The organism is Streptococcus sp. E17BB (assembly GCF_041807725.1).
In the GTDB taxonomy this organism is placed as follows: Bacteria; Bacillota; Bacilli; order Lactobacillales; family Streptococcaceae; genus Streptococcus; species Streptococcus entericus.
In genome coordinates this window covers 1-57,671 of sequence record NZ_JBGTZC010000005.1, presented here as the reverse complement: position 1 = coordinate 57,671, position 57,671 = coordinate 1, and the positions used below count along the sequence as shown (strand labels likewise).

Sequence of the window (57,671 nt, the reverse complement as noted above, 5' to 3'; positions counted from 1 at the left end):
AAAATCAGTAACTGGTCTGGTTTCAACAAACCCATTTCCTGCTTCACGTTCCGCCACTAAAAGGCGGTTAAAATCGAGAAAAGCAACTTCATCAGTTACTGCTAATCGTCTAATGTCCATCGGTTATCCCTCCTTAACGAAAAAGGGCAGTCAGCCGCCCTTTTATCATCTATTTGTGTGCACCTTTTGCAACCAACTCTTCCAACTCGATCAAGCGTTTCTCAAAAACAGCGAAGGCTGCTTCAAGATAGTCCACTTCTTCCATATCAACACCAGCTTTTTTGATGACGTTGAGTGGGTAATCTGAGTTACCAGCCTTGAGGTAGTCCAGATACTTATCCTTATCCTCTTGTGTGCCATAGACAATCTTATCTGCCAAGAAATTAGCAGCTGCAAAGCCTGTTGCATACTGATAAACATAGTAGTTATAGTAGAAGTGCGGAATACGCGCCCACTCATACTGAATTTGCGGATTGTCCTCAGCAGAGAGACCATAGTACTTCTCATTGATATCCGCATAGAGCTTGTTGAGGTAGTCACTGGTCAGCACTTCTCCAGCTTGATCAGCCTTGTGGATAGCATCTTCAAACTCAGCAAACTGGGTTTGACGGAAGATGGTACCACGGAAACCATCAAGGTAGTTATTGAGAATAGCAAAGCGAACCTTCTCATCCGTCACCTCTTGCAGGAGGGCTTCAGTCAGGATATTCTCATTAGTCGTTGAGGCAATCTCTGCTAAGAAAATAGAGTAATCACCGTACACATACGGCTGGTTCTCACGAGTGTACATGGAGTGCATGCTGTGACCCGTCTCGTGAAGCAAGGTGTAGAAGTTGTTGAGGTTGTCTTGCCAGTTGAGCAGCATAAAAGCATTGGTATCGTAAGACCCACCAGAATAAGCACCAGAGCGCTTGCCCTTGTTCTCGTGAACATCAATCCAACGGTTCTCAAACGCCTCCTTAACCCGACGGGCATAATCCTCTCCAAAAATAGACAAGACTTCTTGTCCCTTGGTCAACGCTTCCTCATAGGTCATTGAGAGGTCAGTTTCTGACAGCGGGGTTAGGAGATCATACATCTTGAGGTCAGGCAAGTCAAGGATATCCTGACGGAGTTTGATGTAGCGATGCAGCAAGGGCAGGTGTTTGTTAACTGTTTCAACCAAGGTCTCATAAACAGACTCTGGGATAAAATTGGCTGCTAGAGCCGCTTGACGGGCAGAGGCGTATTTTCTGACCTTGGCCTTGTAGTTGTGAACCTTGACATTGGTTTGTAACGTCTTGGCATAGGTGTGTTGGAACTGCTCGTAAACACTATACAAACCTTCATAGGCCTCACGGCGGACATCACGGTCCTTATTTTCCAACAATTTGATGTAAGTCCCATGAGTCAACTCGACTACACCACCCTCACCATCTGGTACTATTGGGAAAAGGATATCCGCATTATCTAAAATGGAGAAGGTCTCGGATGCGGAACCGAAAATCTCGCTGGCGCCAGCCAAAAGCTCTTCTTCTGCCTGTGATAGAACATGTTCTTTTTGTTGGAATAAGCGCTCAAAATAGTGCTTATAAAGCGCAAGTCCTGCTTCTTCTGACAGAAACTCCTGGTACTGCTCCTCTGTGATGGTCATAAACTCTGGTTCATAGAAGGCAAACGTTCCACTGAATGCCGCATAAACTGACAGTGCTTTAGCTTGGAACTCCTGATACTTAGCAACTGTCGTGTCCTCATCATTTTTCATGGAAGCATAGACATAGAGTTTTTCGATGCGACGCGCTAAGCCTAACTGAGCTTCTGTGATTTCCAAAAGACTAGCCGCCGAGTCCAGCAAATGCCCTTGATACGCTACTGCTGATTCAACATCAGTCTGTAAAGCTTCAAACTCCGCCTCCCACGCCTCATCTGTTGGGAAAATAGTGGTCAAGTCCCAAGTGTGCTTGACATCAAGATGTGTCCGATTTTCTGACATAAATCATTATTCCTTTCCTATTGTTCTGTTCTCCATTATAGCATAAAATCGCGGAGGATAAAGGGTTTGTCTGCTCGTTGCCTCATTTTTCTCATAAAAAGCTGTAAATTGTGCCAAATATCGCCCCAAATCAAGCCCCTCCACAGCCATAGGCTGCACCTGAGGGTAAAAAGCTGCCGCTGACCAGGTTAAAAGATTATCCCCTCGCGTGTAGGCTTGCGCCTGACGCTCCAGCCATTTGGTATTTTTCTGAACAAGCTGGCGCTGAACATAGGCGGCGGGGTCCGGTAACATAGCTACCGTCAACTGAGCAAGTCGCTGACTGGCAAAAGGCTGCCGCAGAAAATCCATCACATCACCGCTTAAGGGGCGGCTCATCACCAGCCCTTGCAGGCGACCAGTTAAGTCTTCGTGCAACAAATACCGCAACCGTAATTCCTGCTTAACGGCATCCAACTCCCAGAGATAAATCCCCATATTTTGTGAAAAATTAGCCATCTGACGATGAAGTTGGCTGGCTGTTTGCCCTAGCCAGAGCTTTTTTCCCAGTAGCCAGATAACTTGGTAGCCTGCCTGCTGATAGGCTACTGTTCGCCCTCTTAAACGCACAAGGCTCAATCGACTGCACTGAACTTCCAAAACCAAGCTGCCATTAATCAATAAATCTGCCACCTGTCCCAACTCAGGCAAAACCGCCTCAATCTCCACTGAAATCCCGTGGGCCGATAAACTGCGATAGAGAGCGGCTTTTAATTCCAAGTGCTCTGCGGATTCATTTTCATGGAAAAATTGACAATCTGCCAAGCGAATGTGAGCAAAGTGTGGTCGCATGACCTTCCCCTGCTTGAAACAGACAGGTGCCTGACAAGCAGGGCACCGATAAGTCTCTCTTTTGGAACAAGCCTCCTCCAAAACATTGACCAGACGACCATCTGAACGCATAGCGACTAACACCTCTTCACCTCCTATTGTCTTATTCGTCAAAAAATAAGAAAAAGAAGTGCCATAACACTTGTAAATAAGCCGACCACCTGTTAACTGGTTATTTCTCTTATTCAATCTGGAACAGCTCATAAGCCTTGTTAAAAAGACCAGGACTTTGGTCCCAGCCTCATTACTACTCTTAATCTAACTTGCTAGCCGCTGCATCATCGACAATGACATAGACTTCTGGATGGTTTTGCAAGCTGCTGGCAGGCAAATCCGTTGTCGGCTGACCATTGACCATTCCAGCAATCGCGTCAGCTTTTGCCGCCCCGTAAGCCATCAAAATGATACTCTTTGCTGCTAAAATGCTACTGATGCCCATGGAAATGGCTTGGCGTGGAACCTCGCTTTCATCATCAAAGAAGCGAGCATTAGCCTTGATGGTGTCCTCAGCCAAGTCAACCACCTGTGTTTTAGCTTCAAAAGGCGTTCCTGGTTCGTTGAAGCCGATATGACCGTTGTTGCCAATCCCTAAAATCTGCAAACCCACAGGGTACTGCTCAAGAAGCGCATCGTAGCGCTTGGTTTCAGCGTCCAAATCTTCTGCTAAGCCGTTAGGCAAAAAGCTTTCTTTGAATGGTTTAGCATGAAAGAGATTTTGGTGCATAAAGTGATGATAAGATTGGTCGTTGTCAGCAGACAGTCCGACATACTCATCCAAGTTAATGCTACGTAGCCCCGATAAATCAAGGTCACTGGCAACGATTTGCTTGTAAAACTCGATTGGCGTGCTACCTGTTGCAAGTCCTAATGTTTGAGCTCCAGCTGCTAATTTTTCCTTGAGCAGTTCAAAAGCAACCCTGCCGCCTTCAACGCTGTCCTTCACACGAATGATTTTCATGATGTCTCCTTTTGGTCTATACCGATTTGATGCCTCTATTATATGGTATAGACCAATTTTTGTCAAGGCTTTCATCTTATTTTTAGGCTAAAATGTGCTATAATGAAAACCATGAATACGAAAGATTTTGATTTTTACTTACCCGAGCACTTGATTGCTCAGACACCGTTGGAGCAACGCGATGCCTCACGCCTCCTCGTCATCAACCGTGATACTAAGGAGATGACCGATACCAGCTTTGACCACATCATCGACCAACTCAACCCTGGTGACGCTCTGGTCATGAACAACACTCGCGTTTTACCTGCCCGCCTCTACGGGCAAAAGCCTGACACAGGAGGCCATGTCGAGCTTTTGCTCCTCAAAAACACCGAAGGGGACTGCTGGGAGGTGCTGGCCAAACCAGCTAAACGCCTAAAGACTGGGGCAAGGGTTAGCTTTGGGGACGGTCGCTTGGTTGCGACCATCATAGCAGAGCTGGAGCACGGTGGACGGATTGTCGAGTTTAGCTACGATGGGATTTTTCTTGAAGTACTGGAAAGCCTTGGCGAAATGCCGTTACCTCCCTATATCCATGAGAAGCTAGCAGATAAAGATCGTTACCAAACCGTTTACGCCAAGGAAAACGGCTCTGCGGCAGCCCCAACAGCAGGACTGCACTTTACACCAGAGCTGCTGACAGCCATTAAAGCCAAGGGGGTTCATCTGGTCGAGCTGACCCTACACGTCGGACTGGGAACCTTTCGCCCTGTCTCTGTGGAAAATCTGGATGACCATGACATGCACTCGGAGTTCTACCAGCTGACAGCAGAGGCAGCCAATACCCTCAATCAGGTCAAAGTTGCTGGTGGTCGTATCGTTGCCGTCGGCACAACCTCCATTCGTACCCTAGAGACCATCGGACAAAAATATGGTGGCAAGCTCCAAGCTGACAGTGGTTGGACCAATATCTTTATCAAACCTGGCTACACGTTTACCGTTGTTGATGCTTTTTCCACTAATTTTCACCTGCCCATGTCAACCTTAGTCATGCTGGTGTCTGCTTTTGCAGGACGGGAATTTGTCCTTGATGCTTACAAGCACGCGGTTGACGAAGGCTATCGTTTCTTTAGCTTCGGTGATGCCATGTTTGTCCAGTAGGGACGTTCCTTCTGCCTAATCAAAAGCATCTGCGAAACTATTGGAAAGGAGTCTTATGCAACTAACAGGAAACGAAGATTTACGGGTAAAACGGACCATTTCAGCTATTTATCAAGCCTTTGAAGAACTAATTTGTCAAAAGGACTATGACAAAATCACAGTAACTAAACTAGCTAAATTAGCCCTAATCAACAAGAAAACCTTTTACCGCTATTACCCAACCCGAGATGATTTATTAGCGGAAATGCAGGAAACCTATGCCCAATCCTATATCCGACTCATTCGAGATTTCAAGCTACCAGATGATTTAGAGAACATCCAACGAGCATTCTTTGAATTCTCAGCCCAACAAGGTCCGGCCTACGACAAGATTACCATCAGTCACTCCACCTATTCAGACATTCGGCAGGACATGATTGATATGGTGATGGCAAAGACTTGGTCGCAATCCCCCCAAGTTCAAGCCTTATCTCCTTTTCAAAAAATCAGCCTACTCAACTTTATCCAGCAAACCACCCTGTCCATCTACCGCCAATGGGTGGAAGAGGACAAAATGACGCCTTTAGAGGAGGTTATCCAAACGTCTGTTTTACTGACTGAAACAGGAATTTCTGCTCTCTTGCATCAAGATTAGACCACTAATTTTCAAAAAGTGTGGCATAAGCCTCAACATCAAAACAATCGCCCATTGTCCTAACAGCAATGGGCTTTTATAATAAAAGCATCAAAACTAAGGAGGTTCTGATGACACAAACAGACCAAGAGGCCATCATCGCCTTGCAACACCAAATTTGGGAGGCTTACATCACTAAAAATATCCCTCTCCTAGAGATGATTTATCCTGACAATCATTACTTTCGCCATGCAGGTGGTCGTTACCAAGCAAGAGATGAGTTTTTGGCAGACATTAAATCGGGAGTTTTCCGCTATTATAGTTACCTTCCTGAGTCTGAAACGGTGACCTTTTTGTCCGACAGCACTGCCATGTTGCACACCAAAGCTAAAACAGATGCCCGTATCTATGGCTTTCGCAAGGTCTGGCGGATGGATTTTGACCTAGCCTTCGAAAAAATAGATGGAAGATAGCGACCAGCCGATGACCGGAAAATCAGGGGCTAGATGGCTCGGAAGTCGTAGGCTATCTGAATACGGCTGGAGTTCCTCACAGCCTACTCAAGATTCTAACAATAACCAACCGAAACAGGATAATTTAGGGGTTATTATCACCCTCTATAACCAGATGAAGTCGCTCATGATAGCTAATCTGAGCCAACTTAAACAGACCGAGGAGGACTGGCTGACAGATATGGCGAGCAGTCGACCAACTTGCCTTGTCTTTTGTCTCAGGAGTTCTCATTGTCGTGAGGAAAAAGAGAGTATTGCCCTTGTCATGCGACTAATTAGAGAGTCTGTAGCTAGCAAAAGCCTATTCCAAAGATAAAGTGGTCAGTGGTAGCTGGTTGGTTAGAGAACTTCAACATAAGCTGACATATTTTTACCAAGATAATACTAAACGTCAATACAGGCGAACATTATAAAGGAGTAAATTGATGACAAACACAGAAATTGCCAACCGATTGGCTTTAAAAGAATTAGTAGATACCTTTTCAAATCTAGCAGACACCAAAGACGTGTGTGCTCAGATGAAGCTGTTCAAAGAAGATGCTAAGGTTGTCTCCATCAATGGCGACCAAAAATTTGTCTCAGAAGGTAAGGAGGCAATCGGCAAGGCCTTTAGCGACTACCTTGACCTTTTCCATACCGTTTACCACCTCAATGGTCAGCAAACGGTTAGTTTTCAATATAACAATCATGCCCAAGGTATCTCCTATTGTCAGGTCGTTTTGATCACAAACCAAGATGGCAAAGAGGTCACAAGGACATCAGGTGTCCGCTACCAAGATTATTATGAAAAAATTGATGGTAACTGGTTGATCGCTAGTCGTGAGTCCCACTTTATATGGACCAAAGTTGACTAAGCAGATAGACTAGGAAAGGAGACTGACAAATGACTACACCGCTATATAAAACATTAAATACTGGGTATCACATGCCACAAATGGGTCTGGGCGTCTACCTCATGGCTCCAGGTCAGGAAACTTATGAGGCTGTTCGGGCAGCTCTACATTTAGGTTATCGCCACATTGACACAGCTCACGCCTATCAAAATGAGGCAAGCGTCGGACAAGCTATCGATGACAGCGGACTGAACCGCGAGGAGATTTTTATCACCACCAAATTATGGCCGACAGAATACGGTGAGCAAGAAAGTCAGACTGCAATTGACAAAATGCTCAATCGTTTGCAAACTGACTACATCGACCTCCTGTTACTGCATCAGTCTATCGGCGATTACATAGGCGCCTATAAAGGCATGGAAGCCACAGTCAAGGCTGGAAAAGTACGCTCTATCGGTCTCTCTAATTTTGAAGATGAGCGTCTAGATGAGGTGTTGACTAAAAGCCTGCTGCCTTACAAGTGGAAGCTCATCCCTATTTCCCTCAGGATGATTTAGCCGCTCACATTGCCCCTTATGGGACAGTCCTTGAGAGCTGGTACCCTCTTGGACACGGAGATCCTGCCTTACTCAATGAAGCAGTTATTTTAAAAATTGCTGAACGCTTAAACAAAACACCTGCTCAGATCATTCTCAGGTGGCATCTTCAAAAAGGTTATATTGTCTTTCCTAAAACGACTAATCCTGTTCACATGGCGGAGAATTTTAACATTTTTGATATAACATTGACCACAGAGGACATGGCTGCCATCGCCACATTGAATTCCGGTAAACGCTACTTCACCATGTCCATGGCAGAGCGAGAAAAGAATTTTATGGCTTATGTCCCGGCAGATTAAAGGCAGGCGAGTTCTTTACACCCCTTAGTTTACCCCCAAACTTTGTAGCACACAACACTCATCTTGGTAATTGACGAGAATACAAAAACGAGATTAGGATGCTTATCCCAGTCTCGTTTTTGTGTTCTTATTCCCACATTCAACTAAAATCACTGCTCATGGGTGCAGAAATTAGTGTTTAATGTTTGGCAACAACTAATGATTTTATTTGATTAACTCATAGATAGCTTCTGCGTAGATGGCTGCTGAGCGGAAAATATCATCCAGTGCCATAAATTCGTTTGCTTGGTGCATGGTGTTGATGGAATCTGGGAACATGGCCCCATAAGCAACCCCACGCTTGAGCAGACGACCAAAAGTTCCGCCTCCGATAACCATTTCATGCCCCTTGAGACCGGTTTGCTTCTCGTAAACAGCTAACAGAGTCTGCACCAGCGGGTCTTCTAAAGGGGTGTAGTGTGGCACGTGACCGTGGGCTGACAAGGTTACTTTCTCAACAGTTGCCAGCTGTTCCAGTTGCCCTTTGATGATTTCTGGATCGGTGCCTTTCGGATAGCGGAAATTAAGGGCGATGGTGTTGTCATCTCGGTCAGCTTCAAAGCTAAAGACCCCAGCGTTCATGGTCAAGTCACCCATGCGCTCATCGCTATGAGCGACTCCTAAATTGACCGCCAAGAAATCTTGATGAAGTTTGTCAGCGATGAGGGTGATGTAGTCTTTGGCGGCACCTGCCAAGTCAAACTGGGTCAGGAATTTAGCCAGATAAGTCGCACCATTAACACCCTCTTCAGGGGTTGAGCCGTGGGCTGATTTGCCATGGATGGTGATGGTCAGTTGATCGTCACCTGTAACCTCCCCACGTACCTCTGGATGGGCAGACAGGAAGTCCGCAAGGGCCGCCTGAGCCCTTGCCAAGTCAAGACCTGTCAGCTCTGCTGTGGCTGACTCAGGCACCATGTTCTCCCTTAGACCGCCCTGGAAATTGATCAGGGTCACTGCTCCGCCATGGCTCCCAGCGTAGTGGAGATAAGCCGTGATGTTGCCCTTCTCACCGTTGATAATCGGGAACTCGGCGTCGGGCGAGAAGCCGAAATCAGGCAGAGGCAGACCGACGTGCTCGAAATAGTAATCCATATCTGCCCAGCCAGACTCTTCATCCGTCCCAACGATAAAGCGGACTTTTTTAGAGGTCGGCAAGCCCAGTTCCTTGATGATTTTGAGGCCGTAGTAGCAGGCCATGGTCGGACCTTTGTCATCGGACGAGCCGCGGGCGTAGAGGCGACCGTCCTTAATCACTGGCGTGTAGGGGTCGGTGTCCCAACCCGAACCTGCAGGCACCACATCCAGGTGCCCAAAGATGCCCAGCACCTCGTCCCCCTCGCCAAACTCGAAATGCCCAGCATAGTTGTCAATATTGGTGGTCGGGTAACCGTCACGCTCCGCCATGGCCAGGAAATGCTCCAGCGCACGGACTGGCCCAGGTCCAAAAGGGTGCTCCGGCGAGATTTTATCGTCTTCACGCTCAGATTTGATGCTGAGGATAGCGGTCAAATCCGCCAAAAGATCGTCTTTTCGTTTTTCTACTTCTGCTTGAAAGTTAATCGTCATGTCTTCTCCTTATCATGTTTACAAATGCTCTTTCCCACTCGATAGGGCTAGCTTGGTCTTGTTTTTGGAACATAGCAGAGCTGTTCACTGGCTGTGCCCCAGAGACACAGGCGTTGCCTCACCTATCCTCTTAGCGTTGCTCAATCACCTCATCAACAGGCAGGCGGTAGCTCGGCTCTGGTTTGTCGTCGCTGTAACCAACCGTGATCAAGAGCTCTGGACGGAAACGGCTGTCGATATCTAGCACCTCATTGATGGCTGATTTATCAAAACCAAGCAACATATTTGAGGCGAAACCTTGGTCTGTCAGGGCTAAAACCAAGTTCATAGCTACCAGACCACTGTTGAAAGCCAGGTAATCGCTGGACGTTTTCTCGTCATACTGTTCAAAAAGTTTTGGATAGGACTGGGCAAACTTGGCCAATTGCTCATCGCCCAAGCTATGAACGCCAATCCGTGCGATTTTGCGAGCCCGCTTAGGCAAATCAGTGTCACTAAAGAGGGCGATGACCACCTTAGCCTGACGGATTTGCTCACCGTTGGCTCTGAACCCCAGAGTTGCCAGTTGGTCTTTCTTATCCGTCACAATGACAAATTTCCACGGCTGCATGTTATGGGCCGACGGAGCCAAGGTCGCAATTTCGATAGCTGTGCGAATATCCTTAAGGTCGACAGGCTTGTCGTTAAAGGTCTTGTAAGCATGACGCTTTTTATTTAGTTCTAAAAATTTCATGGAATGTCCTCCAGAATACTTGTTACTCTATTATAGCATAATTTGAGAGGGGTTACAGAAAATTTTTATGGGAGCAATAAGGTTTTCATTTTTTCTTTGTCATTCCATTTAACAAATGCTATCCTTTTCTCTGCACTTAGCCTAATAAACTCACGTTTACCTAGAATAATGGCGAGATTCTTTGCAATCGCACGCTTATCGTGCTCATTATAGTAAACAAAGATAAAGTGATAATCATAATATTTGACTTCAGCCAACTCAAAACATCTTTGGAAGATTTCCTTATCTAATGGATCAACTGAATGACCATAAATAATGATATTTTTAGGGATGCTTTCTAAATTAAATCCATTATCAATAACAGTATCTTCAAAAAAACTTTTCAAAATCATTACCTGTTTCTTTGACCACACGCTGATAGAATTTTTGGTAAGGAATCAGTTCAGATGCAATGTCATCAAGGTCAGCCTGTTTGTCCTCGATTCCAAAGACCATAGTGTTAATTTCGTCTTTAGCACGATGAAAATTCAAGCAACCGTGAATAAAATGAATGTTTTTGTCATCAACACCAAATCGTTTAATGGTATCAGTGTAATTAAAGTTGATAACTTCACTACGTCCAATATTAATTACTTCATCAAGAACAGTTCCTGTTACTTTTTCCTTCTCTTTATCCAACTCATCCAGATAAGTCAAATAAAATTCTAACCAGTCAGTCAGCTCTTCCAGGGTCAGTACAAATTTCTCATTGACACCATCCACAACAGATTGTAGAGGCTTATCCTTGCGATTTTCCTCTTGAATCTGCTCTATAATGTAGACATATGTCATTGGATTAGTGTGATTACTGAAGTTGTTTACATCTATACGACTCTGATTAAATTTATCAATCTCATCAATAATATTTTTTATAGACCCGTCTTTAGAGTTTTCATAACGATTAATTGAGTATTTTAAATTTTGAACCACTTGATTTAATTCTCCAAAACTAAGCTCAAAATATTGACTATACTTTTCTATATCATTCTTGATATCGCTAATCGTCTCTGCTAAATCAGAAATAATCAATTCTAAGCTAGACCAATTTTGACCTAACTGCAACTGATTATCAAATATAAATTTCAAAATCAAGTTGTTTTCAATATTATTTAAAAAATTCCAACCTAAATTGCGGTGAGCTTGATTTTCATGAGATTCCGAACCATATAATAAATCAATCATAATTTCATAGTTAAAATATAATTCTTGAACACTTTCTTCTATTATGTTAAAATGTTCAATTGTTTTTTATCATTAGATCGCTTATAAAGGTATTCCAGTTTATCATTTGCAATTTTATTAAAAATTTCTTTTCTTTTTACTTTATCACCACTACCACAAATTTTAGTAAATGATTTTAATTCAGCTAGCAAAAAACGAAATATAAAAGACAGGGTAAGTGTTTCTCCATCTAATATTCTATCTAATGAAAATTTCTTTGATTTCTCACCCTTTTTCCCCTCAAAAAATGACCCAATCTCTGTTAAAACTAGTTTTTCTCTTTTACGAGCATACTTTTTTAATTTTTCTATATCATTTGATGCTGCTGTCAATTTAGTGTTAGCATAGTTTTTAAAAATATAAGTAGCATCCAAAAACTCCAAAAAATCGGTATAACTTGTCTTTCTTTTCTGAGCTAAATCAAATCCATTTCCTAAAATTAAAATAGTATCAGCCATAACATTTCCTTTCTTACTTAACTTGATTTAATGTTTCCTTAACCCTCTCCGCCACTTGCTCTGGAATGCCCAGCTGGCGGATGTCTTCGACAGTGGCTTCTTTGATGGCGGTCATACTTTTGAAGTGCTTGAGGAGAAGCTGCTTGCGTTTGGGGCCCAGTCCTTCGATGCCATCGAGTTGTGAAGAGAAGCTGTTTTTGCTGCGGACTTGGCGGTGGAAGGTGATGGCAAAGCGGTGCACTTCGTCTTGGATACGGTGGAGGAGGAAAAATTCCTGTGAATTGCGGAGCAAATCCACCACCTCTAAGGGCTGACCAAAAAGCAATTCATGGGTCTGGTGGCGGTCATTTTTTTGCAGGCCTGCGATGGGAATGGACAAACCTAGCTTATCCAAGCTAGCCTTAGCTACATTGACCTGTCCTTGTCCACCGTCGATGATGATGAGGTCTGGCAATACCGTTCCCTCTCGCACCGCACGGCTGTACCGCCGCTCGATGACCTCTCGCATGGAAGCATAGTCATCAGGTCCAGCAACGGTCTTAATCTTGTATTTGCGGTAATCGGACTTTTTAGCTCTGCCATTTTCAAAAACGACCATGGCAGACACAGGTGAGGTCCCCATGATATTGGAGTTGTCAAAAGCCTCGATGCGATAGGGCGTGGCAATCCCAAGGAGCTTGCCCAAGTTTTCAATCGCCCCTTGGGTCTTGAGCAAGTCTTTTTCCGCTAGGTCAAATTGTTGCTGCAGGCTGACAGCCGCATTTTTAACAGCGAGGTTCACCAGCTGCTTTTTTTCCCCTTTTTGAGGGGTGATGATTTTGGTCGGGACGATGGCACGCACCAGCTCCTCGTCAATCCCCTGCGGGATAAAGATTTCCTTGGGCAGAAAGTGCCGCTTGTCCTGATAAAACTGCCCCATATAGGTCAGAAAATCCTCGTCTGGGTCATTGTAGTAGGGAAAAAGCTGGCTATCTCGCTCAATGAGCTTGCCCTGACGGACAAAAAAGACCTGCACGCTCATCCAGCCCTTGTCCACCGCATAGCCAAAAATGTCACGGTCTTGCATGTCGGAACTCATGACCCGTTGCTTGGTGCGCAATAGCGCAATGCTGGATAGCAAGTCCCTGTACTCTGCCGCCCGCTCAAACTCAAGCGAACTGGCAGCGTCTGCCATCTTTCGCCGCAAGTCCTCCAAAATCTTATCGTCTCGACCATTGAGAAAGCCCTTGACATCCTCTGCCATCTGGGTAAAATAGCTGCGCGTCACCCCACAAATCGTATGGGCATGGCATTGCCCGATATGGTAGTAAAAACAGACCTTTTCAGGTGCGTTGGTGCACTTCCTAAACGGAAAAATCCGATCTAAGAGTTTTTTTATCTCATGCGCCGCATAAGAATCTGGATAGGGACCAAAATAAATCCCCCCATCTCGCTTGACCTGACGGGTGATGAGCAAACGCGGATAGGTTTCGTTGGTGATTTTGATGAAAGGATAGGACTTATCGTCCTTGAGCTTGATGTTGAACTTGGGCTTATTTTCTTGGATCAGGTTGATTTCTAGGAGCAAGGCCTCTGTATTTGACCCTGTCACGATAAACTCAAAATCCGCAATCTCTGACACCAAGAGCTCGGTCTTGGTGTCATGGCTACCACGGAAATAAGAGCGGACACGGTTTTTCAAATTTTTAGCCTTGCCGACATAGATAATCTGCCCCTGCTTGTCCTTGTGGAGGTAACAGCCTGGACTATCTGGCAGGAGCTCGAGCTTGTGTTTAATCAGTTGGTTCATGACACTATTATAACACGATTTTAAAGCTTTTCACCAAGAAAACCCTGCCTGCATGACCTCCCTGTCTCCTAAACGTTAGCATACAAGTTAAAATGTGGTTCAATTTAATAGGAAGACAGTTTGAAAATACTTTTCCTAAAGGTCAGTAATGGTTAAAAAAACCTGAAAAAGCTTGTGTTTTTCATTGACAAACCTTGAAAATAGGACTAGACTAGATAAGTAAAAAATGTTTAAGGAGAATTCTATCATGAATCTTGGTATTTTGGCACTCGGTTTGGGCTGTTTGGGCGTAAGCCTTGGTGAGGGCTTCCTCGTTGGTTCCTTGATGAAGGCGGCGTCTCGTCAGCCAGAGATTATTGACCAATTGCGTGGGATTATGATGTTGGGTGTCGCCTTCATTGAAGGAACATTCTTTGTCACTTTGGCTATGGCCTTCTTCCTCAAGTAAGCCAGTTAACAATTAAAAAATGAGGTGAATGAGATGGGAACACATGACTCCCCGACCCTGACCCTGGGGCCAGTCAGTTTTGATCTGGTCTTGTTAACCATGTCTTTGGTGATTGTTGTCGCCATTTTTGGCTGGGTCTTATGGTCAAGTCGTCAGATGCAACTGCGTCCGACAGGAAAACAAAATCTGCTGGAATACTGCTACGAGTTTGTTTTTAATATCGCTGAGAAAAACCTAGGACCTGTTTACAGTCGGCAGTATAGCCTCCTGCTGTTTACGGTCTTTACCTTTTTAGCTCTGGCCAACAATATCGGTCTCTTGACCAAGGTGCAGACCTCTCACGGGACTAACTTTGTCACCTCGCCAACGGCCAACATCTATTATGACCTTGGTTTGGCAGTGTTGATGACCATTATTATCCACGTGGAGGCTATTCGGCAACGCGGTCTTAAGGCTTATCTGAAAGAATTTGTGACGCCACCAGCTATGACACCGATGAATATCCTTGAAGAGGTAACCAATGTCGCTTCATTGGCTTTGCGTCTCTACGGTAACATCTTTGCTGGTGAGGTGGTCATGGATTTGATTTTGATGTTGGGTGATGCCCACTTGGCTCTCTGGCCAGTCGCTATTCTGCTCAACATGCTGTGGACAGCTTTCTCAGTCTTTATTTCCTTTATCCAAGCCTATGTCTTTACCCTCTTGGTATCCATTTACTTGGGTAAAAAGCTCAATAGTTAGGAGTATCTATGTTTTTGTTATCAACTAACCCGATGAGCTTGCTCTGGGGTAACTTTATCATCGTGACTGGCTCGGTCGCTCTGCTATTTTTCCTGATTAGAACCTTCGCTTGGAAGCAATTGACCAGTACCTTGGATAATCGTGCTGCTAAGATTTCTGGCGATTTGGATAAGGCAAAAAGCTTGCGCGACCAATCTGAAAACTTGGTTAAAGAGCGCGAGGAAGCGCTACGTGACGCTCGAATCGAAGCCAGTCGTATCGTTTCGGAAGCCAAAACCCTAAGCCAGTCTCAGGCAGACCGTATCTTGCGTGATGCCAAGATTGATGCCCAGCAAGTTAAGGAAAAAGCGCGTTTAGATATTGCGGCTGAGCGCCAAAAAGCCGTCAGCGAGTCCCGTCAGGAAATTAGTCAATTGTCGCTTGACGTGGCTAAAAAAATTCTCGGACAGGAGTTGGACGACAGCGCCCAGCATGACCTGATCAACCGCTATTTAGATGAATTAGGAGAAGGCTAATGGCAAATCAAGTGGAAGCCTTGGTGGATCGGCACGCCAAAAATCTCCTCCGTTTGGCTAGATCTCGTCAAGAGGTCGGTCAGCTCAACCAGCAAGTCAGTCTCTTATTACAAATTTTTGAAGAGCACCAGTTGCAGGCTTACTTTTCTGATCTGTCACTCAGTCATGAGGACAAGTTGCAGTTAGCACGAACGCTTGGGGAGTCTAGTCTGGATATTCTAAACAGCCTCTTTGAACAAATCTTATCAGCTTCTCAGGAGGCCTATCTCTATCCGATTTTAACTCGAGTTTATGAACTCTTGGGTTATGAGCAAGAAGAGGTTGAGGTTTATGTCACTGCTGCAGTGAGCTTGACGGACCAAGAAAAAGAGCGTTTTATATCCCTGGCAAAACGCCGTCTGGGTGTGATTCGGGGGCGTTTGGTGGAAAAGGTTGATCCTGCTATTATTGGTGGCTTTATCCTAGAAGCCAATCACCAGGTAATTGACACCAGTATCCGCCACCAATTACAAGAATTGAGAGAAGAAACTAGACGCTAATGTGCGACGGGTTCAACAAGCGAAAGAACTAATCTAAGAAGAAAAGGTGGTATGACCTTGTCTATTAACACACAAGAAATCAGCCAATTAATTCGTCAACAGATACAGCAATTCCAGCCACGGTTTAACATTACCGAGACTGGGGTTGTGACCTATGTGGGGGACGGGGTTGCCCGTGCCCACGGGCTGAACGAAGCCATGAGTGGGGAACTGTTGGAATTTGAGAACGGTGTCTATGGCATGGCACAAAATTTAGAGAGCAACGATGTCGGCATCATTATTTTGGGGCCTTTTTCAGGTATTCGTGAGGGCGACATGGTTAAACGAACAGGTAAAATTATGGAAGTACCTGTCGGTGAGGCTTTAATTGGTCGGGTAGTAAATCCCTTGGGGCAACCGGTTGATGGTCTAGGCGAGATTGCAACAACAGGTACTCGTCCTGTCGAAGTGCCTGCGCCTGGTGTTATGGAGCGCAAATCTGTTTCTGAGCCCCTTCAGACAGGGATTAAGGCGATTGACGCCTTGGTGCCAATCGGTCGTGGGCAACGGGAGCTGATTATCGGTGACCGTCAAACAGGTAAAACATCCGTGGCGATTGACGCTATCCTCAACCAAAAAGGGCAGGATATGGTCTGCATCTACGTTGCCATCGGACAAAAAGAGTCAACCGTTCGGACTCAAGTCGAAACTCTTCGGAAATACGGCGCACTGGACTACACAATTGTCGTGACCGCTTCAGCGTCACAGCCATCACCACTCCTTTACATTGCGCCTTACGCTGGAGTTGCCATGGCTGAAGAGCTCATGTATCAAGGCAAGCATGTCCTCATCGTCTACGATGATTTGTCAAAACAGGCCGTAGCCTATCGTGAGCTGTCGCTCTTACTTCGTCGTCCGCCAGGACGTGAAGCTTATCCAGGGGATGTCTTCTATTTGCATAGTCGTCTTTTGGAGCGCTCAGCCAAACTATCTGATGAACTAGGCGGTGGCTCTATCACTGCTCTGCCATTTATCGAAACTCAGGCAGGCGACATCTCGGCCTATATCGCCACTAACGTCATTTCAATCACAGACGGTCAGATTTTCTTACAAGAAAACCTCTTCAACTCTGGTATCCGACCAGCCATTGATGCGGGGTCGTCCGTATCTCGGGTCGGTGGCTCTGCTCAAACCAAGGCCATGAAAAAAGTAGCCGGTACCCTGCGTTTGGATTTGGCTTCCTATCGTGAACTTGAGGCTTTTACTCAGTTTGGTAGTGACCTTGATGCAGCGACTCAGGCTAAGCTCAACCGCGGTCGTCGAACAGTTGAAGTGCTCAAACAGCCTCTGCATAAGCCACTCCCTATGGAGAAGCAAGTCCTTATCCTCTATGCACTCACTCATGGTTTCTTGGATGATGTGCCAGTAAATCATATTTCAGCCTTTGAAGAGGACTTGTACGCTTATTTTGATACCCATTTTGACCATATTTTGAATAATATTAAAACCAGTAAGGACTTGCCAGATGAGGCAGTGCTGGATGATGCCATCTCAGCCTTTAAAGCACAGTCCATTTATCAAGCCTAGTAGGAGGATAGCATGACCGCATCGCTTAGTGACATTAAGGCGAAAATCCAGTCAACGGAAAAGACCAGTAAGATTACCTCAGCGATGAAAATGGTCTCTTCTGCTAAGCTGGTCAAAGCAGAGGCTGCTGCCCGTGATTTCCAACTCTACGCCAGCAAAATTCGCCAAATTACAACAGACTTGTTGCAAACCGAGTTGGTGACTGGGTCCGACAACCCCATGCTGGCTTCTCGTGAGATTAAAAAGTCTGGCTACATTGTGATTACCTCAGACCGTGGTCTAGTCGGTGGCTACAATGCCAAAATCCTCAAGGCCATGATGGACTTGATTCGGGATTACCATCCAGATGGTCAGGACTACAGCCTTATTGCTATCGGCAGTGTCGGTGCTGATTTTTTCAAGTCTAGGAACATGCCGGTTGCTTTTGAATTGCGTGGTTTGGCTGACCAACCTAGTTTTGAAGAGGTTGGACGGATCATCTCGCGTTCGGTCGATATGTATGTCAATGGGCTCTTTGATGAGCTCTACGTCTGCTACAACCACCATGTCAACAGCTTGACCAGTCAAGTTCGGGTACAGCAGATGTTGCCCATCACGGACTTGGATGCCAACGAGGCCGACAGTGAACGGCTCAACAGTTTTGACCTTGAGCCAAATCGTGAGGCGATTTTGGATCAACTCTTGCCCCAGTACACAGAGAGCATGATTTATGGCGCCATTGTTGATGCCAAAACTGCTGAGCATGCGGCAGGCATGACGGCCATGCAGACTGCAACTGACAATGCCAAGCAGATTATCACGGACTTGACTATCCAGTACAACCGTGCCAGACAGGCCAATATCACTCAGGAAATCACTGAAATCGTCGCAGGAGCTAACGCTCTGGAATAAGTAGCTGTTGAGAAATGGCAGAGCAGATAATCAGTTGGTGGTCAGCTCTGCTATTTTCCAAAGAAAATCAGTAACAGCTTTGTGACAGACGAGAAGACTTAGTAAAATTGAGGAAAAAATATGAGTTCAGGTAAAATTGCTCAGGTAGTTGGTCCAGTAGTGGACGTGGTGTTCGCCGCAGGCGATAAGCTACCTGAAATAAACCACGCTCTTGTGGTTTATAAAGATGGCGATAAAAAGCAGAAAATCGTTCTGGAGGTTGCTCTGGAGCTTGGAGATGGTGTGGTGCGCACCATCGCTATGGAATCGACAGACGGTCTAAAGCGAGGGCTCGAGGTGCTAGACACTGGTCGCCCTATCAGCGTACCCGTTGGTCCGGAGACACTCGGTCGCGTCTTTAACGTTTTGGGAGATACCATTGATTTGGAAGCCCCCTTTGGAGAAAACGCCAAGCGCGAGCCCATTCATAAAAAAGCCCCAGCCTTTGATGAGCTGGCGACCTCTTCAGAGATTTTGGAGACAGGCATCAAGGTCATCGACCTTTTAGCCCCCTACCTGAAAGGTGGTAAGGTAGGTCTCTTTGGTGGTGCTGGTGTTGGTAAGACCGTCCTAATTCAGGAACTAATTAACAACATTGCCCAAGAACACGGAGGTATCTCTGTCTTTACAGGTGTTGGTGAACGTACCCGTGAGGGAAATGACCTTTATTGGGAGATGAAAGAGTCTGGTGTTATTGAGAAAACTGCCATGGTCTTTGGTCAGATGAACGAGCCACCAGGTGCTCGGATGCGGGTTGCCCTGACAGGTCTGACCATTGCTGAATACTTCCGTGATGTGGAAGGTCAAGATGTGTTGCTTTTCATTGATAACATCTTCCGCTTTACACAGGCAGGGTCAGAAGTTTCTGCCCTCCTAGGACGGATGCCGTCTGCGGTGGGTTACCAACCAACCCTTGCGACCGAGATGGGGCAACTGCAAGAACGGATTACTTCTACCAAGAAAGGCTCTGTAACATCCATTCAGGCCATCTACGTCCCTGCGGATGACTACACTGACCCAGCGCCAGCAACTGCTTTTGCGCACTTGGACTCAACCACCAACTTGGAACGTCGTCTGACACAGATGGGGATTTACCCAGCGGTTGACCCGTTAGCTTCCAGCTCACGTGCCCTCTCTCCTGAAATTGTTGGAGAAGAGCATTATGCGGTTGCCACTGAGGTGCAACGTGTGCTCCAACGCTACCGTGAGTTACAGGATATTATTGCTATCCTTGGTATGGACGAGTTATCAGAAGATGAGAAAATTTTGGTTGGGCGTGCGCGTCGGATTCAATTCTTCTTGTCACAAAACTTCCACGTCGCCGAGCAATTCACTGGTCAGCCTGGTTCTTACGTTCCAGTAGCAGAGACCGTCAGAGGCTTCAAGGCTATTCTTGATGGAGAATACGACCATCTACCAGAAGATGCCTTTAGAAACGTTGGCCCAATCGAAGATGTGGTCAAAAAAGCGGCTAAAATGGGCTACTAGGGAGACCGTTTATGGAAAAAGAACCAATGACCGTTCAGATTGTCACACCAGACGGGCTCAAATATGATCATCATGCCAATTTTATCACTGTCCGTACGCGGTCAGGTGAGATGGGGATTTTACCAAATCACGCGAATACAATTGCGCCACTAGAGGTACATGAGGTTAAGATTCGGCGAATTGATGATGATAGCCATGTGGATTGGGTCGCCGTTAACGGTGGGATTATCGAGATCAAGAATAATCTGATTACCATTGTTGCTGATTCAGCTGAGCGTGACCGTGATATTGATGTCAGTCGTGCCGAACGAGCCAAACTTCGTGCAGAACGTGCCCTCGCTGAAGCCGAGTTACGCCATCAGACTGATGAGGTCGAACGCGCTAAAGTCGCCTTGCAACGAGCTCTTAATCGCATTAGCGTTGGGGAAAAAGAATAAAATCAACCGTGGGTAAACTTACCCACGGTTTTTATGCTTATGAATTTGGATCGTCAAGACTTCTGCCATGCAAGCCCTTCTCACGCTGCACTTGACGCAAGCGCTCTGGGGTGATATCATTGCCAGCCTCATCGACAATCTTAATCCCCTCCACATGGGCACGCACACTGCGTCGGTAGCCTTCGATGTACTCCTCACGCAGGGCTGCCTGCTCAGCCAGCTCGCTTTCCGTCAAGCCTTCGGCTTTTTTCTTTCGAGCCAATTCATTGATTCGATCAATTTTTGCTTGTTCCATATCATGATACAAAGAGCGTCACAGACAAAGGGAATAAAACAATCTGGGAGACTGTTTTAGCCCGATCCCTAACATCAATGGGGCAAGGGAACGTTGAGGGATAATTTTCTCAACAATCATTTTACCACCGTCTGTAGCTCGTGTTCTAATCCTTTCTAACTTTCTCTTACTTCTTCTGATTAAGGCGGTCAATAAAACGACTGACCTTGTATTTCTGCTCATCTTCTGCCTGTTGTGCAACTACAAAAAAGATAAACATACCGATAATCACAACCAACCAAAACAGAAACTCCGAGATGGTGAATTCAACACCAAAAATCTCAATCATGAGTGATGTCCTTACTTGGTATTGAGCTGATTAAACACCGCCACTTGACCTGCTTTCTCTGCCAAGGTCTTGAGTAGGACCAAGCGATTGTTGCGAACCGCCATGTCGTCCGCCATGACCATGGTGTTGTCAAAGAAAGCGTCAATGACTGGGCTAAGAGCAAAGAGCTTAGCTAGGTTGGCAGCCATGTCCTCACTCAAACTCAAGCCCTCGACAGCCGCTGCCAAGGTTTTTTCCGCCTCGTTTTCAAAGAGATCAGCTGACAGGGTCACACCTGCTTCTGCCTTTTCCGCCAAGTTAAAGACCCGAGCCAGACTTTCCACGGCTGATTTGTAGCCGTCCGTCTTAGAAGCTTGGAAAATAGCCGAGCTGGCAGCCAGAAGCTCCTTGACCACAAAGGTAGAGCTAGAGAGAACTGCTTCTCGGATGTCTTTAGGAATTCTACTGTCCATCATCTTCTCGATACGGGCAGCGATAAAGCTCATGACATCCGCTTGGTTGGCATAGGTCAGGCTATCAAAATTGAGGGCATACAGCTCTGTCACCAACTTGTCCAAAGGAACGGTCCAGCCAAACTTGTCCAAAATCCGCACGATACCAGCAGTTGCCCGACGCAGGGCATATGGATCGTTTGACCCAGACGGGATCAAGCCCACTGAGAAGAATGACAGTAACGTGTCCAGCTTGTCAGAAAGTGCCAAGACCGCACCGACTTTTGTCTCAGGAAGCTCCCCTTCGGCAGAATTTGGCAGGTAATGCTCACGGATAGCTGCTGCCACACCAGCGGTCTCGCTAGCCAAGAGGGCATATTTCTCCCCCATGATGCCTTGGAGCTCGTCAAATTCACCAACCATGCCGGTCAAGAGGTCGAACTTGTAGATGCTGGCAGCACGGTCAAGGTCTGACCGCTCTTCGTCAGATAGCTCTGCCATTGCCGCCAAATGGCTAGCTATGGTCGCCGTCCGCGCCATGTGCTCGGAAAGACTGCCAATTTTTTCATGGAAGGTGACATTAGCGAGCTTCGCCACCAAGTCCGCAATCACCAATTTCTGGTCCTCTTTCCAGAAAAATTCACCGTCTTCCAAGCGTGCTACGAGGACTTTTTCGTTGCCTTTGATGACATTTTCGAGGTGTTGGTCGTTGCCGTTGCGGACAGAGATAAAATTCGGAAGGAGCTTGCCCGTCTTATCCCGCACGACAAAATAGCGCTGGTGATTCTTCATAGAGGTCACCAGAACTTCTTCTGGCACGTCCAGATACTTGGCGTCAAAGCTCCCCATAAAGGCAGTCGGGTACTCGACTAGGTTGAGCACCTCGCTCAAGAGCTCCTCATCAATATCCACAACCACCCCTTGTGCTGCCTCGATGGCTCTGATTTGACTGACAATCATGTCTTGACGTTCCGCTGGGTCTGCGATGACAAACTGCTCCCGCAGGTCAGCTTCGTAGCTGTCAGCAGTTGCAATCTCGGTCTCTTTCCCCAAAAAGCGGTGCCCACGACTGGTGCGACCAGATGTGATGTCAAGAAAATCCATGTCCAAGGCCACATCATCCACCAAGACCATCAAGGTGTGGACAGGTCGGATGTATTTGAAAGTGTTTGAGCCCCAAGCCATGCTAACAGGAAAGGTCAGGCTTTTAAGCACCTCTGGAATACCTGCCAAGACCGTTTCCGCAGGTTGACCCGCTTCATTTTTGGTCACGTAAACATACTCTTCACCCTTAATGTCCTCAAAGCGAATGTCAGCTGTGGTCAAGCCCTTGCCGCGGACAAAGCCTTCAGCAGCCTTGGTAAAGTTGCCATCAGCGTCCAAGGCGATTTTCTTAGCCGGACCCTTGAAGTCTTCGCTTAGGTCGGTTTGACGCTCGGCCAAACCAGACACACGCACGGCCAGACGGCGTGGAGTTGAGAAGGCCTCAATCCCTTCAAAACTCAACCGATTGTCCGCCAAAAAGGCAGACACCTTGTCTTTCAACTGGTTCATGGCAGGCGTCACGATGTAGGCAGGGATTTCCTCCAAGCCCAGTTCAATCAATACAGTTTTTGTCATGTTTTACCTCAAAAATTCTTTTTGAAATGTCTTTTTTGATAGATTCTTAAGTGGTGGGGGACGCCAGTAAACCTTTGGTTTCGTGGCTAATTTTGGAGCCTAAACTCTCCAAAATCCACTCAGACAGAGTGTGGTACAAAGTCTCGGTCTCTCCACTTTATTATCATCAAATAAGCAAGACGCAGTGGTTGAGTGGGCTCTAATACGCTGATTCCATCAGCTTTTACAGCCCCACTCAACTGTGCGGAGATGGGACGACGAAATCGAATTCTGACGAATCACCGATTTCTGTCCCACTCTCTGTCCTGTCACCACGGCGAATCTATCCCAGGATGCTCGCTAAAGCTCGCATTACTCTTCTTCCGCCAAGAGTTTGGCACGAGTTGCCTCATCTAAAAGCGGATAGCCCAAGCGTTTGCGTTCTGCGACAAAGGTTTTGGCGACCACACGCGCCAAGTTTCGGATACGAGCGATGTAGCCTGCCCGCTCCGTCACCGATACTGCCCCACGCGCGTCTAAAAGGTTGAAGGTGTGAGAGCACTTGAGCACATAGTCAAAGGCTGGGTGCACTAGATGCTCATCTAAGCAGCGTTTCGCTTCGGCTTCAAATTTGTCAAAATTGCTGAGCAACAAGTCTTGGTCACTGACTTCAAAGCTGTATTTAGAATGCTCGTACTCTGGTTGGGTGAAGATTTCGCCGTACTTGACCCCACGTGCCCACTCGATGTCATAGACCGACTCGACTTCTTGGATATAGGACGCCAAGCGCTCCAAGCCGTAAGTGACTTCAGCAGTGACAGGACCTGTCTCAAGCCCCCCCACCTGCTGGAAGTAGGTAAATTGAGTGATTTCCATGCCATCAAGCCAGACTTCCCAGCCCAGACCCGCAGAACCCGTTGAAGGATTTTCCCAGTTATCCTCAACAAAGCGAATGTCATGCTCCAAAGGATTGATCCCTAATTTTTCTAAGGATTGCAAATAAAGCTCTTGGATATTGCTCGGCGATGGTTTCATAACCACCTGAAACTGGTGGTGCTGGTAAAGACGGTTTGGGTTTTCCCCATAACGACCATCTGCTGGACGGCGAGACGGCTCTACATAAGCCGCATTCCACGGCTCAGGACCGATGGCACGCAAGAAAGTGTAAGGCGACATGGTTCCCGCCCCTTTTTCTGTATCGTAGGCCTGCATAAGCATGCACCCTTGCTCATTCCAAAATTGTTGTAAGATCAGGATGATCTCCTGGAAAGTCAATTTTTTAGACATAATATTCTCCTTAAAAATAATGTTTAGGACTTGCGATACTCTAATCACTCAACCGATAATGTTTAGTGATGAGAGCTAGTAGAGGGGCTAGGAAAGGGCTCACGAGACGTTCCGTAGGATAGGCGATTGAAATGCCCCTGTGAACAATTCGTCTTGTACGCAAGGTTTCTCCGCTTTAGGTAATCAACCGTTAAGGCTCTTGTGGCAAAACACCTTTTTTTATCAACCAATCCAAAAATGTCTGAACAGGCTCAGTCTCCAACCACTCATGACAATAAGCAAAAACGGCCTCAACAGACCCTAACTGGTCAATCAGCTGATCAACCAGAAGAAAACTGCGCCAATACTCATAAAAAATGCTCGCGTAATCTCCTTCATAAGTTGCCTGACCAAAGTCATTCAGCGAGTGCCAACCATAATGTTGCTCAAAGAGATTGACCAACTGCTGATTTGCCCATTTCTCAGCTGCAAATTCTTCTGGTGTGAGAAAATAGCGGCGACTGATATACTCGACCATGCCCTCTTCAAACCAGATGTAGCGATAAAAGTCCTTATCTTCTGCGAAACGGTCTGACCAATGGGCAAATTCATGACCCAAAACCTGTAAAACATAATTATCTGACACTTGCACATAATACTGACGCAATTGGTCAAGAAGTTCCGACGGCTCATAGCAGTCTAACTGTTTCAGATATAAATCCCGCCAAACCTGCCGTTCTGGCGTCAGTACGAGACGAACAGCATTGGTATAGGCTGGGATAGGGCACTCTCTGATAATATGGCTAGCCGCATGAGCAGTCGCCCAAAGAACTGCTTGCGGCAGATCTCTGACCGCATAGGTCTCGGATAGAAACTGAAGGTAGTCGACTATGGTCTTATCGTACTTAGCCACAAAGGCTTGATAAGCCGTCAACTGTTCCTTGCTATCAACAAGATAGAGATAATCCATCGCTTTCCTTTCTAAAGCAAAGAACCCCATCCCATACACTCCTAGCTTAACGCATAGGGGCGTTCGAGACGCGGTTCCACCCTAATTTATGACTTGATTGGTTATCAAATTGTGAACAGAAAGTGCCGACCCAACACCTGTTTCACTTGGCTCTCACCCCCCCAAGCTCGCTTCAGAAACCCTATGATGGTTCTCTTTCTGGTAATTAGTCTACCAAAAAATCTCAATCTTGTCCAGTAACGATTGTTTTCTGCCTTCTTACATACACTCTTTCAATGACAGAACAGTTACACCATGCATCTGAAGTTAAGTTTTCCTTCAATCAAAAGATTTCTTAACTTCTCCAAATGGCTTAAGACACATTCAGCCTGATAAACAGGTTACCAAATTATACTTGATAAACTTTTTGACCATCAATATAAGTGGCAACCAGATCAAGATCCTTGGTCAAAACAATGAAGTCAGCATCGCGACCGCTCTTAATCTGACCACATTTGTCATCAATCTTGCAGGAAATGGCTGGGATGAGACTGGCCATACGGACTGCTTCGACACGGCTGGCAATACCCCAATCAGCCACATTTTTGAGCCCTTGGTAAAGTTTGAGGATAGAACCTGCTAAACTAGCTGTGTTATCCTTGAGTCGTGCTGTGCCATTTTCCACGATAACAGGGAAATCACCTAGCATGTAATCACCCTCTGGCATACCGCCAGCTCTCATACAGTCTGTGATTAGCGCCACATGGTCATGGCTTTTTTGTTTAATAAGAATTTCGCAAGCCTTTGGATTGACGTGGTGCCCATCACAAATCAACTCCGCATAGGTGTTTGGAATATCGTAAACTGCACCAACCATACCTGGCTCACGGTGGTTGAGACCGCGCATCCCATTATAGGCATGGACCCAGACACTAGCACCAGCGTAGACCGCATCCTGAGCTTGAGAAAAAGTGGCATTAGAATGCCCTAGAGCAACAACGACACCCTGATCCGTCACATGACGGACAAATTCTGAAACACCATTGCGTTCAGGTGCAATGGCAATTTTAGAAATCAACCCTTGGGCAGAAGCCTGCCACGTTTCAAACTGTTCGATAGATGGGTCACCCATGTAAGCTGGGTTCTGAGCCCCCTTGAACTCCTCGGTAAAGTAAGGTCCTTCAAAATAAAGCCCTTGAATCTTAGCTCCTTTAGCATGTTTGGCTTGAGCAACCTTTTCACAAACCTCATTGAGAATCTCAAAGGTTGACGTTAAAGTTGTTGGCAAATAGCTAGTCACCCCAGTTGATGGCAAACCTGCTGAAATCGTCTCGATGGCTTCGACACTGTTGTCCATCACATCTGCACCACCAAAGCCATGGATGTGGGTATCCACCAGACCAGGTGCAATGCTATAGCCTGTATAATCTAAAATTTCAGCGTCAGCAGGTACTTGAGCTGTCCAGTCTCCAAACACGCCGTCTGTTACTGCGAGATAGCCTCCACGACACTCTTCGTAAGGGTAAAAGAAGGAATCTGCTTTTATGTAGTAAGTCATTGACATCGCCTCCATGTACTTGATATTTCTATTATACTCCTCTTTTTTAGATTTGTAAATGGTCTATACCAAATTTTAAACACTTAAATCCCTATATACCTGCTTTCACACCTAAGCTTTGGTTAAATACTTTTCTATTTTAGCTTATCCTGCTCGTAAGTATGAACCAAGTCCAGTCCAGCAAACTGTTGTTGTCTAAGTGCCTCATAGACTAGCAGGCACACAGTATTAGACACATTGAGGCTTCGAACATGATCATCATTCATCGGAATGCGAAGAGCCTTGTCCTCATATTGTCGCATAAACGCCTCTGGCAGACCCGTATCTTCTCTTCCAAACATAAGGTAGTGATCACCTGATAAGGCAAAATCAGCTTGGTCATAGGTTTTTTGAGCAAATTTACTAATTAAGTACAGGCTGCCTTGACAAGTATCTAGAAACTCTTCTAAACTATCGTAATAATGCACCTCTAGCTTATCCCAATAATCTAGACCAGCTCGCTTCATCTTTTTATCATCAATAGGAAACCCCATGGGCTTGATGATGTGCAGGGGAGAATTAGTTGCAGCACAGGTTCTGGCGATGTTGCCTGTATTTTGTGGAATCTGGGGCTGATAAAGCACAATATGATTACGATAGGTCATCATGTCTCCTTCACAATACAAAAATAGTCACACCGTCCGGAATAACTCAGCAGACAGCGTGACTGGCGGTGCTTCATTAACTTAACTCATAACAGGGAAGAGCTAAATCAACGAATGCTTACTACAAGTATAGACCATCTGACATCATTTGTCAAGACTTCTGCTTACACATGACACAACATATTGCTCAGGAGATATCGAGTTGCATCAGCTCTACTATTTTTCATCAAAAATCGTGCTATCCGGCTAAATTTGTGTTAAAATTAAAGGTAAAGACAATTTTTGGAGGACACTATGTCACATTTGGAAGAATTAAACGACCAGCAGTTGGTTCGTCGTGAGAAATTGCAGGCCTTGATTGAGGCAGGAATTGATCCATTTGGGAAACGCTTTGAACGCACGGCTAATTCCGCAGAGTTGAAGGCTGAGTTTGACGAGAAGAGCAAGGAAGAATTAGAGGAACTCGGTGCAACAGCGGTAATTTCTGGCCGTCTCATGACCAAGCGTGGTAAAGGTAAGGCTGGCTTTGCCCATCTCCAAGACCGCGAGGGGCAAATTCAGATTTATGTCCGTAAGGACGATGTCGGCGAAGAGGCCTATGAGATTTTCAAAAAAGCTGACTTGGGCGACTTCCTTGGCATTGAGGGAACTGTCTTCAAGACCAACGTTGGTGAGCTGTCGCTCCATGCGACCAAACTAACCCACCTGTCTAAAGCCCTGCGTCCTCTGCCTGAGAAATTCCACGGCTTAACAGACATCGAAACCATCTACCGTAAGCGCCATCTGGACTTGATTTCTAATCGTGAGAGCTTTGACCGCTTCATCACCCGCTCAAAAGTCATTTCTGAAATCCGTCGCTATTTAGACGGTCTGGGCTTCCTAGAAGTGGAGACCCCTGTCCTCCACAATGAGGCAGGTGGGGCAGCTGCTCGGCCATTTATCACCCACCATAATGCTCAAAATATTGATATGGTTTTACGTATCGCACTTGAATTACACTTAAAACGCCTTATTGTTGGTGGCATGGAGAAGGTCTATGAAATCGGGCGGATTTTCCGTAACGAAGGTATGGACGCTACGCATAACCCTGAGTTTACTATGATTGAGGTTTACCAAGCTTATGCCGACTATCAAGATATCATGGACTTGACCGAGGGCATTATCCAACATGTGGCGAAGAGTGTCAAAGGTGATGCGCCTGTCATCTATCAGGGGACGGAAATCAAGCTTCACGAACCCTTCAAACGAGTACACATGGTGGATGCCATCAAGGAGCAAACAGGCGTGGACTTCTGGCAAGACATGACTTTGGAAGAGGCAACAGCTATTGCTAAGGAAAAACATGTCCCAGTTGAAAAACACTACACTGAGGTTGGGCATATCATCAACGCCTTCTTTGAGGAATTTGTGGAAGATACCCTAATCCAGCCAACCTTTGTTTACGGTCACCCCGTCGCTGTATCACCATTGGCCAAGAAAAATGACGAGGATCCTCGTTTCACTGACCGCTTTGAGCTCTTTATCATGACCAAGGAGTACGGCAACGCCTTTACCGAGCTCAATGACCCGATTGACCAGTTGGAGCGCTTCAAAGCACAGGCAGCAGCTAAGGACCTAGGTGATGATGAGGCAACAGGCATTGACTATGACTATGTTGAAGCACTGGAGTACGGTATGCCACCAACAGGTGGACTCGGTATCGGCATCGACCGCCTCTGCATGCTCTTGACGGACACGATAACTATCCGTGATGTGCTCTTATTCCCTACAATGAAGAATTTGTAAAGTGAATAAAATTTCAGGCACCACAGCAAGTTCACCCCTCGCTTTTGGATTTCCAAGCGAGGGTTTTTGTTTAATAGTCGGATAAAATATTCACAGTGAAGATGCTGTAAGGCGAGATATTGTTGTCAAAGTAATATCCTTCATTCATGGCTTTGCTTGCTTTGACAACTCGACAGCTGGGTTGATTTTTGCGATGATGGTATTCTGAAAAAGCAATCAATCTAAGCACTTGTTTACTTATCCGTCTCTGCCATCGTAATCTGACAAAACAACAAAACCACCGATTAGTCATTTTAACTAATCGGTGGTTTCTTGATATCGGCTATCCTGTTATTAGCCAGATTAACATTCGCTAAAAATTTACCAAAACCAGCCGTCGTTGTCATCTTTGACAGGCTTGGCTTGTTTGACTTTGCGAGGACCTGTGCCATACTGCTCTTCAAGCAAATCTTCTTTATATGGAAGAACAAATGCCAGGATGAAATAAATCAGAATTCCCGGTATATTCGTAAAGAAAATAGCTAACATAAACAGCACACGTACCAAGGACAAATCCCAACCAAAACGATCAGACAGACCGGCTAGGACTCCCGAAACGGCTTTTTGCCGACGAAGTTTATAAAATTCTGTTGTCATGACTGACCTCCTCATATGATGATAAGTCTAGTATAACCGAGGTTTGTCGAAAAAACATCGGTCATAAGACTGATTTTACAAATTCAAGTCTAGCTGCCCTAAACATTTGCCGCAACGGTACTTGGTTTGATTGATTCGCCGCTGCCTTGAGTAAATCGTCCCGCAAGCTCGGCAACTGTAATGATAAGTTGCTTGCCTGCTTGATGGGACAAATCTTAGCCCGTCCACCTGCTTCAGCAAGTCCTTAAAATCTTTATCTCTATGCCGATAGCCCTTTTTAGAATGATACAGGTGATAATGGCAGAGCTCATGCCTGACGATTTTCCGAAAAACAGCTTCGCCATGTTCTTCTAGAACCTTGAGATTGAAGTCCAAATGCCCATCATTTGGAAAGAAGCGACCACCTGTGCTCCTCAATCGGTTATTCCACACAGCCTTGTGGCGAAAAGGAAGACCAAAGTCTTCTAGCGACACTTGCCGAACATAATCATCTAAGTTCATCGAGTGGCACCAAGGACAGATTAACCTTTTGACGATCCTGGTCAATCCTAGAAACCCATACCGTCACAATGTCTCCCACCGAAACCTTCTCACTCGGATGCTTGATAAACTGATGGCTCATTTGTGAAATATGGATGAGCCCATCCTCATGAAGACCAATATCAACAAAAGCACCAAAGTCGACCACATTTCGAACCGTGCCTTCAAGCTCATGTCCAATAGTCAAGTCAGAGAGCTCTAGGACATCTTGACGGAGAATTGGTGCTGCAAATTCCTCACGCAAATCGCGACCTGGCTTGAGCAGATCAGCAATAATGTCCGTTAGCGTCGCTTCACCGATACCCAATTCATGCGCAGTCTCTGCAATCGATAAACGCTTGAGTTTCACTTGAGCAAGCTCATCCAGCTGAGAAATGTCTTGCTTGTCGAGCAAGGCTTTCACAGCAGGGTAGCTCTCTGGGTGAACGCCAGTATTATCCAAAATGTTATTACTCTCTGGAATACGCAAAAAGCCAGCGGCCTGTTCAAAGGCTTTTGCACCCAAACGAGGCACTTTTTTCAACTCAGTCCGGCTCCTGATGAGCCCGTTTTCTTCACGGTAAGCAACAATGTTATCTGAAATCGTATTGCTCAGACCAGAAACATGAGATAACAAGGCACTACTTGCTGTATTGACATTAACACCAACTTGGTTCACCACCGTCTCCACCACAAAATCCAGATGCTCTGCTAATTTCTTCTGGCTGACATCATGCTGGTACTGGCCGACACCGATGGATTTAGGGTCAATTTTAACTAACTCAGCCAGCGGGTCTTGGAGACGTCTGGCGATGGAAATAGCCGAGCGCTTCTCCACAGTCAAGTTTGGAAACTCTGCTCGCGCTTGTTCGGAAGCAGAGTAAACAGAGGCACCGCTCTCGTTGACGATGACATAGGAAACATCACGGTAGTCTGCCAGCACTTCTGCCACAAATGCTTCACTTTCTCGACTAGCTGTGCCATTCCCAATCGCAATAATCTCTATCGCAAACGCCTCAATAAGCTGCCTCAGCTCGGCTTTAGCTTCTGTAATTTGAGCCTTGCTAGCAGGCTTAACGGGATAAATCACCTGAGTCTCTAGGAGCTTACCTGTCTGGTCCACTACTGCTAATTTTGCCCCTGTCCGAAAAGCAGGGTCAAAGCCCAAAACCATTTTCCCTTTGAGAGGAGGAATTAAAAGCAACTGACGGAGATTGGTTGAAAAGAGCTGTATAGCCCCATCTTCTGCCATTTCGAGGAGTTCTGACCAGATGCGTCGTTCAATAGCAGGTAGAATTTTTTTCTTGAGGGCTGATTGGATAATCTGGTCGATGTACTGGTTCTTTTCCTTGAAGCGAGCCGCTAAAAAACGGATCATTTTGTCCACGTTATGGACAAAACTGAGTTTGAGGATTCCTAGTTTGTCAGCCCTATTGAGCGCTAGAACCCGATACCCATGCAATTTATTGATAGGTTCTATAAAATCATAATAAATTTGAAAGACTTTTTTCTCATCAGCTTTTTCATCTTTAAGCTCTGAGGTTAACTGCCCATAGCGCCAGACCTCATTGTAAACCCATGACCTAACCCTGTGATCATCAGCCAAAGCTTCAATTAAAATATCACAAGCTCCTGCTATAGCTTCCTTAGCAGTTGGGTATTGTTCGCTGACAAAAGTTGCCGCCTGTTGACTCAAATCACCAACATTCTGCAAGATGAGACGCGCCAAGGGGAATAGACCTGCTTCCCTGGCTTGTGTTGCCTTGGTACGGCGCTTTTCTTTATAAGGAGCATAAAGTTCCTCGACTTCTGATAACTTTGTCGCCTGCTCGATGGCAGCTTTTAGCTCTTCTGTTAATTTTCCTTGCTCAGCTATTTTACCTAGTACAGTTGCTTGGCGTTCCATCAATGCCGTCAAACTCTTGTCTAAATCCACAATAGCTTTGATGGCAACTTCATCAAGGTTACCTGTTGCTTCCTTGCGGTAACGAGCGATAAAAGGAATGGTGTTGCCTTCTGCCGTCAAGACAAGGACTGTTTCAACTTGTGTTGGGCTCACACTCAGGGTGTGAGCAATTTTTTCTTTCTGTTCCATAGGACTATTATATCACATTAAAAGATAAAAGAAAAAAGCATCAGGTGATGACGAGTGGCAACTAAAAAACACTCGTCACGTCAGTTGTCACAAGTGTTTTATGCATTAACTAAAATTTAACGAGTGACTGTCAATGATGCTGAAATCCTGATGTCGTTAAATGATAAGGGGTGACTATTAGTTCCTCCATACTCATTTGTACTGGTAGATTCATTTACGCTTTCCCAGCAAAATAAGCACGTACCTTTGGTGCAACCTGTTCATCATAAATCCTGATTGCCTTTAAGGTCTCAGCATATGGCATAGAACCAATTGGCAAGTGTAGCATAAAGCGATCTAGGTCCAAATCCTCAATCAGGCGAATCATCTTCTCAGCCACGGTATCGGCATCACCGACAAACATGGCGCCATCTGGTCCAACTGCACTGTCATAATACTCACGAGTCAGTGGTCGCCAGTAAGGACGTGTCCGCCCAATATTATCGGAAGCAATTTTAGTCGGTAGGAAATAATCTTCGACAGCTTGTTCTGTTGTTTCAGCCAACCATCCCCACGAATGGGCAGCAATTTTTAACCGATCACTATCATGCCCTGCTTGCTGACCAATCTCTCGATAAGCTTTGGTTAGTTGTTTGAAGGCTCTGGGATTGCCACCGATAATCACGTAAGCAATCGGTAAACCTTTTTCTGCAATTTTGACAGTCGAAGCCGCATTACCGCCAGTCGCTACCCAAATCGGAAAGTCTTTTTGCACAGCACGAGGTAAAACTGGCTTGTTATCAACGGTTTGGGTATGCTTTCCTGTCCAATTCAGATAGGTAGAGTCTTTAATCGCTAAAAGCATCTCCAATTTTTCGTCGAACAGTTCTTCATAATCTTTCAAATCATAGCCAAATAGCGGAAAACTTTCTGTAAATGATCCTCGACCAGCCATAATCTCTGCTCTGCCATTTGACAACGCATCAATGGTAGCATACTGCTGGTAAAGGCGAATAGGATCAATAGAGGACAAAACGGTCACCGCAGAACTCAAGCGAATGCGCTTGGTCTTAACCGCACCAGCAGCAAGAACAATCTCTGGTGCAGAAACCGCAAAATCTTCTCGATGATGCTCCCCAATGCCATAAAAATCAAGACCAACCTGATCAGCTAATTCAATCTCCTCAACTAAATCACGCAGGCACTGGTCATGAGCCAAGGGCTTTCCTGTGCCAACCAGTTCAGACGTGTCGCCAAATGTTGAAATACCTAACTCGATCTGTTTCATGCATAAACTCCTTCGTTATATGATGAGTATTATTTTATCACTATGTAGTGTCTTTTTCGATTCATTTGATCAGTTCTGATTGCCGAAAATAAAAAGTGAAAAGCAACCGTTCATTCAATAAGGTGTATTCCAGACCGACACAGTTGAATAAGTTAATGAACTCAGCACATCAGAGGTACTCAGCCACTGCGTCTTGGTTAATTGACGGTAATAAAATAAAGAAGCCAGGATTCTCCCCAGCCTCTCCTAATCCTATCTGACGAGTGACTCACGCGCAGTCACTCCGTTGGAATAAGCTATCAAAGCTTTACAGACTAGCGGTTAAAGCTGTGCTTGATTTGCATGACCTACCTTTGACCAACCACCAGACGGCTACTCAAAAGATAATCCAACACGTTTGTTCACACTTTTCAGCTTAACTTAAAACGAGCTCATCGCTAGCCAGACGTTCACCACTATTTTTGTGGAAAAGCTCCAGCAAATCTGAAACTGTCAGCTTTTCTTTTTCCTGACCAGAAATATCCACCACAATGTTCCCTTGATGAAGCATGATCAAGCGATTGCCATAGCGAATAGCGTGTTCCATGTTATGGGTAATCATCAGGGTCGTCAATCGGTGGCCTGTCACAATCTTATCCGTCAGTTGCATCACCATATCGCTGGTCTTAGGATCAAGGGCAGCTGTGTGCTCATCCAGCAAAAGGAGCTGTGGTTTAACCAAGGCAGCCATCACCAGAGTGAGCGCTTGCCTCTGACCGCCTGATAGAAATGCCGTGTCGACCTTGAGGCGATATTCTAACCCTAGACCTAGCTCTGCTAATTCTTGGCGAAATAGCTCGCGCTGGCTCTGTTTAACCCCCTTAGTCAGCCCTCTAGCTTGACCGCGTTTGTAGGCGATAGCCATATTCTCCTCAATGGTTAGACGAGAAGCTGTACCCATCTTAGGGTCTTGAAAGACCCGACTAATCATTTTTGCCCGCTTAGCGACAGGCAAATCCTTAATGCTTTTACCACCAAGTAGGATATCCCCCTGATCAATGGGTAATGTGCCTGCCAGACAGTTCATTAAGGTTGATTTGCCTGCCCCATTTCCTCCAATTACGGTGATAAAATCGCCCTCTTCTGCGGTTAAATTAAGGCCTCTCAAGACATGGTTTTCATTGATTGTTCCTGCTTCAAAGGTTTTATGGATTGCTCTTAATTCTACAAGTTGTGTCATCTCATTCTCCTATCTTACACGAGGCTGTCTCAGTTTTAGCTTATCTTGGACTTCTGGCACATACAGCACCACCGCTAGTAAGCCCGCTGAAAAGAGCTTGACCATATCTGCATCAACACCTGGCAAAGAGAGAATAGCCAGCAAAATCAGACGATAAATCACCGCACCAACAACGATAGAAACCAGACGCCAACCCAAGGTTAAATGACGAATTAACACTTCTGCGATGATAATAGAGGCTAGACCGATAACAATCGTCCCAACACCTGAATTGATGTCTGCATAGCCATTATTCTGTGCCAACAGCGCACCACATAAGGCAATCAAGCCATTTGACAGGGCATAAGCAATAATTTTCATGTTATCCGTGTTGATACCATTCGCCGCACTCATCGGAATATTGTCCCCTGTCGACCGTAAAGCTAAACCAAGTTCTGTATGAAGCAAACCAATAAGACCAGCTAGGATAATGCTTAGGGTCATCAAGCCAATCACCATCACTGCTCCTGTCTTGTCTAGACCAAATTCTCGCAGGCGACTGACCAACGTTTCCTGCTGAAGAAGAGCTAGATTAGCCTTGCCTAGAACCTTGAGATTAACCGAATACAGACCAGTCAGAACGACAATACCAGTTAAAAGGCTAGGTAGCTTCATCTTGGTATGTAATAAACCTGCTACCACACCAGCTAATGCACCGCCAACAGCAGCGAGCAAGGTGGCCAGAATAGGGTCGACACCATTGACAATCGCAATGGCACAAATTGCGCCGCCAAGTGGGTAAGTCCCTTCAGCGGTTAAATCAGCGATGTCCAAAATACGAAAGGTCAGATAAACACCAATAACCATAACCGCCCAGAGTAATCCCTGTGAAATTGTTGATAAGATAAGTGACATCAAAAAGCCTTCTTTCTAAGATTTAGTTAGTCGTAAGAGCTGAAAGGTCAAGGTCCAGCTTGTCGGCCATATCCTGATTGACATAGAGTTCTAAATGCTCAGGTAACTCAACTGACAGACGAGCAGGTTGTTCCCCAGATAGGATTTTAACCGCTTGACGAGCGGTTTGAGCACCTAGTTTTTGGTAATCCGTTCCGTAGGTGAGAAGTCCACCGACTTTCACCATATCAATAGAACCCCCAACAATCGGTACCTTCTTCTCAATGGATAATTGCCCCAACAGCGCCATGGTTGATGCAATTGTGTTATCTGTCGGCACAAAAACCACATCAACTGTTGACATTAAGCTACTCGCTGCATCCTGAACATCATTGGTGCTTGAAATACCTTTTTTATAGACGGTGTAACCTGCTGCTTTAAGGGCTGCTTCTGCTTGTTTGACCTGAACTTCCGAATTGGATTCATTGGTGGTATAGAGGATACCGACTTTTTTAGCAGATGGCAGAGCTTGTTTGATGAGCTCAACTTGCTTACCAATCGGTGCTTGGTCACTCGTACCAGTCAAAAGACCGCCAGGTTTTTCCAAACTCTCAACTAAGTCTGCCGATGCAGGATCCGTCACAGCCGTAAACAAAATCGGCGTCTCTGTGCTTGCTAGAGCCAAAGACTGAGCCGCAGGAGTTGCGATACCAAGTACCAAATCACTATCTGCAACCAGTCGCTCAGATACGGTCTGAAGTTGTGATTGATCCCCTTGGGCATTTTGATAATCCCACTCGATCGTGTAACCCTGCTGTTCTAATTCTGTTTCAAATCCCTGACGGGCTGCTGTCAAAGACTCATGCTCGACATATTGGAGAATGCCGACTTTAACAGTCTTTCCTGATGAGGAACTACTATCCGTCTGCTGACAAGCTGCCAGGGTCACTGCTAACAAACCAATGCTCAAATACTTGACTAAATCTTTCATTATTTTTCTTTTCCTATCTGTTTAATTGTTTCTGGGTTAAGCCCAAGTAATTTTGCCATATCTTCATTAACTGCAATACTAGTAGCATCTGGGCTTTTAACGCTTAATTCAGAAGGCTTTTCCCCTTTTAAAATCTGCACCGCTAATTCTCCAGCTTGTTTTCCAACGGCTTTAAAATCAACTCCTGAGGTCAATAAAACACCTTCTAACACCGCTTCATCACTACCAAGAGCAGGAACCTTTGCTTCTCTTAAGACATCACCTATCGTAGCAATGGTTGAAGCAACTGTATTATCTGTTGGGAGGTAGATGGCATCAACTTGAGTTGCCAGCTGACTCATCACCTGTTGCACATCATTGGTGCTGGTCACGGTTTTTTCAATAACTTCTAAACCTTGTTGTTCTAAGGCTTTTTTTGCCACCTTAGCCTGCGATTCTGAGTTCACCTCACTGGAATTATAAAAGATGCCGATTTTTTTGGCTGTTGGAAACAGTTTGGTGAGTAGTTCAACTTGTTTAGCCACATCTAGAGCATCTGTCGACCCCGTCATATTGCCGCCAGGTTGCTCCAAGCTCTTGACCAAACCAGCTGCTACAGGGTCAGTGACTGCGGTAAATAGAGCAGGTGTGCTATCATCGACAGTCAACAGACTTTGAGCAGCAGGCGTGGCAATGGCAAGATGGAGATCATTTTGCCCAGCCAGTTTCTCAACCATCGTTTGGAGATTACTCTGATCAGCCTGAGCATTTTGCAAGGTTACCTTGAGGTTATCTCCTTCTGTGTAACCAGCTTCTTGTAGGGCTTCTAAAAAGCCTTCACGCGCCGCATCGAGGGCAGGATGTTCAGCATACTGGATAATCCCCAGCTTCACTTTATCATCTGTCATTTTCCCACAAGCAGCTAAGACAACCGCTCCAAAACTCATAACGACGAGCATTTTTAAGGACTTAAAAAACATCATTTTCCTCTTTCTATTCATTAAGCACAACAGAAAACCACTTAGAAAATTCTAAGTGGTTAACCGAGGATTGTATAAAACATACAAAACAGGTAGGCCTGTCCACTTAGATTTTTTCATCTATGTGGACAAACAACTCAAATAGCCATGACCCCATAGATACAAACAACTGTTTGGTCTGTTTGCATCTATGCCTGGCATAAACACAAACACTATCTAAAGTAGCCATAGTAAAATGCTGCTGCGACGGTGATCGTGCGGTTAGTTAACATACCTTTTTCCTCCTTGATTTATTTTTTATTATTCTATGCCTTTTTTTCTCGTTTGTCAAGCTTTTTTGACATTTTTTTAATGTTGAGATGATTGCCAAGTGGTCGACAGCAACAATGACTTAATAGTCACCGCCTTCAACCCCGTAATACTCTTCTAGGGTTAGGCCTGATTGGTAAACTTCGGTGGCTTCCTGACCGATGTAGCGAACATGCCAGCTCTCAGCCATATAACCTGTGATATTCTCCTTGCCTGGCAAATAGCGCACCACAAAACCATAGTGGTGAGCATTGTTTGCCAACCATTGACTAGCAGCAGGCTCTTCCAGAAGCTGCCCTGAAGCATCTAAAACATCAAAAGCCAAACCTGTCTGGTGTTCACTGTAGCCTGGTCTAGCCGAATAACGGTCAGCAGCGGCTTGTCCATCTTGATTAACATAGCTCTGATAGAGGCTGGCTTGATAATCATAACTTCTAAATCCGCTGTAATTGTCCGACACACTAAAACCTGCTGCTCGCATGGCGCCCAAAAGCTCCCTAAAGGCAGCACCAGCTACCCCATCTTCACCAGGATTATAATCGGCTGCCAAAGGGTGTTTCTTATTGACAATGATCACATCGCCATATTTACCACGAACACTGTGGTAAAAACCCGTTGATGGAGTGCTTGCTGCTTGAGAAGCAGCTGTTTCAGTCTCAGGCTTGTCTTCAGAGACAGGGGTATTTTCTTGAGAACTTTTTGGGCTCTCTTGGGACATGGCAGAGCTGTTAGACGATGATTGATCCTGAGCTTTTTGACTGTCTGCTACTTTAGACACTGTGGTTGACGAGGCTGACGATTTAGCTGTTGACGTCGTCTCTGTTTGCTTGTTCCCACAGGCAGTCAACAAAATCAAGCCACAAGCCAAAATGATAACCTTACTTTTCATCTTATTTCCCTTTCTCGGCTACTGCCGCTTACGTGCAATCAGATGGATTGGGGTTCCTTCAAACTTGAAAGCGGCGCGGATTTGGTTTTCTAAGAAGCGCATATAAGAGAAGTGCATGAGTTCTTCCTCGTTGACAAAAACAACGAAGGTCGGTGGCTTGACCGTCACTTGGGTGGCGTAAAAGATTTTCAGTCGTTTGCCCTTGTCGGTCGGTGTCGGATTGATCGCAACAGCATCCATGATGACATCGTTGAGCACTGCAGATGGGATACGCATGTTCTGGCTTTCAGAAATCCGCTTAATCAGCTCTGGTAACTTGTGCAGGCGTTGCTTGGTCACGGCTGACACAAAGATAATCGGTGCATAAGATAGGAACTGGAAGTTATCTCGAATATCGGCCTCCCACTGACTAACGGTGTGGTTGTCTTTTTCCAAGGTGTCCCACTTGTTCACCACGATGATGAGACCTTTTCCTGCCTCATGGGCAAAGCCAGCAATCCGCTTGTCGTACTCACGAATGCCTTCTTCGGCATTGATGACGAGCAAGACAACATCTGAGCGGTCAATGGCCCGCATGGAGCGCATGACAGAGTATTTCTCCGTATTCTCGTAGACCTTACCAGATTTGCGCAGACCTGCGGTATCAATCATGATGTACTCTTGCCCCTCGCTATCGGTAAAGCTAGTGTCAATAGCATCGCGCGTTGTCCCTGCAATCGGGCTAGCAATCACACGGTCTTCTCCCAAAATAGCGTTAATTAGACTTGACTTGCCGACATTTGGACGGCCAATCAGGCTGAATTTGATGATATCTGGATTTTCCTCAACTTCTTCTGCGGGCAGATTGTCCACGATGGCATCCAAGACGTCACCTGTCCCAATCCCGTGGACAGACGACACAGGGTAGGGATCACCCAGACCCAGTGAGTAGAAATCGTAAATCTCGCTTCGCATCTCGGGGTTGTCAACCTTGTTAACTGCTAAGATAACAGGCTTATTGGTCTTGTAGAGGATACGGGCGACATACTCATCGGCATCAGTCACACCTTCTTTACCTGACACAACAAAGACGATAACATCAGCCTCCGTCATAGCAATATCTGCTTGGTGCTTGATTTGCTCCATGAATGGCGCATCAACATCGTCAATACCGCCTGTATCAATAATGGAAAATTTGCGGTTGAGCCAGTCAGCTGTCGTGTAAATACGGTCACGCGTCACACCTTCCACGTCTTCAACGATGGAAATTCGCTCCCCTGCGATACGATTAAATAACGTCGATTTTCCTACATTAGGGCGCCCGACGATGGCGACGGTTGGTAAAGCCATGTGTTCTCACTTTCTAGCGTCGATTTTTCCCCAAAAGATGGAGCTCCTTAGCCACGGCACGAATTCGTTCCAAAACTCGTTTGGCCTGCCAAGTTTCATCCCCTTGCTTGCTTTGAGCTAATTTTTTCTCTAAATCCTCTAAACTGTAATTGGACGTAAAAAAAGTCGGCAATTCCTCCAGCATACGGTATTGCAAAATGACCTGTAAGACGTCATCACGCACCCAGCTGGTTGAAGTTTCCGCACCGATATCATCTAATATCAGAACGGGAGCAGCCTTGACATCATCAATTTTCTCCTTAACAGAGCTTGTCGAGATGGCATTTTTGACATCAACCACAAAGGTAGGGTAGTGAAGCATAGTCACTGCCACACCTTTTTGAACGGACAATTCTCTAGCTAAACCAGCTAGCAAGAAGGATTTCCCTACTCCCATATTCCCGTAAAGATAAATGCCTTTTTGAACATTTGGATAAGCTTGCAAGAACTGACTCAGCTCTGCCAATAACGTAATACGGTTAGGATCACTAAAATCAATATCTGAAAAACTGATGTACTGATAGGATTTTGGGAGATTGATAAGCTTGATACGGTCTGTTGCCTCTACTTGTTGCTGACGATGGATCAGTTCTTTTGTTTCACGATAGGTCACATCAGCATAGCCCTCATTCATCACCAAAATTGGCTCATAACCTTTGGCTAAATAGTCTGGTGATTGGCTGATGAAACGCTCTTTTTCTTGGCGGTACTGGTTGAATTTGGGCAGGCTTCGTTCAATCGTTGCCCGATCCAGCTGATGAGTCACGATAAAGTTAGCGACATCAGGATGAGCCAGAACATCCTGTAAGACCTGTTCTTGGTCTTGCAAAAATTTTGGCATCTTACTTGATAAGGTGTCTCCAATTTTTTTCATCTTATTCCTCCCTTCCTGATTGTCCCAACATCTGACGTTTTAGCTCTTCTAGTTGCTCTTGTTCTTCTTGACTGGACTCCGTTTTATAGTCTTGATGACTCCAGCTTGGCACATTGGTTTGAGGGTTGCTGCCGGCCTTTGGTTTAGCGGATGACTGTGGCTTTTGTTGCCAATAAAGCAGAGCTTGCTCTCCTGTTTTGATGTCCTTATAGGAAAAATCATTGGCAATCTTCATCAAATAAACCTTGTTAAGATTAGCAGACTTGGTGCGTTGTAAGGTGTAGAGCACCATGAGATTGATCACGTCATCTAAAAAGCCCATCTGTGCCAATTCGCGTAGCAACTGACGCTCCTGATCGGTGACCATCGCCTTTCTCATTTTTTTCAAGGTAGACAGGTAAACTTCTGGAGCATGGCTTTGCGCCGTTTTTAGAGCAGCTTGTTCCTCACGAGTTAGACCAGTACTCTGACTCGGTTGCTCTTGTTGTTCCTGTTTAGCACGCAAGCGAACCAGTGATAGTTGACCCTTAACTGCTGTGGCTTTGGCTAACTGATAAGTATCAAACCAGGTCAGACCATTCTCCTCAGCAAAATGATAAAGACCTAAGACATCCGTTTGTTCGTTGTCAAAGTAGAGACCATCTCGTCTCATCAGCTGCTTGAAATGCTCGAGATCAAAGTTAATATCAGCTTGTTTGGGATGATGATAGACTTCTCCGCGATCAGAAAATACTTCTGAAAAACGTTTGGTCTGATCAACGGCCTCGACTGGCAAGGTCATTTGTAAATCTTCCACAGCAACTTCCCCGATATAGCTGCTTAGCAGGCTACGATAAACAGCATTATTCAGAAAACTTTCCCTATCCAAGGGGCTACTAAGCTTAATCAGATAGGTTTGATGGTGTTGATAAAACTTGATTAAACCTAAAGCCCCCAGTTTATCAAAAGCAGTCCGTAAACGGTCAAATCCAAACTGCAAGTGGTTAAGCAGTTCGGTAAAAGGGTGCAATGCTCTGCCATTATCAAAAAAATGAACCAGATAATTGTACACCAAATAAGCGTCTGCACCCATAAGCGGCTGATAAAGTTGTAACAAACTAGCCTGATCAGGGTAGACACAGTTATTTTTTAGATAGGAGAAGGTATCGTTAGGCTTCATCGGAACGCCGTCCCTTCTTGCTACGAACCCTCTTAGTAATCTGTTGCAATAATTCCTCAATCTCGTCAACGTCCTTAAAGCTCCGGTAAACAGAGGCGAAACGAACGTAGGTGATTTCGTCTAATTCTGCCAGCTCATCCATAACAAGATTGCCGATATGGGTCGAGGGAACCTCACGTTCAAAGGTCTGACGCAAAGACTGCTCGATGCGGTCAACAACCCCCTCTAGGTCATCGCTAGAGACAGGGCGTTTCTGGGCACTACGCAAAATACCGTTAAAAATCTTATCCCGGGAAAACTCTTCTCGCGTCCCATCTTTTTTTATCACCAACAAGGGTATTTCTTCCAATCGCTCAAAAGTTGTGAACCGATTTTGACACTCATCGCAAGACCTGCGACGACGGATGGCTGTGCCTTCTTCCGCTTGACGACTATCGACAACACTTGATTTGGTGCAATGGCATTTCGGACAACGCATAGTCCCCTCCTTGATGGCTTTATTTGTTTTATTATAACATAAAATACCCCTAAACACTAGAAAACAAAAACCTATCTTGCCTAAGCAAGATAAGTTTTGTCAGAACTATTCTGAAACAGTTTCGGTAACCTCAACTGGTGCAATATCTTCTAAGATTTCGATATCGTTGACTGCCTGAGGTTCAATGTTACGATAACGGAACATACCAGTACCAGCTGGAATGGTCTTACCGATGATAACATTCTCCTTGAGACCCAGCAAGTGGTCACGTTTACCACGGATAGCGGCATCAGTGAGGACACGAGTTGTCTCTTGGAAGGATGCGGCAGAAAGGAAGGAATTAGTCTCCAGAGAGGCCTTGGTAATTCCCATCAGCACAGGACGAGCGGTTGCTGGGATTTGTCCAGCAATCACGTACTCCGCATTGGCATCAGTAAAGTCTGCGATGTCCATAAGAGTACCAGGCAGAAGGTCTGTATCCCCTGGATCCATGACACGTACTTTGCGGAGCATTTGACGCACCATCACCTCAACGTGTTTATCACCGATTTCTACCCCTTGGCTACGGTAAACTTTTTGTACTTCTGCAAGGAGATAGGTCTCTACAGAAAGGGTATCACGGACTTCTAACAAGCGTTTTGGCTGGATGGACCCTTCTGTCAGCGCTTGACCACGGTTGACAAAGTCACCTTCGTTGACTGTCAGACGAGCAGTGAACGGTACTTGGTACTCACCCATGCCAGTCTGCCCTTTGACGTAAACCTTCTTGGTCCGAGTGCTAGCGTCCTCATCGATTTGTACCACCTCACCTTTAACTTCGGTGATGACCGCTTCCCCTTTAGGGTTACGGGCTTCAAAGATTTCTTGGATACGTGGCAAACCTTGGGTGATGTCGGTGTTTGAGGCCACACCACCCGTGTGGAAGGTCCGCATGGTCAACTGGGTACCAGGCTCACCGATAGATTGAGCGGCGATAGTACCAACTGCTTCACCAACTTCAACCGCATCACCAGTCGCCAAGTTGATACCGTAACAATGACGGCAGACACCGTGACGGGTGTTACATGTAAAGACGGAACGGATGGTGACTTCTTCAACACCAGCTTGGCTGATTTCAGCCGCCTTAGCTTCCGTAATCAACTGATTAGGACCGATGATAACCGCACCTGTTTCAGGATGCTTAACTGTTTTCTTGGTGTAACGACCAGCCAGACGTTCTTGAAGGGTCTCGGTCACTTCCTTACCATTGGTAATGGCTGTGATGGTCAAGCCACGATCAGTTCCACAGTCATCCTCACGAATGATAACATCCTGCGCCACATCAACCAGACGGCGAGTCAGGTAACCTGAGTCCGCAGTCTTGAGGGCGGTATCGGTCATTCCCTTACGAGCACCGTGGGTAGAGAAGAACATCTCGAGTACCGACAGACCCTCACGGAAGTTAGACAGGATTGGCAATTCCATGATACGACCGTTTGGCGCCGCCATCAGACCACGCATACCGGCCAACTGGGAGAAGTTTGAGATGTTACCACGAGCTCCAGAGTCCATCATCATAACGATTGGGTTCTTCGGATCTTGGGTTTCAACCAAGCGTTTTTCCAGAGCTTCCTTGGCCTCACGCCAAGTCGTCGTAACAGCGATATAACGATCCGTATCGGTCATCAAACCACGACGGAAGGCCAAATTAAGCTGCTCCACTCGGTCGTGCGCTTGTTCGATAATCTCTTGCTTGTTGTCAATGACAGGAATATCCGCCACACCAACCGTCAAGCCAGCAAGGGTAGAATGATGGTAACCCAAGTCTTTCAAGCGGTCAAGGAAGGCAGACGTTTCTGTCGTTCTCAAGCGTTTGAAAGTCTCTGCAATGATATGCCCCAAATTTTTCTTTTTAAATGGTTGGTTCAATGGCAGAGCTTTAATAACAGCTTTAATATCTTGACCTGATTCCAGGAAGTACTTATCTGGTGTCCCATCAGTCAGGTTAGCCATCGTTGGCTCTTGCAGATAAGGCAGGTCATCTGGGATAACTTTGTTAAAGATGATTTTCCCAACAGTTGTCATCAGAATCTTATGACGCTGGTCATCTGTCCAAGGCTTATCAGGCATACTATCAACAGCGATACCAACACGGCTGTGCAGGTGAACAATACCATTTCGCCAAGCCATAACAGCCTCATCATAGTCCTTGAAGACCATGCCTTCTCCTTCGCGACCCTCGTCTTCCATGGTCAAATAATAGTTACCAAGAACCATGTCCTGAGATGGCGTTACAACTGGTTTACCATCTTTCGGGTTGAGGATGTGTTCCGCCGCCAACATCAGGAGACGAGCTTCTGCCTGTGCTTCTTCAGATAATGGCACGTGAATAGCCATCTGGTCACCGTCAAAGTCGGCGTTGTAAGCCTCACACACCAACGGGTGCAGACGAAGCGCACGTCCGTCGATTAGGACAGGCTCAAAGGCCTGAATTCCCAAACGGTGAAGGGTCGGTGCGCGGTTAAGGAGCACTGGGTGTTCTTTGATAACCTCTTCCAAAATATCCCAGATGCGCTCATCCCCACGTTCCACCATACGTTTTGCCGCCTTGACGTTTCCAGCCAAGTCACGAGCAACGATTTCTCGCATGACGAATGGTTTGAAGAGTTCAATCGCCATCTCACGTGGGACACCACATTGGTACATCTTCAAGTTTGGTCCAACAGCGATAACGGAACGCCCTGAGAAGTCAACCCGCTTACCAAGTAGGTTTTGACGGAAACGCCCTTGTTTACCCTTGAGCATGTGGCTAAGGGATTTTAGAGGACGGCTACCAGGTCCTGTGATCGGACGACCACGTCGACCGTTATCAATCAAAGCATCAACCGCCTCTTGCAACATCCGTTTTTCGTTCTGAACAATGATGCCTGGGGCATGAAGCTCCAAAAGACGAGCCAAGCGGTTGTTACGGTTGATCACACGACGGTAGAGGTCATTGAGGTCAGAGGCCGCGAAACGACCACCATCCAGCTGCACCATTGGGCGCAAATCTGGTGGAATAACTGGCAGGATGTTAAGGATCATCCATTCAGGCTTGTTACCAGACTTGTGAAAGGCATCCAGCACATCCAAACGACGAACGATTTTGACCCGTTTTTGCCCTGTTGCTGATTTTAGCTCTTCCTTTAGAGCAGCAATTTCAGTTGGCAAATCCACTTGCTTGAGCAAGTCTTGGATGGCTTCTGCCCCCATTTTTGCCACGAAAGAGCCGTGACCGTACTCCATGAGTTTTTCACGGTATTCGCGTTCGGTCAAAAGAGATTTGTGCTCAAGCGGTGTTTCCATCGGATCGATAACCACGTAGGCCGCAAAGTAGATGACCTCTTCCAACGCACGTGGGCTCATATCCAAGGTCAAGCCCATCCGAGATGGGATACCTTTAAAATACCAGATGTGAGAAATCGGCGCCTTGAGTTCAATGTGTCCCATGCGTTCACGACGGACCTTGGCACGAGTGACTTCAACACCACAGCGGTCACAGACAATGCCCTTGTAACGAATACGTTTGTATTTGCCACACGCACACTCCCAGTCTTTGGTCGGTCCAAAAATGACCTCATCAAAGAGACCTTCGCGCTCTGGTTTTAGGGTTCGGTAGTTGATAGTTTCTGGCTTTTTCACTTCACCATAGGACCATGAACGAACCTTGCTGGGTGATGCCAGAGTGATTTGCATACTTTTAAAACGATTTACGTCAACCACTACATTTTACCTTTCTTAATTTCTGCTATACAAAAGAATAAGGGAAATTTATCTTGTTTCAAAGGAAATTAGCTGTGAGCCTTTGGTGACTAATAAGCCTTGTTGACCCTCAACAAGCTGGTCATAGAGCTCTTTTGAAATGTCTTGAGTCCAGTGATGCCCACTGCTGTCTTCGAGAACCAAAAAGCAACGTGAACGTGGGAACAAGGTTAGGAGGTTATACTTCTTGAACTTTTTCACCACCTTGACCTCTCGTTGATTGATTGGTGCCTTTTTATTTTTCAAGTACAACAAGGACTGCAATATGGCACAAACAACTAGTGGCACTAAAACACTTCTCATACACTAATGTCCTTCTCAACTCGCAAGAAGTTTGGACTAGGCGAGGGCCGCCTAGTCAGCTTCTTATTATTAATTTTCTAATGCTGCCTCATCTTCTTCAGCTTCTTCGTCAACCTGTTCCGTTGTCTTACCTTCTTGTTCTGCCAATTCACGAGCAAAGGCTTCTGCTTCACGTGCTTGACGCTCACGAGCTTTTTCAAGGTCATCAACGTGCATCACGTCATCATCTTCACCCTCGTCCAAATCACGAAGTTCGACTTCATTATCATCCTCATCAAGGACACGCATGTCAAGACCAAGTGACTGCAATTCTTTAACAAGAACGCGGAAGGATTCTGGCACGCCTGGTTTTGGAATTGGCTTACCTTTAGTGATGGCTTCATAGGCTTTGAGACGACCCGTCACATCATCTGACTTGTAGGTCAAGATTTCTTGAAGGACATTTGATGCACCATAAGCTTCCAGCGCCCAAACTTCCATCTCACCAAAACGCTGACCACCGAACTGAGCTTTACCACCGAGCGGTTGCTGGGTAACCAGTGAGTATGGACCAACTGAACGGGCATGGAGCTTGTCGTCAACCATGTGGTGGAGTTTGATCATATACATGACCCCAACTGAGACACGGTTATCAAACGGCTCACCTGTCCTTCCGTCGTAGAGAACAGTCTTAGCATCGCTATCCATGCCAGCTTCTTTAACAGTTGACCAGAGATCTTCTGAAGTCGCTCCGTCAAAGACTGGGGTCGCAATGTGGATACCTAGGTTTTTAGCCGCCATTCCGAGGTGAAGTTCCATAACCTGACCGATGTTCATCCGTGATGGTACCCCGAGCGGGTTGAGCATGATGTCAACTGGTGTTCCATCTGGCAGGTATGGCATATCCTCAACTGGAACAATACGCGATACGACACCTTTGTTCCCGTGACGTCCCGCCATCTTATCACCCACTTTGATTTTACGCTTCTGAGCGATGTAGACACGTACTAGTTTATTAACGCCAGATGGCAGTTCATCACCGTTGGCACGAGTAAAGATTTTAACATCGCGAACAACACCATCACCACCGTGCGGTACACGTAGAGAGGTATCGCGCACTTCACGTGACTTGTCTCCAAAGATAGCATGGAGGAGACGCTCCTCAGCTGAGAGGTCTTTTTCACCTTTCGGTGTTACCTTACCAACGAGAATATCGCCCTCTTTAACTTCAGCACCAATACGAATAATCCCGACTTCATCAAGATCACGAAGAGCATCTTCACCGACGTTTGGAATCTCGCGAGTAATCTCTTCAGGGCCTAACTTGGTATCACGAGTTTCACTTTCATATTCTTCCAAATGGACAGAGGTATAAACATCCTCTTTGACCAAGCGTTCACTCATGATGACCGCATCTTCGAAGTTATAACCTTCCCAGGTCATGTAGGCAACGATTGGGTTTTGACCAAGCGCCATCTCGCCATTTTCCATAGAAGGACCATCAGCGATGAAGTCCCCTTTTTCAACCAAGTCACCCACCTTAACCAAGGTTCGTTGGTTATAGGCTGTTCCTGAGTTTGAACGGCGGAATTTGGTAATTTTGTAAACGTCAAGGCTACCATCGTTACGACGAACCTCAACCTTATCTGCATCAGAATAGACAACTTTACCATCATGTTGGGCGATGACAGCTGCCCCAGAGTCGTGGGCTGCCTGGTATTCCATCCCTGTTCCCACATAAGGGGCTTTAGGGTCAATCAGAGGAACGGCCTGACGTTGCATGTTAGCTCCCATCAGAGCACGGTTGGAGTCATCGTTTTCAAGGAACGGAATACATGCTGTCGCCACAGCAACAACCTGCTTCGGAGACACATCAACGAAGTCAACAATGTCTGCTGGGAATTCTTGGTTGTTACCTTGATGACGTCCCATGACAACTTCTTCTGCAAAAGTATTGTCGTCATTGAGACGAGAATTAGCCTGCGCAACAGTGAACTCATCTTCTTCATCAGCTGTCAGCCAGAAGATATCATTGGTGACCTGACCAGTTGCACGGTCAACCTTACGATACGGTGTTTGGATAAAACCATAACGGTTAAGACGTCCAAACGAAGACAAGTTGTTGATCAACCCAATGTTTGGACCTTCTGGCGTCTCAATCGGACACATCCGACCATAGTGGGTGTAGTGTACGTCCCGTACCTCGTAACCCGCGCGGTCACGCGTCAAACCACCAGGACCAAGGGCGGATAGACGGCGTTTGTGGGAAAGTTCAGACAGCGGGTTATGCTGATCCATGAACTGTGAGAGCTGGGAAGAACCAAAGAACTCTTTGACCGCAGCGGTCACAGGGCGGATATTAATGATTTGTTGTGGTGTGAGAGCCTCGTTATCCTGAGCAGACATCCGCTCGCGCACATTGCGCTCCATCCGTGATAATCCGACACGGAACTGGTTCGCTAGGAGCTCACCAACCGCACGGATACGACGGTTACCCAAATGGTCAATGTCGTCCACCTTGCCAATACCTTCTGCCAAGTTGAGGAAGTAACTCATCTCTGCCAAAATGTCTGCTGGGGTCAAGGCACGCACCTTGTCTTCTGGATTGGCGTTGCCGACAATCGTTACCACACGATCTGGATCAATAGGGGACACGACCTTGAATTTCTGTAAGAGGATCGGTTCAGTTAGCACAGCAAAATCATTTGGCGTATAGACAAATTTGTTAAGATCCCCATCCAAGTGTTCTGCGATACCATCGATCACCTCGCGGGTCATCAAGGTACCAGATGCCACCAAAATCTCCCCCGTTTCAGGGTCAACGAGGTTTTCAGCAATGACTTGGTTAAGCAAACGCGTCTTAACATTTAGCTTCTTGTTCATCTTGTAGCGACCAACAGCTGCCAAATCATAACGCTTGTAGTCAAAGAAGCGAGCAATTAAGAGAGCTCTTGAACTTTCAGCCGTTTTTGGTTCACCTGGACGTAGGCGCTCATAAATTTCTTTAAGCGCCTCTTCTGTACGAGCATCGGCTGGATTTTTATGGATATCTTTCTCAATCGTGTTACGAATTAAATCGCTGTCACCGAAAATGTCTATAATTTCATCATCACCAGAGAAGCCCAAAGCACGCACCAACGTCGTAAATGGAATCTTCCTTGTGCGGTCAATACGCGTATAGGCGATATCTTTAGAGTCAGTTTCTAGCTCCAACCAAGCCCCACGGTTTGGAATAACTGTTGATCCGTAACCGACTTTCCCATTTTTGTCAACCTTGTCATTAAAGTAAACACCGGGTGACCGCACCAACTGAGAAACGATAATACGCTCTGCACCATTGATGATAAAAGTCCCCATCTCGGTCATCAACGGGAATTCACCAAAGAAGACCTCTTGAGTCTTGATTTCGCCAGTTTCCTTGTTAATCAAACGGAAAGTCACATAGAGTGGTGCTGAATAGTTCGCATCGTGAGAGCGTGCCTCTTCCAAATTATATTTTGGAGTTTTCAGCTCATACCCAACAAACTCAAGCTCCATGGTGTCGGTAAAGTTAGACACTGGAAGCACATCTTCGAAGACTTCCTTCAAGCCCGTGTTTAAAAAATCTTGAAAAGAATCTGTCTGAATTTCGATCAAATTAGGTAAGTCAAGTACTTCCTTGATGCGTGAAAAACTACGACGGGTCCGATGTTTCCCGTACTGAACGTTATGTCCTGCCAAGTTAAACTCCTTTGTACATAAGAATACGATGACCTGAACGGTCAAGTTTAGTTAACTGCATGATGGCGGTTTGACCGCCGCCTACGTCACGTAGGTTATTTGCCGTGGTCGCTGAAATGTCAGAATCTTTAAGTTTTAATGACAAAGCCATTTTCCCCTAAAAATAGGCACAAAAAGAGCAGCTAAATCTTGAAAAGCTCTGATTTAACTGCTGCTAGTCTTGATTGGACAAGATTTCAACCAAAACAAACGACAAATATCTTATGAATTATAACATATTTATCTTTTTTTGGCAAATTTATTGACCTATAGTTGTTGCCTCAGTTTGCGGTTCTGGTGCTGAACTAGTGGCACTAGAGGATGTGCTTGGGGCACTGTTGCTGGACGCACTGCTAGGGCTCGGTGTCTGAACCCCTACAATAGCTGTCCAAGCCTGCTGGCGGTCGCTAGCTGACCCTCCCACCATAAAATCACTAGTGGTCACAGGTGCTCCGTTTTTAGCCCAGTAAGAAACCGTCGTCGCGCCTCCTACACTAATCTGTCGACCATTGACCATCACCGTGCCCGCTTGCATACCAGTGGAGGTAAGAACACTAGATGATATGGTCTCAGGCGCTAAATTGAAGCGCTGTTCTAATCCTAAAATTGACGGATCCGCCTGATGGATGGCATTGACCAATCGAGCAACATAAGTATGAGTGTGGCGACCTGAAATATTGCTCATAGGTGAATTATCATCATGACCAGCCCATGTGCCCAGGGTAACTGCCGGTGTACCAACCATTAACCACGAATCCACATTCTCATCACTGGTACCTGTTTTGCCAATCCAGTCTCCGTTTGGCAATTGAGGGTTCAAAGCACCAATTTCACGGATAAATGCCGTTGTCGCACCAGATCTTAGCGGTCCACGTAAAAGATGGGTCATAATCCCTGCTCCAGCAGGGGAGAAAATTCGCTCACCTTTGTCGTCGTACTCATAGATTACCGTGCCATCGTTTGCTGTTATTTTTTGGACAACATGTTTCTTATGATAAATACCGCCATTAGCAAGCATCTGATAGCCATTGGTCTGTTGAGCAACACTCATTTCTGCACCACCACCAATCGGCAAACTCTCAATGCTGTAGTCATCAAATTCATAGCCCATCTTGCTCATGTAACCCTCAACATCAACACCCCGTTTCCTCAGGAGCTTATAGGTCCAAAAAGCAGGGATATTGTAAGACATGTCCAGAGCATTTTGTAAAGTGACAGCTGCTGTTCCTCTGCTACCCACATACAAAATCGGTTGACCACTAGAGAAATTAGCAGGATAGTTAGATAGCACACTGGCGCTACCAATCAATCCTTGATCAATAGCGATGCCGTAAGGGAGGAGTGATTTGATGGTTGAACCTGGTGACCGTTTCGTATCAAAGGCGTGATTGTTTTGGTTATCAGCGTAGTTACGACCACCAACAAAACCAAGTACCGCCCCAGTTCGATTGTCCATGAGGACATTGCCTGTTTCTACAAGCCCTGTCCCATCATCCAAGAGGTGTCCAAGATTAGCAACCGTGTCCTGCATGGCCTGATGAACCGTTTTATGAATCGTCGTTGTGACATGGTAGCCTCCTAAAGCCAATTCTTCTTTAGCTTTTTCACGGTAGGCAGTTTGCACAGCATCACTTGTTTTATCTAAATCAGAAACGTTATCCCGCTTGAGCAAATAGTCGTAAAGCAGGTCCTCAGCCTCTTCCATGACTGTATAGTAGAGAAAGCCGTGGTTGGTCTCCTCAATCGCCTCTGGCTTCTTGAAATCCTGAGTGATATCGTATGCCACATAATCATCATAAGCCGGTTTATCAATAACACCCGTACGGTACATATTGTAGAGCACATTTTTAGCTCGTTTGATTCCTATCGCCATATCATCGGGTGTCTTAAAATTGCCATCCGATGTGTAAGGGGAATACACAATCGGACTCTGTGGTAAGCCCGCCAAAAATGCCGCCTGAGGAATCGTCAAATCTTTAGCAGATACCCCAAAAATCCCCTGAGCAGCCTCCTCTATACCTGCAATATTTTGACCTCGGTTGTTACGACCAAATGGCGACACATTGAGATAATTCGTCAAAATAGTGTCCTTGTCCATATGGCGTTCCAACTCTAAGGCATAAATCATTTCTTGCGACTTCCGCTTAAAAGTTGGCACATCGCCCAAGACCTGTTGCTTAATCAACTGCTGGGTCAAGGTTGAGCCACCACTAGTCTCACCGATGCTCAAAATCGTCGTCAGCGCCGCCCTCAAAACTGCCTTTGGCAAAACACCTTTATGAGTTGCGAAATTTTCATCTTCTGTAGAGACAATAGCGTGTTTAATATTGTCAGAAATAGCAGAGCTCTCTACAGGCGTTCGCAATAAATCGGTATCAATCGCAGCAATCAAGCTACCATCAGAGTAGGTTAACTGCGAAATCCGTGTGAAGGACCCTACTTGCTTGACTAACTTTTGAACCTCTGGCACTTTGGCCTGATCAATCTGACTCGCCAGGTAACCAAATGCCGTACCAATCCCCATCATACCAAACAATAAGGCTATAATGTATAAAAAATGAGACAATATCCTAACGGTCTGTAAAACAACTGAACCAATATCCCAAATGGTCAACTCCGACCAGGCTTTCTTACGATGACTTTTTTTCATAACATACCTCGATTTATATTATATCAAAAAACTCATTAAACACCAAAAATTTGCTGAACATCTTATCATCATTCTAAGACCTACCTACCAAACTTAAAAATTAAATAAACGCCCTGTACAAACAGATGTTTATATGACTTGCTTCTGTAAATTATTGGCTGATTTGAATATCACATCAAGTTAACCATTTTTTGTAAACAGCTGCTTATTGGTTCGTAAAACCAGACTTTTCGATTGATTAAGAGCTGTTGCATTAACAGTGTCCATTACAGTATTTAACAGACACATGACAGAAAAATAGCAGAGCTTGTTTGAATTTTTTTAGGAAAAATAGTATAATGTTTGAAGCATAATTAAAGGGGATAATGAATGATTACAGCGATTGTATTTGATGTAGATGATACCATTTATGACCAGCAGGCTCCTTATCGGATTGCTATGGAAAAATGCTTCCCAAACTTTGATATGAGCCAGATAAAACCTGCTTATATCCGATTTAGGCACTATTCCGATATCGGTTTTCCTCGTGTGATGGCTGGAGAGTGGACTGTCGAATACTTCCGCTTCTGGCGCTGCAAGGAAACACTGTTAGAGTTTGGGCACCCTGAGATTGATGAAGCAACTGGTACACACTTTCAGGAAGTCTATGAGCGGGAGTTAGATAACATCACCATGCTGGACGAGATGCGTCTGACACTAGATTTTCTCAAGTCCAAAGGTGTGCCTATGGGCGTTATCACCAATGGCCCGACAGAACACCAACTGAAAAAAGTTAAGAAACTCGGACTTTATGACTACGTTGAGCCTAAGCGTGTTATCGTGAGTCAGGCGACTGGCTTTCAAAAGCCTGAGCGTGAGATTTTTAACCTAGCTGCTCAGCAATTTGGCTTCAACCCAGCAACCACTCTCTATGTTGGAGACTCCTATGACAATGATGTCATGGGAGCTCATAATGGGGGCTGGCGCTCCATGTGGTTCAACCATCGTGGACGAACGTTAAAAAAGGGGACGACACCCGTTTTCGATTTAGAAATTGACAGTTTTGAACAACTTTATGGGGCAGTCAAAGTGCTGTTTGATTTGCCTGATAACAAATTTATCGTCGATGTCAACGATAAACGCAATCCAATTCTAGAGCTCGGCATCAACAACGGCCTGATGATGGCAGCTGAACGCCTGCTCGACAGCAATATGTCCATTGATAAGGTGGTTATCTTGCTAAGGCTGGACAAAAAGCAGGAGCGAATGCTCCGCATCAAGTACGGTCGATAAACAGTTGAATAGTCTATGCTAACATTAACATGAAGGAGACTGGGACAATAGTCCTGGTCTTTTCGTTTTAAGTTACAAAACACCTCAACCTATTTCAGCTAACAAGTACGACAACTACAGCGAACTTACTTTCCCAATTTACATCCACCAACTGCTATTCTTAGTTTGTTTATAAACTAACAACTCATCAGATTTTATTGTTCTGACGATTTAGCCCTCTACTATAGTGATACTTTCCAGAAAATCCTTGACTTTTTTGTGAAATTGTGTGATAATAAGGTGATTGTAATTATTGTTAACTGATTAATTTTTGAACGAATGTAACAGCATTCAACCTCTTTTATATAAGGAGATTAGTAATGATAATTATAGAACATCTCACCGTTACTTACGACGGTGACCAACTGGTCTTAGACGGTCTAACGTGTCAGATTGACCAGCCTGGCATTATTGGGATTATCGGTCCTAATGGTGCCGGCAAATCAACACTGATGAAGGCCATTCTAGGCTTTGTCCCCTTTCAGGGGAATGTGGCGATTGACGGACAGATGGGGGTAGCTGCACTCGAAAAAATCGCCTATGTCGAACAGAAAAGTCACATTGATGTCACCTTTCCGATGACTGTTCGGGAATGTGTCTCACTGGGATTTTATAAAAAGTTAGGGTTATTCAACAGCCTAACGACTTCACACTGGAAGAAAATTGATGACGTCCTCAGTCAAGTCGGTCTCACCGAACTATCAAAGCGTCCTATTTCAGCTTTATCAGGCGGTCAGTTTCAACGAATGCTGATTGCGCGTTGTTTGGTACAGGAAGCAGACTTTATCCTCTTAGATGAACCCTTTGTTGGCATTGATTCAGTGAGCGAAGCCATTATTATCGAGCTCCTCAAGGAACTGAAAAACGCTGGTAAAACCATCTTGGTGGTTCATCATGACTTGAGTAAGGTCAAGCAGTATTTCGACCATCTGCTTATTCTCAACAAAAAACTGGTGGCTTACGGTAAGGTGTCTGATGTATACACACCTGCTAATCTTCAAGCGGCTTATGGTGATCTTTTCTTCAGTCATGAGGAGGTGAGCCATGCTTAGTCATTTTATCGAAGCTGTCGCTTCTTACCAGTTTTTGCAAAATGCCTTAATCACAGCTGTCATCATAGGAGCTGTGGCAGGTATTGTTGGTTGCTTTATCATCCTACGGTCCATGTCTTTAATGGGGGACGCTATCTCTCATGCCGTTCTGCCTGGAGTAGCCATTTCTTACCTACTAGGACTGAACTATTTAGTCGGAGCTTTAGTGTTTGGCCTTTTAGCTTCTGTGCTCATCACCTTTGTTAAGGAGAATTCAACACTCAAAGGTGATACAGCGATTGGGATTATCTTTTCAGCTTTTTTGGCACTTGGAATTATCTTAATAAGCCTAGCACGAAGCTCAACAGATTTATTTCACATCCTATTTGGAAATGTCTTAGCCGTTCAGGATACTGACAAGTGGGCAGTTATTATCGTTTCGCTAGCAGTCCTTGCCATCATCGTGGTTTTCTTCAAACCATTGAAATTGACCTCTTTCGACCCTGTTTTGGCACAGTCTATGGGGATTAAGGTAAGTTTTTATCACTACTTACTCATGATTTGCCTAACCTTGGTGGCTGTGGTCGCCATGCAGAGTGTCGGTACTATTTTGATTGTTGCTTTGCTCATTACCCCCGCAGCAACAGCCTATTTATTTACGAACAGTCTCAAAAGCATGTTGCTTTTGTCTTCTATCTTGGGTATGTTCTCTTCTGCCTTAGGTATTTTTCTTGGTTATAGTTTTAACCTACCAGTTGGATCAAGTATTGTGCTAACTACCACTTTAATTTTCATTACTTCTTTCTTTATATCACCTAAACAAACACTTTTTAGAAATAAAGGAAAGAACACATGAAAAAATTACTTGGATATCTTAGTCTAGCTTTTACCTTGCTTTTGGTGGCTTGCTCACCAAACACCGGGCAAACTCAATCAACTGATAGCGGTAAGCTAAAGGTTGTAGTGACCAATTCAATTTTAGCGGACATGACCAAAAATATCGCTGGAGATTTGGTTGATTTACACAGTATTGTTCCGATTGGACAAGACCCACACGAATACGAGCCTTTGGCAGCTGATATTCAAAAAACAGCTGATGCTGATGTCATCTTTTACAACGGTCTAAACCTTGAGACTGGTGGTGATGCGTGGTTTACTAAACTGATCAAAACTGCCAATAAGGTTGAAAATAAAGACTACTTTGCTGTTAGTGACGGCGTTAAGGTCATTTACCTTGAAGGGCAAAACCAACAAGGTAAAGAGGACCCACATGCTTGGCTCAATGTTGAAAATGGCATCATCTATGCTCAAAACATTGCTAAAACATTGATGGATAAGGATCCAAACAATAAAGAGGCTTACCAAAAGAATCTGGACACTTATGTCGCTAAGCTCTCAGAACTAGACAAGACTGCTAAAGCTGCTTTTGCTGCCATCCCAGCAGAGAAAAAACTTATCGTGACCAGCGAAGGTGCCTTTAAATACTTCTCAGCATCCTACAACGTCCCATCAGCTTATATCTGGGAAATCAATACTGAAGAAGAAGGAACACCAGAACAAATTACAACATTAGTGGAAACTCTTAGAAAATCAAAAGTACCATCCCTTTTCATCGAATCATCTGTTGACCGTCGTCCGATGGAGACTGTTTCTAAAGACACAGGTATCCCTATTCACTCTGAAATCTTCACAGATTCAGTAGCGGAAAAAGGTCAAGAAGGTGATTCTTACTACGCCATGATGAAATGGAATCTGGAAAAAATTGCGGAAGGTTTGGCAAAATAAGCTAGACGACTACAAATGGTTTACCGCAACCAGCAAAAAAAGATTGGGCTTACTTCCCCAATTCTATCTCTTACAACATTATTACAATCCTTTAAGGAGCAGGCTTCGTACCTGCTTTTTTTAGTTCATTAAATAATCATTTTTCTCACAAAAAAGAGGCTCTATAATTTCTGTAGTGGGTAAATCCACCATGGAGATTATAGAGCCTTTTGAGTGTAGAAAAAAAGTTCCATATGACCTACAATGAAAAGTGCTTAAACAACTCATTAGAAAG

53 protein-coding genes and 1 pseudogene (1 of these 54 running past the window's edge) are annotated in these 57,671 nt (G+C 45.4%); 19 read left to right on the top strand and 35 right to left on the bottom strand.

Annotated elements, in window-relative coordinates:
• From ACERC7_RS02170 to ACERC7_RS02155, 4 genes are all read right to left on the bottom strand, one after another.
• Positions 1–120: the start of a GNAT family N-acetyltransferase gene (locus tag ACERC7_RS02170; protein ID WP_373665999.1), read on the bottom strand. It extends 390 nt beyond the left edge of the window; the window shows 120 of its 510 coding nt (coding positions 1–120); it begins with the start codon at positions 118–120; the stop codon falls past the left edge of the window.
• Positions 121–169: 49 nt separating this feature from the next.
• Positions 170–1,972, bottom strand: coding sequence for an oligoendopeptidase F (gene pepF / locus ACERC7_RS02165; RefSeq protein ID WP_373658059.1), 1,803 nt, complete (start codon positions 1,970–1,972; stop codon positions 170–172).
• 6 nt (positions 1,973–1,978) lie between these two features.
• Positions 1,979–2,926, bottom strand: coding sequence for a competence protein CoiA (locus ACERC7_RS02160; RefSeq protein ID WP_373665998.1), 948 nt, complete (start codon positions 2,924–2,926; stop codon positions 1,979–1,981).
• Between the two features lie 169 nt (positions 2,927–3,095).
• Positions 3,096–3,800, bottom strand: a complete 705-nt coding sequence (locus ACERC7_RS02155) for a glucosamine-6-phosphate deaminase (RefSeq protein ID WP_373665997.1) — start codon at positions 3,798–3,800, stop codon at positions 3,096–3,098.
• Positions 3,801–3,911: 111 nt separating this feature from the next.
• On the opposite strand from ACERC7_RS02155, the gene queA reads away from it, so the two are divergent.
• The 6 genes and pseudogenes from queA (at position 3,912) to ACERC7_RS02125 (ending at position 7,796) form a co-directional block, all read left to right on the top strand.
• Entirely contained in the window at positions 3,912–4,940 is a 1,029-nt protein-coding gene (gene queA, locus ACERC7_RS02150) for a tRNA preQ1(34) S-adenosylmethionine ribosyltransferase-isomerase QueA (protein WP_373658056.1), read from the top strand.
• A gap of 55 nt (positions 4,941–4,995) precedes the next feature.
• Positions 4,996–5,574 carry a TetR/AcrR family transcriptional regulator gene (locus tag ACERC7_RS02145; RefSeq protein WP_373665996.1) on the top strand — a complete coding sequence of 193 codons (579 nt, stop codon included), beginning with the start codon at positions 4,996–4,998 and terminating at the stop codon, positions 5,572–5,574.
• Between the two features lie 110 nt (positions 5,575–5,684).
• The gene (locus tag ACERC7_RS02140) at positions 5,685–6,026 is read left to right on the top strand and encodes a nuclear transport factor 2 family protein (RefSeq protein WP_373665995.1); all 342 of its coding nucleotides are present in this window, start codon (positions 5,685–5,687) and stop codon (positions 6,024–6,026) included.
• Complete coding sequence (locus ACERC7_RS02135) at positions 6,016–6,381, top strand: hypothetical protein (RefSeq protein WP_373665994.1); 366 nt, start codon at positions 6,016–6,018, stop codon at positions 6,379–6,381. Before ACERC7_RS02140 ends, ACERC7_RS02135 begins: the two co-directional genes overlap by 11 nt.
• A 109-nt stretch (positions 6,382–6,490) precedes the next feature.
• Positions 6,491–6,919, top strand: coding sequence for a nuclear transport factor 2 family protein (locus ACERC7_RS02130; protein ID WP_373665993.1), 429 nt, complete (start codon positions 6,491–6,493; stop codon positions 6,917–6,919).
• A gap of 29 nt (positions 6,920–6,948) precedes the next feature.
• Positions 6,949–7,796, top strand: a pseudogene (locus tag ACERC7_RS02125) (aldo/keto reductase).
• Positions 7,797–8,000: 204 nt separating this feature from the next.
• On the opposite strand, the gene pepV reads toward ACERC7_RS02125, so the two are convergent.
• The 6 genes from pepV to uvrC form a co-directional block, all read right to left on the bottom strand.
• Entirely contained in the window at positions 8,001–9,404 is a 1,404-nt protein-coding gene (gene pepV, locus ACERC7_RS02120; protein ID WP_373665992.1) for a dipeptidase PepV, read from the bottom strand.
• Positions 9,405–9,534: 130 nt separating this feature from the next.
• The gene (locus tag ACERC7_RS02115) at positions 9,535–10,137 is read right to left on the bottom strand and encodes a nitroreductase family protein (RefSeq protein WP_373665991.1); all 603 of its coding nucleotides are present in this window, start codon (positions 10,135–10,137) and stop codon (positions 9,535–9,537) included.
• 65 nt (positions 10,138–10,202) lie between these two features.
• Complete coding sequence (locus ACERC7_RS02110) at positions 10,203–10,529, bottom strand: hypothetical protein (protein ID WP_373658049.1); 327 nt, start codon at positions 10,527–10,529, stop codon at positions 10,203–10,205.
• A complete protein-coding gene (locus tag ACERC7_RS02105; RefSeq protein WP_373658048.1) occupies positions 10,507–11,358 on the bottom strand; it encodes an AbiH family protein in 852 nt (283 codons plus the stop codon). Before ACERC7_RS02105 ends, ACERC7_RS02110 begins: the two co-directional genes overlap by 23 nt.
• A 41-nt stretch (positions 11,359–11,399) precedes the next feature.
• Complete coding sequence (locus ACERC7_RS02100) at positions 11,400–11,855, bottom strand: hypothetical protein (protein WP_373665990.1); 456 nt, start codon at positions 11,853–11,855, stop codon at positions 11,400–11,402.
• Between the two features lie 13 nt (positions 11,856–11,868).
• Positions 11,869–13,644, bottom strand: coding sequence for an excinuclease ABC subunit UvrC (uvrC, locus tag ACERC7_RS02095; protein ID WP_373665989.1), 1,776 nt, complete (start codon positions 13,642–13,644; stop codon positions 11,869–11,871).
• Positions 13,645–13,891: 247 nt separating this feature from the next.
• Between uvrC and ACERC7_RS02090 the strand changes: the two genes are divergently transcribed.
• From ACERC7_RS02090 to ACERC7_RS02055, 8 genes are all read left to right on the top strand, one after another.
• A complete protein-coding gene (locus tag ACERC7_RS02090) occupies positions 13,892–14,092 on the top strand; it encodes a F0F1 ATP synthase subunit C (RefSeq protein ID WP_018367518.1) in 201 nt (66 codons plus the stop codon).
• Between the two features lie 33 nt (positions 14,093–14,125).
• Complete coding sequence (atpB, locus tag ACERC7_RS02085; protein ID WP_373658046.1) at positions 14,126–14,833, top strand: F0F1 ATP synthase subunit A; 708 nt, start codon at positions 14,126–14,128, stop codon at positions 14,831–14,833.
• An 8-nt stretch (positions 14,834–14,841) separates the two neighbouring features.
• Positions 14,842–15,348, top strand: coding sequence for a F0F1 ATP synthase subunit B (atpF, locus tag ACERC7_RS02080; protein ID WP_018367520.1), 507 nt, complete (start codon positions 14,842–14,844; stop codon positions 15,346–15,348).
• Positions 15,348–15,887, top strand: coding sequence for a F0F1 ATP synthase subunit delta (locus ACERC7_RS02075; protein WP_373658045.1), 540 nt, complete (start codon positions 15,348–15,350; stop codon positions 15,885–15,887). The genes atpF and ACERC7_RS02075 overlap by 1 nt, the downstream gene beginning before the upstream one ends.
• Positions 15,888–15,944: 57 nt before the next feature.
• Positions 15,945–17,453, top strand: a complete 1,509-nt coding sequence (gene atpA / locus ACERC7_RS02070; RefSeq protein WP_026216536.1) for a F0F1 ATP synthase subunit alpha — start codon at positions 15,945–15,947, stop codon at positions 17,451–17,453.
• Between the two features lie 12 nt (positions 17,454–17,465).
• Positions 17,466–18,344 (top strand): F0F1 ATP synthase subunit gamma, encoded by an 879-nt coding sequence (locus ACERC7_RS02065; RefSeq protein WP_373665988.1) that lies wholly within the window; start codon positions 17,466–17,468, stop codon positions 18,342–18,344.
• 120 nt (positions 18,345–18,464) lie between these two features.
• A complete protein-coding gene (gene atpD / locus ACERC7_RS02060) occupies positions 18,465–19,871 on the top strand; it encodes a F0F1 ATP synthase subunit beta (RefSeq protein ID WP_373665987.1) in 1,407 nt (468 codons plus the stop codon).
• Between the two features lie 11 nt (positions 19,872–19,882).
• Positions 19,883–20,308: a F0F1 ATP synthase subunit epsilon gene (locus ACERC7_RS02055; protein WP_373665986.1), complete on the top strand. Its 426-nt coding sequence runs from the start codon at positions 19,883–19,885 to the stop codon at positions 20,306–20,308.
• A gap of 37 nt (positions 20,309–20,345) precedes the next feature.
• Here the strand turns inward: ACERC7_RS02055 and ACERC7_RS02050 are convergent, their stop codons facing one another.
• From ACERC7_RS02050 to trmL, 7 genes are all read right to left on the bottom strand, one after another.
• Entirely contained in the window at positions 20,346–20,603 is a 258-nt protein-coding gene (locus ACERC7_RS02050; protein WP_373658039.1) for a DUF896 family protein, read from the bottom strand.
• Positions 20,604–20,769: 166 nt separating this feature from the next.
• Entirely contained in the window at positions 20,770–20,931 is a 162-nt protein-coding gene (locus ACERC7_RS02045) for a hypothetical protein (RefSeq protein ID WP_373665985.1), read from the bottom strand.
• Positions 20,932–20,942: 11 nt separating this feature from the next.
• Complete coding sequence (glyS, locus tag ACERC7_RS02040) at positions 20,943–22,982, bottom strand: glycine--tRNA ligase subunit beta (protein ID WP_373665984.1); 2,040 nt, start codon at positions 22,980–22,982, stop codon at positions 20,943–20,945.
• Between the two features lie 351 nt (positions 22,983–23,333).
• Positions 23,334–24,248, bottom strand: a complete 915-nt coding sequence (gene glyQ, locus ACERC7_RS02035) for a glycine--tRNA ligase subunit alpha (RefSeq protein ID WP_373658037.1) — start codon at positions 24,246–24,248, stop codon at positions 23,334–23,336.
• A 190-nt stretch (positions 24,249–24,438) separates the two neighbouring features.
• Complete coding sequence (locus ACERC7_RS02030; protein WP_373666009.1) at positions 24,439–25,197, bottom strand: elongation factor Tu; 759 nt, start codon at positions 25,195–25,197, stop codon at positions 24,439–24,441.
• Positions 25,198–25,585: 388 nt separating this feature from the next.
• Positions 25,586–26,734, bottom strand: coding sequence for an N-acetylglucosamine-6-phosphate deacetylase (nagA, locus tag ACERC7_RS02025; RefSeq protein ID WP_373658036.1), 1,149 nt, complete (start codon positions 26,732–26,734; stop codon positions 25,586–25,588).
• Between the two features lie 134 nt (positions 26,735–26,868).
• Positions 26,869–27,378, bottom strand: coding sequence for a tRNA (uridine(34)/cytosine(34)/5-carboxymethylaminomethyluridine(34)-2'-O)-methyltransferase TrmL (gene trmL / locus ACERC7_RS02020; RefSeq protein WP_373658035.1), 510 nt, complete (start codon positions 27,376–27,378; stop codon positions 26,869–26,871).
• A gap of 294 nt (positions 27,379–27,672) precedes the next feature.
• On the opposite strand from trmL, the gene lysS reads away from it, so the two are divergent.
• The gene (gene lysS / locus ACERC7_RS02015) at positions 27,673–29,163 is read left to right on the top strand and encodes a lysine--tRNA ligase (protein WP_373665983.1); all 1,491 of its coding nucleotides are present in this window, start codon (positions 27,673–27,675) and stop codon (positions 29,161–29,163) included.
• A 360-nt stretch (positions 29,164–29,523) separates the two neighbouring features.
• On the opposite strand, the gene ACERC7_RS02010 is transcribed toward lysS, so the two are convergent.
• The 18 genes from ACERC7_RS02010 to pbp1b form a co-directional block, all read right to left on the bottom strand.
• Complete coding sequence (locus ACERC7_RS02010; protein WP_373659929.1) at positions 29,524–29,799, bottom strand: PspC domain-containing protein; 276 nt, start codon at positions 29,797–29,799, stop codon at positions 29,524–29,526.
• A 75-nt stretch (positions 29,800–29,874) separates the two neighbouring features.
• Entirely contained in the window at positions 29,875–30,300 is a 426-nt protein-coding gene (locus ACERC7_RS02005) for a SprT family protein (RefSeq protein ID WP_373665982.1), read from the bottom strand.
• On the bottom strand, positions 30,287–32,413 hold the full coding sequence (locus ACERC7_RS02000) for a Tex family protein (protein WP_373665981.1): 2,127 nt from the start codon (positions 32,411–32,413) through the stop codon (positions 30,287–30,289). The genes ACERC7_RS02005 and ACERC7_RS02000 overlap by 14 nt, the downstream gene beginning before the upstream one ends.
• 214 nt (positions 32,414–32,627) lie before the next feature.
• Positions 32,628–33,680 carry an LLM class flavin-dependent oxidoreductase gene (locus tag ACERC7_RS01995; RefSeq protein WP_373665980.1) on the bottom strand — a complete coding sequence of 351 codons (1,053 nt, stop codon included), beginning with the start codon at positions 33,678–33,680 and terminating at the stop codon, positions 32,628–32,630.
• Between the two features lie 415 nt (positions 33,681–34,095).
• Positions 34,096–34,899 (bottom strand): ABC transporter ATP-binding protein, encoded by an 804-nt coding sequence (locus ACERC7_RS01990; protein WP_373659919.1) that lies wholly within the window; start codon positions 34,897–34,899, stop codon positions 34,096–34,098.
• 9 nt (positions 34,900–34,908) lie between these two features.
• The gene (locus tag ACERC7_RS01985) at positions 34,909–35,793 is read right to left on the bottom strand and encodes an ABC transporter permease (protein ID WP_018367538.1); all 885 of its coding nucleotides are present in this window, start codon (positions 35,791–35,793) and stop codon (positions 34,909–34,911) included.
• Positions 35,794–35,815: 22 nt separating this feature from the next.
• Entirely contained in the window at positions 35,816–36,763 is a 948-nt protein-coding gene (locus ACERC7_RS01980) for an ABC transporter substrate binding protein (protein ID WP_373665979.1), read from the bottom strand.
• Positions 36,763–37,722, bottom strand: a complete 960-nt coding sequence (locus ACERC7_RS01975) for an ABC transporter substrate-binding protein (RefSeq protein ID WP_373666008.1) — start codon at positions 37,720–37,722, stop codon at positions 36,763–36,765. The genes ACERC7_RS01980 and ACERC7_RS01975 overlap by 1 nt, the downstream gene beginning before the upstream one ends.
• A gap of 391 nt (positions 37,723–38,113) precedes the next feature.
• Positions 38,114–38,920: an LD-carboxypeptidase LdcB/DacB gene (gene ldcB / locus ACERC7_RS01970; RefSeq protein ID WP_373658025.1), complete on the bottom strand. Its 807-nt coding sequence runs from the start codon at positions 38,918–38,920 to the stop codon at positions 38,114–38,116.
• A gap of 18 nt (positions 38,921–38,938) precedes the next feature.
• Positions 38,939–40,249, bottom strand: coding sequence for a ribosome biogenesis GTPase Der (gene der, locus ACERC7_RS01965; protein WP_373658024.1), 1,311 nt, complete (start codon positions 40,247–40,249; stop codon positions 38,939–38,941).
• 13 nt (positions 40,250–40,262) lie between these two features.
• Positions 40,263–41,162: a primosomal protein DnaI gene (dnaI, locus tag ACERC7_RS01960; RefSeq protein WP_373658023.1), complete on the bottom strand. Its 900-nt coding sequence runs from the start codon at positions 41,160–41,162 to the stop codon at positions 40,263–40,265.
• Between the two features lies 1 nt (position 41,163).
• Positions 41,164–42,321: a DnaD domain protein gene (locus tag ACERC7_RS01955; protein WP_373665978.1), complete on the bottom strand. Its 1,158-nt coding sequence runs from the start codon at positions 42,319–42,321 to the stop codon at positions 41,164–41,166.
• Positions 42,311–42,799 (bottom strand): transcriptional regulator NrdR, encoded by a 489-nt coding sequence (gene nrdR / locus ACERC7_RS01950; RefSeq protein ID WP_018367545.1) that lies wholly within the window; start codon positions 42,797–42,799, stop codon positions 42,311–42,313. The genes ACERC7_RS01955 and nrdR overlap by 11 nt, the downstream gene beginning before the upstream one ends.
• A gap of 105 nt (positions 42,800–42,904) precedes the next feature.
• Positions 42,905–46,540: a DNA-directed RNA polymerase subunit beta' gene (gene rpoC, locus ACERC7_RS01945; RefSeq protein ID WP_373665977.1), complete on the bottom strand. Its 3,636-nt coding sequence runs from the start codon at positions 46,538–46,540 to the stop codon at positions 42,905–42,907.
• 48 nt (positions 46,541–46,588) lie between these two features.
• Positions 46,589–46,882, bottom strand: a complete 294-nt coding sequence (locus ACERC7_RS01940) for a hypothetical protein (RefSeq protein WP_373658019.1) — start codon at positions 46,880–46,882, stop codon at positions 46,589–46,591.
• Positions 46,883–46,951: 69 nt separating this feature from the next.
• Positions 46,952–50,581, bottom strand: a complete 3,630-nt coding sequence (gene rpoB, locus ACERC7_RS01935; RefSeq protein ID WP_373665976.1) for a DNA-directed RNA polymerase subunit beta — start codon at positions 50,579–50,581, stop codon at positions 46,952–46,954.
• 1 nt (position 50,582) lies between these two features.
• Entirely contained in the window at positions 50,583–50,732 is a 150-nt protein-coding gene (locus ACERC7_RS01930; RefSeq protein ID WP_018367549.1) for a hypothetical protein, read from the bottom strand.
• A gap of 147 nt (positions 50,733–50,879) precedes the next feature.
• The gene (pbp1b, locus tag ACERC7_RS01925) at positions 50,880–53,270 is read right to left on the bottom strand and encodes a penicillin-binding protein PBP1B (protein WP_373665975.1); all 2,391 of its coding nucleotides are present in this window, start codon (positions 53,268–53,270) and stop codon (positions 50,880–50,882) included.
• 369 nt (positions 53,271–53,639) lie between these two features.
• Here pbp1b and ACERC7_RS01920 point away from each other — a divergent pair, with 369 nt between their 5' ends.
• The 4 genes from ACERC7_RS01920 (at position 53,640) to ACERC7_RS01905 (ending at position 57,397) form a co-directional block, all read left to right on the top strand.
• A complete protein-coding gene (locus tag ACERC7_RS01920; protein ID WP_373658016.1) occupies positions 53,640–54,542 on the top strand; it encodes an HAD family hydrolase in 903 nt (300 codons plus the stop codon).
• A 359-nt stretch (positions 54,543–54,901) separates the two neighbouring features.
• Positions 54,902–55,633, top strand: coding sequence for a metal ABC transporter ATP-binding protein (locus tag ACERC7_RS01915; protein ID WP_373659912.1), 732 nt, complete (start codon positions 54,902–54,904; stop codon positions 55,631–55,633).
• Positions 55,626–56,468: a metal ABC transporter permease subunit gene (locus ACERC7_RS01910; RefSeq protein ID WP_373665974.1), complete on the top strand. Its 843-nt coding sequence runs from the start codon at positions 55,626–55,628 to the stop codon at positions 56,466–56,468. Before ACERC7_RS01915 ends, ACERC7_RS01910 begins: the two co-directional genes overlap by 8 nt.
• The gene (locus tag ACERC7_RS01905) at positions 56,465–57,397 is read left to right on the top strand and encodes a metal ABC transporter substrate-binding lipoprotein (RefSeq protein ID WP_373658013.1); all 933 of its coding nucleotides are present in this window, start codon (positions 56,465–56,467) and stop codon (positions 57,395–57,397) included. The genes ACERC7_RS01910 and ACERC7_RS01905 overlap by 4 nt, the downstream gene beginning before the upstream one ends.
• Positions 57,398–57,671: the final 274 nt, after the last annotated feature.

Bases quoted from the DNA above. Each gene is read 5' to 3' on its own strand.
- ACERC7_RS02050 (WP_373658039.1), bottom strand. From the start codon at position 20,603: ATGGAACAAGCAAAAATTGATCGAATCAATGAATTGGCTCGAAAGAAA.
- der (WP_373658024.1), bottom strand. From the start codon at position 40,249: ATGGCTTTACCAACCGTCGCCATCGTCGGGCGCCCTAATGTAGGAAAA.
- queA (WP_373658056.1), top strand. From the start codon at position 3,912: ATGAATACGAAAGATTTTGATTTTTACTTACCCGAGCACTTGATTGCT.
- ACERC7_RS01915 (WP_373659912.1), top strand. From the start codon at position 54,902: ATGATAATTATAGAACATCTCACCGTTACTTACGACGGTGACCAACTG.
- ACERC7_RS02005 (WP_373665982.1), bottom strand. From the start codon at position 30,300: ATGAACTTAGATGATTATGTTCGGCAAGTGTCGCTAGAAGACTTTGGT.
- nrdR (WP_018367545.1), bottom strand. From the start codon at position 42,799: ATGCGTTGTCCGAAATGCCATTGCACCAAATCAAGTGTTGTCGATAGT.
- ACERC7_RS02155 (WP_373665997.1), bottom strand. From the start codon at position 3,800: ATGAAAATCATTCGTGTGAAGGACAGCGTTGAAGGCGGCAGGGTTGCT.
- ACERC7_RS02110 (WP_373658049.1), bottom strand. From the start codon at position 10,529: ATGATTTTGAAAAGTTTTTTTGAAGATACTGTTATTGATAATGGATTT.
- atpB (WP_373658046.1), top strand. From the start codon at position 14,126: ATGGGAACACATGACTCCCCGACCCTGACCCTGGGGCCAGTCAGTTTT.
- ACERC7_RS02055 (WP_373665986.1), top strand. From the start codon at position 19,883: ATGGAAAAAGAACCAATGACCGTTCAGATTGTCACACCAGACGGGCTC.
- ACERC7_RS02115 (WP_373665991.1), bottom strand. From the start codon at position 10,137: ATGAAATTTTTAGAACTAAATAAAAAGCGTCATGCTTACAAGACCTTT.
- ACERC7_RS02090 (WP_018367518.1), top strand. From the start codon at position 13,892: ATGAATCTTGGTATTTTGGCACTCGGTTTGGGCTGTTTGGGCGTAAGC.
- nagA (WP_373658036.1), bottom strand. From the start codon at position 26,734: ATGACTTACTACATAAAAGCAGATTCCTTCTTTTACCCTTACGAAGAG.
- ACERC7_RS02045 (WP_373665985.1), bottom strand. From the start codon at position 20,931: ATGATTGAGATTTTTGGTGTTGAATTCACCATCTCGGAGTTTCTGTTT.
- ACERC7_RS02145 (WP_373665996.1), top strand. From the start codon at position 4,996: ATGCAACTAACAGGAAACGAAGATTTACGGGTAAAACGGACCATTTCA.
- glyQ (WP_373658037.1), bottom strand. From the start codon at position 24,248: ATGTCTAAAAAATTGACTTTCCAGGAGATCATCCTGATCTTACAACAA.
- pepV (WP_373665992.1), bottom strand. From the start codon at position 9,404: ATGACGATTAACTTTCAAGCAGAAGTAGAAAAACGAAAAGACGATCTT.
- atpD (WP_373665987.1), top strand. From the start codon at position 18,465: ATGAGTTCAGGTAAAATTGCTCAGGTAGTTGGTCCAGTAGTGGACGTG.
- ACERC7_RS01955 (WP_373665978.1), bottom strand. From the start codon at position 42,321: ATGAAGCCTAACGATACCTTCTCCTATCTAAAAAATAACTGTGTCTAC.
- ACERC7_RS02010 (WP_373659929.1), bottom strand. From the start codon at position 29,799: ATGACAACAGAATTTTATAAACTTCGTCGGCAAAAAGCCGTTTCGGGA.
- ACERC7_RS01920 (WP_373658016.1), top strand. From the start codon at position 53,640: ATGATTACAGCGATTGTATTTGATGTAGATGATACCATTTATGACCAG.
- ACERC7_RS02130 (WP_373665993.1), top strand. From the start codon at position 6,491: ATGACAAACACAGAAATTGCCAACCGATTGGCTTTAAAAGAATTAGTA.
- lysS (WP_373665983.1), top strand. From the start codon at position 27,673: ATGTCACATTTGGAAGAATTAAACGACCAGCAGTTGGTTCGTCGTGAG.
- atpF (WP_018367520.1), top strand. From the start codon at position 14,842: ATGTTTTTGTTATCAACTAACCCGATGAGCTTGCTCTGGGGTAACTTT.
- ACERC7_RS02140 (WP_373665995.1), top strand. From the start codon at position 5,685: ATGACACAAACAGACCAAGAGGCCATCATCGCCTTGCAACACCAAATT.
- pepF (WP_373658059.1), bottom strand. From the start codon at position 1,972: ATGTCAGAAAATCGGACACATCTTGATGTCAAGCACACTTGGGACTTG.
- ACERC7_RS01980 (WP_373665979.1), bottom strand. From the start codon at position 36,763: ATGAAAGATTTAGTCAAGTATTTGAGCATTGGTTTGTTAGCAGTGACC.
- ldcB (WP_373658025.1), bottom strand. From the start codon at position 38,920: ATGAAAAGTAAGGTTATCATTTTGGCTTGTGGCTTGATTTTGTTGACT.
- uvrC (WP_373665989.1), bottom strand. From the start codon at position 13,644: ATGAACCAACTGATTAAACACAAGCTCGAGCTCCTGCCAGATAGTCCA.
- ACERC7_RS02000 (WP_373665981.1), bottom strand. From the start codon at position 32,413: ATGGAACAGAAAGAAAAAATTGCTCACACCCTGAGTGTGAGCCCAACA.
- dnaI (WP_373658023.1), bottom strand. From the start codon at position 41,162: ATGAAAAAAATTGGAGACACCTTATCAAGTAAGATGCCAAAATTTTTG.
- ACERC7_RS02075 (WP_373658045.1), top strand. From the start codon at position 15,348: ATGGCAAATCAAGTGGAAGCCTTGGTGGATCGGCACGCCAAAAATCTC.
- ACERC7_RS01990 (WP_373659919.1), bottom strand. From the start codon at position 34,899: ATGACACAACTTGTAGAATTAAGAGCAATCCATAAAACCTTTGAAGCA.
- ACERC7_RS02135 (WP_373665994.1), top strand. From the start codon at position 6,016: ATGGAAGATAGCGACCAGCCGATGACCGGAAAATCAGGGGCTAGATGG.
- ACERC7_RS01985 (WP_018367538.1), bottom strand. From the start codon at position 35,793: ATGTCACTTATCTTATCAACAATTTCACAGGGATTACTCTGGGCGGTT.
- ACERC7_RS02105 (WP_373658048.1), bottom strand. From the start codon at position 11,358: ATGATTGATTTATTATATGGTTCGGAATCTCATGAAAATCAAGCTCAC.
- glyS (WP_373665984.1), bottom strand. From the start codon at position 22,982: ATGACAAAAACTGTATTGATTGAACTGGGCTTGGAGGAAATCCCTGCC.
- pbp1b (WP_373665975.1), bottom strand. From the start codon at position 53,270: ATGAAAAAAAGTCATCGTAAGAAAGCCTGGTCGGAGTTGACCATTTGG.
- ACERC7_RS02100 (WP_373665990.1), bottom strand. From the start codon at position 11,855: ATGGCTGATACTATTTTAATTTTAGGAAATGGATTTGATTTAGCTCAG.
- ACERC7_RS01975 (WP_373666008.1), bottom strand. From the start codon at position 37,722: ATGTTTTTTAAGTCCTTAAAAATGCTCGTCGTTATGAGTTTTGGAGCG.
- ACERC7_RS01940 (WP_373658019.1), bottom strand. From the start codon at position 46,882: ATGAGAAGTGTTTTAGTGCCACTAGTTGTTTGTGCCATATTGCAGTCC.
- ACERC7_RS02065 (WP_373665988.1), top strand. From the start codon at position 17,466: ATGACCGCATCGCTTAGTGACATTAAGGCGAAAATCCAGTCAACGGAA.
- ACERC7_RS02030 (WP_373666009.1), bottom strand. From the start codon at position 25,197: ATGGATTATCTCTATCTTGTTGATAGCAAGGAACAGTTGACGGCTTAT.
- ACERC7_RS01995 (WP_373665980.1), bottom strand. From the start codon at position 33,680: ATGAAACAGATCGAGTTAGGTATTTCAACATTTGGCGACACGTCTGAA.
- ACERC7_RS01905 (WP_373658013.1), top strand. From the start codon at position 56,465: ATGAAAAAATTACTTGGATATCTTAGTCTAGCTTTTACCTTGCTTTTG.
- ACERC7_RS01910 (WP_373665974.1), top strand. From the start codon at position 55,626: ATGCTTAGTCATTTTATCGAAGCTGTCGCTTCTTACCAGTTTTTGCAA.
- ACERC7_RS01930 (WP_018367549.1), bottom strand. From the start codon at position 50,732: ATGGCTTTGTCATTAAAACTTAAAGATTCTGACATTTCAGCGACCACG.
- trmL (WP_373658035.1), bottom strand. From the start codon at position 27,378: ATGACCTATCGTAATCATATTGTGCTTTATCAGCCCCAGATTCCACAA.